Annotated in this window: 54 protein-coding genes; 19 read left to right on the forward strand and 35 right to left on the reverse strand. The window is 71.3% G+C overall.

Features of this window, described 5'->3' with window-relative positions; genetic code table 11:
- Nucleotides 1–178: 178 nt before the first annotated feature.
- From tyrS to argC, 9 genes are read right to left on the reverse strand one after another with little or no spacing between them, the layout of a single operon-like run.
- Nucleotides 179–1453 carry a tyrosine--tRNA ligase gene (tyrS, locus tag AB0M80_RS40700; RefSeq protein WP_364575616.1) on the reverse strand — a complete coding sequence of 425 codons (1275 nt, stop codon included), beginning with the start codon at nt 1451–1453 and terminating at the stop codon, nt 179–181.
- A gap of 32 nt (nt 1454–1485) precedes the next feature.
- Nucleotides 1486–2115: a DNA-3-methyladenine glycosylase gene (locus AB0M80_RS40705; RefSeq protein ID WP_364575618.1), complete on the reverse strand. Its 630-nt coding sequence runs from the start codon at nt 2113–2115 to the stop codon at nt 1486–1488.
- 46 nt (nt 2116–2161) lie between these two features.
- Entirely contained in the window at nt 2162–3577 is a 1416-nt protein-coding gene (gene argH / locus AB0M80_RS40710) for an argininosuccinate lyase (RefSeq protein WP_364575620.1), read from the reverse strand.
- Between the two features lie 49 nt (nt 3578–3626).
- Nucleotides 3627–4142, reverse strand: a complete 516-nt coding sequence (locus AB0M80_RS40715) for an arginine repressor (RefSeq protein ID WP_364575623.1) — start codon at nt 4140–4142, stop codon at nt 3627–3629.
- Nucleotides 4139–5065, reverse strand: a complete 927-nt coding sequence (gene argF / locus AB0M80_RS40720; protein WP_364575625.1) for an ornithine carbamoyltransferase — start codon at nt 5063–5065, stop codon at nt 4139–4141. Before argF ends, AB0M80_RS40715 begins: the two co-directional genes overlap by 4 nt.
- Complete coding sequence (locus tag AB0M80_RS40725; RefSeq protein WP_364575627.1) at nt 5065–6267, reverse strand: acetylornithine transaminase; 1203 nt, start codon at nt 6265–6267, stop codon at nt 5065–5067. Before AB0M80_RS40725 ends, argF begins: the two co-directional genes overlap by 1 nt.
- Complete coding sequence (gene argB, locus AB0M80_RS40730) at nt 6264–7181, reverse strand: acetylglutamate kinase (RefSeq protein ID WP_364575629.1); 918 nt, start codon at nt 7179–7181, stop codon at nt 6264–6266. The genes AB0M80_RS40725 and argB overlap by 4 nt, the downstream gene beginning before the upstream one ends.
- A complete protein-coding gene (argJ, locus tag AB0M80_RS40735; protein ID WP_364575631.1) occupies nt 7178–8338 on the reverse strand; it encodes a bifunctional glutamate N-acetyltransferase/amino-acid acetyltransferase ArgJ in 1161 nt (386 codons plus the stop codon). The genes argB and argJ overlap by 4 nt, the downstream gene beginning before the upstream one ends.
- The gene (argC, locus tag AB0M80_RS40740; RefSeq protein WP_364575633.1) at nt 8335–9363 is read right to left on the reverse strand and encodes an N-acetyl-gamma-glutamyl-phosphate reductase; all 1029 of its coding nucleotides are present in this window, start codon (nt 9361–9363) and stop codon (nt 8335–8337) included. Before argC ends, argJ begins: the two co-directional genes overlap by 4 nt.
- 87 nt (nt 9364–9450) lie before the next feature.
- Here argC and AB0M80_RS40745 point away from each other — a divergent pair, with 87 nt between their 5' ends.
- Nucleotides 9451–10416: a YafY family protein gene (locus AB0M80_RS40745; protein ID WP_364575635.1), complete on the forward strand. Its 966-nt coding sequence runs from the start codon at nt 9451–9453 to the stop codon at nt 10414–10416.
- Nucleotides 10417–10593: 177 nt separating this feature from the next.
- Here the strand turns inward: AB0M80_RS40745 and AB0M80_RS40750 are convergent, their stop codons facing one another.
- Both AB0M80_RS40750 and AB0M80_RS40755 read right to left on the reverse strand, forming a co-directional pair.
- Nucleotides 10594–11091, reverse strand: a complete 498-nt coding sequence (locus AB0M80_RS40750; protein WP_364575637.1) for a helix-turn-helix domain containing protein — start codon at nt 11089–11091, stop codon at nt 10594–10596.
- Nucleotides 11092–11294: 203 nt separating this feature from the next.
- Nucleotides 11295–12878, reverse strand: a complete 1584-nt coding sequence (locus AB0M80_RS40755; protein WP_364575638.1) for an alpha/beta hydrolase — start codon at nt 12876–12878, stop codon at nt 11295–11297.
- Nucleotides 12879–13071: 193 nt separating this feature from the next.
- Here AB0M80_RS40755 and AB0M80_RS40760 point away from each other — a divergent pair, with 193 nt between their 5' ends.
- Nucleotides 13072–13761 carry a DNA alkylation repair protein gene (locus AB0M80_RS40760; RefSeq protein ID WP_364575640.1) on the forward strand — a complete coding sequence of 230 codons (690 nt, stop codon included), beginning with the start codon at nt 13072–13074 and terminating at the stop codon, nt 13759–13761.
- A 286-nt stretch (nt 13762–14047) separates the two neighbouring features.
- Here the strand turns inward: AB0M80_RS40760 and pheT are convergent, their stop codons facing one another.
- From pheT to infC, 7 genes are all read right to left on the reverse strand, one after another.
- Entirely contained in the window at nt 14048–16612 is a 2565-nt protein-coding gene (pheT, locus tag AB0M80_RS40765) for a phenylalanine--tRNA ligase subunit beta (RefSeq protein ID WP_364575641.1), read from the reverse strand.
- Nucleotides 16612–17673, reverse strand: coding sequence for a phenylalanine--tRNA ligase subunit alpha (pheS, locus tag AB0M80_RS40770; RefSeq protein WP_364575643.1), 1062 nt, complete (start codon nt 17671–17673; stop codon nt 16612–16614). Before pheS ends, pheT begins: the two co-directional genes overlap by 1 nt.
- 134 nt (nt 17674–17807) lie before the next feature.
- On the reverse strand, nt 17808–18638 hold the full coding sequence (locus AB0M80_RS40775) for a DUF6159 family protein (RefSeq protein WP_364575645.1): 831 nt from the start codon (nt 18636–18638) through the stop codon (nt 17808–17810).
- A 49-nt stretch (nt 18639–18687) separates the two neighbouring features.
- Complete coding sequence (locus tag AB0M80_RS40780) at nt 18688–19503, reverse strand: RNA methyltransferase (RefSeq protein ID WP_364575726.1); 816 nt, start codon at nt 19501–19503, stop codon at nt 18688–18690.
- Nucleotides 19500–19874 (reverse strand): 50S ribosomal protein L20, encoded by a 375-nt coding sequence (rplT, locus tag AB0M80_RS40785; RefSeq protein WP_364511634.1) that lies wholly within the window; start codon nt 19872–19874, stop codon nt 19500–19502. The genes AB0M80_RS40780 and rplT overlap by 4 nt, the downstream gene beginning before the upstream one ends.
- A 68-nt stretch (nt 19875–19942) precedes the next feature.
- Entirely contained in the window at nt 19943–20137 is a 195-nt protein-coding gene (gene rpmI / locus AB0M80_RS40790) for a 50S ribosomal protein L35 (RefSeq protein ID WP_364575647.1), read from the reverse strand.
- Nucleotides 20138–20207: 70 nt separating this feature from the next.
- On the reverse strand, nt 20208–20789 hold the full coding sequence (gene infC / locus AB0M80_RS40795; protein ID WP_364575649.1) for a translation initiation factor IF-3: 582 nt from the start codon (nt 20787–20789) through the stop codon (nt 20208–20210).
- A 238-nt stretch (nt 20790–21027) separates the two neighbouring features.
- Here infC and AB0M80_RS40800 point away from each other — a divergent pair, with 238 nt between their 5' ends.
- The 3 genes from AB0M80_RS40800 to AB0M80_RS40810 are packed head-to-tail and all read left to right on the forward strand — an operon-like array spanning nt 21028 to nt 23071.
- Nucleotides 21028–21387 (forward strand): DUF1844 domain-containing protein, encoded by a 360-nt coding sequence (locus AB0M80_RS40800; RefSeq protein WP_364575651.1) that lies wholly within the window; start codon nt 21028–21030, stop codon nt 21385–21387.
- Between the two features lie 47 nt (nt 21388–21434).
- Complete coding sequence (locus AB0M80_RS40805; RefSeq protein WP_364575653.1) at nt 21435–22079, forward strand: GntR family transcriptional regulator; 645 nt, start codon at nt 21435–21437, stop codon at nt 22077–22079.
- Nucleotides 22076–23071, forward strand: a complete 996-nt coding sequence (locus AB0M80_RS40810) for a 1-aminocyclopropane-1-carboxylate deaminase (protein WP_364575655.1) — start codon at nt 22076–22078, stop codon at nt 23069–23071. Before AB0M80_RS40805 ends, AB0M80_RS40810 begins: the two co-directional genes overlap by 4 nt.
- A 38-nt stretch (nt 23072–23109) precedes the next feature.
- Here the strand turns inward: AB0M80_RS40810 and AB0M80_RS40815 are convergent, their stop codons facing one another.
- The 3 genes from AB0M80_RS40815 to AB0M80_RS40825 all read right to left on the reverse strand — a co-directional run bounded on the left by AB0M80_RS40815 (nt 23110) and on the right by AB0M80_RS40825 (nt 25299).
- Nucleotides 23110–23493 carry a RidA family protein gene (locus tag AB0M80_RS40815; RefSeq protein WP_364575657.1) on the reverse strand — a complete coding sequence of 128 codons (384 nt, stop codon included), beginning with the start codon at nt 23491–23493 and terminating at the stop codon, nt 23110–23112.
- Nucleotides 23493–24251 (reverse strand): IclR family transcriptional regulator, encoded by a 759-nt coding sequence (locus AB0M80_RS40820; RefSeq protein ID WP_364575659.1) that lies wholly within the window; start codon nt 24249–24251, stop codon nt 23493–23495. The genes AB0M80_RS40815 and AB0M80_RS40820 overlap by 1 nt, the downstream gene beginning before the upstream one ends.
- Before the next feature lie 73 nt (nt 24252–24324).
- Nucleotides 24325–25299 (reverse strand): sugar kinase, encoded by a 975-nt coding sequence (locus AB0M80_RS40825; protein ID WP_364575661.1) that lies wholly within the window; start codon nt 25297–25299, stop codon nt 24325–24327.
- Nucleotides 25300–25411: 112 nt separating this feature from the next.
- On the opposite strand from AB0M80_RS40825, the gene AB0M80_RS40830 reads away from it, so the two are divergent.
- From AB0M80_RS40830 to AB0M80_RS40865, 8 genes are read left to right on the forward strand one after another with little or no spacing between them, the layout of a single operon-like run.
- Entirely contained in the window at nt 25412–26710 is a 1299-nt protein-coding gene (locus tag AB0M80_RS40830; protein ID WP_364575663.1) for an amino acid deaminase, read from the forward strand.
- On the forward strand, nt 26710–28305 hold the full coding sequence (locus tag AB0M80_RS40835) for a D-aminoacylase (RefSeq protein ID WP_364575665.1): 1596 nt from the start codon (nt 26710–26712) through the stop codon (nt 28303–28305). The genes AB0M80_RS40830 and AB0M80_RS40835 overlap by 1 nt, the downstream gene beginning before the upstream one ends.
- On the forward strand, nt 28302–29690 hold the full coding sequence (locus AB0M80_RS40840; protein ID WP_364575667.1) for a gluconate:H+ symporter: 1389 nt from the start codon (nt 28302–28304) through the stop codon (nt 29688–29690). The genes AB0M80_RS40835 and AB0M80_RS40840 overlap by 4 nt, the downstream gene beginning before the upstream one ends.
- A 42-nt stretch (nt 29691–29732) precedes the next feature.
- Nucleotides 29733–30866, forward strand: a complete 1134-nt coding sequence (locus AB0M80_RS40845; RefSeq protein ID WP_364575669.1) for a lactonase family protein — start codon at nt 29733–29735, stop codon at nt 30864–30866.
- 26 nt (nt 30867–30892) lie between these two features.
- On the forward strand, nt 30893–32176 hold the full coding sequence (locus tag AB0M80_RS40850; RefSeq protein ID WP_364575671.1) for an extracellular solute-binding protein: 1284 nt from the start codon (nt 30893–30895) through the stop codon (nt 32174–32176).
- Nucleotides 32177–32208: 32 nt separating this feature from the next.
- Complete coding sequence (locus AB0M80_RS40855) at nt 32209–33126, forward strand: sugar ABC transporter permease (protein WP_364575673.1); 918 nt, start codon at nt 32209–32211, stop codon at nt 33124–33126.
- On the forward strand, nt 33117–33971 hold the full coding sequence (locus tag AB0M80_RS40860; protein WP_364575675.1) for a carbohydrate ABC transporter permease: 855 nt from the start codon (nt 33117–33119) through the stop codon (nt 33969–33971). The genes AB0M80_RS40855 and AB0M80_RS40860 overlap by 10 nt, the downstream gene beginning before the upstream one ends.
- 1 nt (nt 33972) lies before the next feature.
- The gene (locus AB0M80_RS40865) at nt 33973–35340 is read left to right on the forward strand and encodes a beta-N-acetylhexosaminidase (protein ID WP_364575677.1); all 1368 of its coding nucleotides are present in this window, start codon (nt 33973–33975) and stop codon (nt 35338–35340) included.
- Here AB0M80_RS40865 and AB0M80_RS40870 read toward each other — a convergent pair whose 3' ends face one another.
- The 3 genes from AB0M80_RS40870 to AB0M80_RS40880 form a co-directional block, all read right to left on the reverse strand.
- Entirely contained in the window at nt 35341–37095 is a 1755-nt protein-coding gene (locus AB0M80_RS40870; RefSeq protein WP_364575679.1) for a M64 family metallopeptidase, read from the reverse strand.
- 91 nt (nt 37096–37186) lie between these two features.
- Nucleotides 37187–37855 carry a response regulator gene (locus AB0M80_RS40875; RefSeq protein WP_364575681.1) on the reverse strand — a complete coding sequence of 223 codons (669 nt, stop codon included), beginning with the start codon at nt 37853–37855 and terminating at the stop codon, nt 37187–37189.
- Nucleotides 37852–39426 carry a sensor histidine kinase gene (locus AB0M80_RS40880; RefSeq protein ID WP_364575683.1) on the reverse strand — a complete coding sequence of 525 codons (1575 nt, stop codon included), beginning with the start codon at nt 39424–39426 and terminating at the stop codon, nt 37852–37854. The genes AB0M80_RS40875 and AB0M80_RS40880 overlap by 4 nt, the downstream gene beginning before the upstream one ends.
- Nucleotides 39427–39581: 155 nt before the next feature.
- On the opposite strand from AB0M80_RS40880, the gene AB0M80_RS40885 reads away from it, so the two are divergent.
- Complete coding sequence (locus tag AB0M80_RS40885) at nt 39582–40931, forward strand: cation:dicarboxylase symporter family transporter (RefSeq protein WP_364575685.1); 1350 nt, start codon at nt 39582–39584, stop codon at nt 40929–40931.
- 139 nt (nt 40932–41070) lie between these two features.
- On the opposite strand, the gene AB0M80_RS40890 is transcribed toward AB0M80_RS40885, so the two are convergent.
- Entirely contained in the window at nt 41071–41472 is a 402-nt protein-coding gene (locus AB0M80_RS40890; RefSeq protein WP_364575687.1) for a helix-turn-helix domain-containing protein, read from the reverse strand.
- A gap of 104 nt (nt 41473–41576) precedes the next feature.
- Between AB0M80_RS40890 and AB0M80_RS40895 the strand changes: the two genes are divergently transcribed.
- On the forward strand, nt 41577–43007 hold the full coding sequence (locus AB0M80_RS40895) for an MFS transporter (RefSeq protein ID WP_364575689.1): 1431 nt from the start codon (nt 41577–41579) through the stop codon (nt 43005–43007).
- Between the two features lie 74 nt (nt 43008–43081).
- Here the strand turns inward: AB0M80_RS40895 and AB0M80_RS40900 are convergent, their stop codons facing one another.
- From AB0M80_RS40900 to AB0M80_RS40915, 4 genes are all read right to left on the reverse strand, one after another.
- Entirely contained in the window at nt 43082–43525 is a 444-nt protein-coding gene (locus tag AB0M80_RS40900) for an SRPBCC family protein (RefSeq protein WP_364575691.1), read from the reverse strand.
- 5 nt (nt 43526–43530) lie between these two features.
- On the reverse strand, nt 43531–44250 hold the full coding sequence (locus AB0M80_RS40905) for a zf-HC2 domain-containing protein (protein ID WP_364575692.1): 720 nt from the start codon (nt 44248–44250) through the stop codon (nt 43531–43533).
- On the reverse strand, nt 44247–44798 hold the full coding sequence (locus AB0M80_RS40910) for a sigma-70 family RNA polymerase sigma factor (RefSeq protein ID WP_364575728.1): 552 nt from the start codon (nt 44796–44798) through the stop codon (nt 44247–44249). Before AB0M80_RS40910 ends, AB0M80_RS40905 begins: the two co-directional genes overlap by 4 nt.
- A gap of 146 nt (nt 44799–44944) precedes the next feature.
- Nucleotides 44945–45448, reverse strand: a complete 504-nt coding sequence (locus tag AB0M80_RS40915) for a hypothetical protein (RefSeq protein ID WP_364575694.1) — start codon at nt 45446–45448, stop codon at nt 44945–44947.
- Nucleotides 45449–45668: 220 nt separating this feature from the next.
- Between AB0M80_RS40915 and AB0M80_RS40920 the strand changes: the two genes are divergently transcribed.
- Nucleotides 45669–46247 (forward strand): fibronectin type III domain-containing protein, encoded by a 579-nt coding sequence (locus tag AB0M80_RS40920; protein WP_364575696.1) that lies wholly within the window; start codon nt 45669–45671, stop codon nt 46245–46247.
- Nucleotides 46248–46250: 3 nt separating this feature from the next.
- Here AB0M80_RS40920 and uvrA read toward each other — a convergent pair whose 3' ends face one another.
- Together uvrA and AB0M80_RS40930 are read right to left on the reverse strand one after the other, a co-directional pair.
- Nucleotides 46251–49112: an excinuclease ABC subunit UvrA gene (gene uvrA / locus AB0M80_RS40925; protein WP_364575698.1), complete on the reverse strand. Its 2862-nt coding sequence runs from the start codon at nt 49110–49112 to the stop codon at nt 46251–46253.
- Between the two features lie 86 nt (nt 49113–49198).
- Nucleotides 49199–50404: an acyltransferase gene (locus AB0M80_RS40930; protein WP_364575699.1), complete on the reverse strand. Its 1206-nt coding sequence runs from the start codon at nt 50402–50404 to the stop codon at nt 49199–49201.
- Between the two features lie 110 nt (nt 50405–50514).
- On the opposite strand from AB0M80_RS40930, the gene AB0M80_RS40935 reads away from it, so the two are divergent.
- The 3 genes from AB0M80_RS40935 (at nt 50515) to AB0M80_RS40945 (ending at nt 53866) form a co-directional block, all read left to right on the forward strand.
- On the forward strand, nt 50515–51192 hold the full coding sequence (locus tag AB0M80_RS40935) for an MBL fold metallo-hydrolase (protein WP_364575701.1): 678 nt from the start codon (nt 50515–50517) through the stop codon (nt 51190–51192).
- 94 nt (nt 51193–51286) lie between these two features.
- A complete protein-coding gene (locus AB0M80_RS40940; protein WP_364575703.1) occupies nt 51287–53269 on the forward strand; it encodes a UvrD-helicase domain-containing protein in 1983 nt (660 codons plus the stop codon).
- A 111-nt stretch (nt 53270–53380) separates the two neighbouring features.
- The gene (locus AB0M80_RS40945; RefSeq protein WP_364575705.1) at nt 53381–53866 is read left to right on the forward strand and encodes a hypothetical protein; all 486 of its coding nucleotides are present in this window, start codon (nt 53381–53383) and stop codon (nt 53864–53866) included.
- A 27-nt stretch (nt 53867–53893) separates the two neighbouring features.
- Here the strand turns inward: AB0M80_RS40945 and AB0M80_RS40950 are convergent, their stop codons facing one another.
- The 4 genes from AB0M80_RS40950 to AB0M80_RS40965 form a co-directional block, all read right to left on the reverse strand.
- Nucleotides 53894–54676, reverse strand: a complete 783-nt coding sequence (locus AB0M80_RS40950; protein WP_364575707.1) for a DUF1684 domain-containing protein — start codon at nt 54674–54676, stop codon at nt 53894–53896.
- A gap of 20 nt (nt 54677–54696) precedes the next feature.
- The gene (locus AB0M80_RS40955; protein WP_364575709.1) at nt 54697–55293 is read right to left on the reverse strand and encodes a hypothetical protein; all 597 of its coding nucleotides are present in this window, start codon (nt 55291–55293) and stop codon (nt 54697–54699) included.
- 7 nt (nt 55294–55300) lie between these two features.
- The gene (locus tag AB0M80_RS40960) at nt 55301–56239 is read right to left on the reverse strand and encodes a hypothetical protein (RefSeq protein WP_364575711.1); all 939 of its coding nucleotides are present in this window, start codon (nt 56237–56239) and stop codon (nt 55301–55303) included.
- 233 nt (nt 56240–56472) lie between these two features.
- Nucleotides 56473–56640, reverse strand: a complete 168-nt coding sequence (locus tag AB0M80_RS40965) for a hypothetical protein (RefSeq protein WP_364575713.1) — start codon at nt 56638–56640, stop codon at nt 56473–56475.
- Nucleotides 56641–56748: the final 108 nt, after the last annotated feature.

Raw genomic sequence — 56748 nt, forward strand, 5'->3', positions numbered from 1 at the left:
TCTTTGGTGGGACACCCACTCAATCGCGATCCGCGAGAGCTTGGTTCGTGTCCCGGTGGCCACCCGGTTTCCCTGGCGACTTGGAGAACTTTACACCCCGCCAGGGGGCCCGAAACAGGGGGGTACCTTAACCTCGTTCCTGCAGGTCAACGCCCTGTTTCGGGCCGCTGGGAGCCGATCAGCCGCCGAGCGCGACGCCGGCGACATTGCGCCGCCCGCGACGGACCACGAGCCACTTGCCGTGGAGGGTGTCGCTCGCGGCCGGCTTCCAGTCCTCGTCGGCGATCTTCACGTTGTTCACGTAGGCACCGCCCTCCTTGACCGTGCGGCGCGCGGCGCCCTTGCTGTCCACCAGTCCCCCGGCGAGCAGCAGGTCGACGATCGTCGGCTCGTCCGCCGGGGCGACCTTGCCGTTCGGCACCTCGGACATCGCCGCGTCGAGCGTGCGTTCGTCGAGCTCACCGAGTTCGCCGCGGCCGAACAGCGCCTGGCTGGCGTTGATCACCTGCCGGGTCTGCTCCTCGCCGTGCACCAGGGTGGTGAACTCCTCCGCCAGCCGCTTCTGCGCGGCCCGCAGGTGGGGACGTTGTTCGGTGTCCTCGGCCAGCGCGGCGATCTCCTCCTGGTCGAGGAACGTGAACATCCGCAGGTAGCGGACCACGTCGGCGTCGCCCACGTTGACGAAGTACTGGTACCAGGCGTACGGCGACGTCATCTCCGGGTCGAGCCAGAGGTTGCCCCCGCCCGTGGACTTGCCGAATTTGCGCCCCTCGGCGTCGGTGACCAGCGGCGCGGTCAGCGCGTGCACGCCCGCTCCGTCGGTCCGCCGGATCAGGTCGACACCGCCGACGAGGTTGCCCCACTGGTCGGACCCGCCGACCTGCAGCTTGCAGCCGTACTGGCGGTGCAGCTGCAGGTAGTCCTGCGACTGCAGGAGCAGGTAGCTGAACTCGGTGTACGACATGCCGTCACCCTCGAGCCGGCGTTTCACCGTCTCCCGGTTGAGCATGACGTTGATCGAGAAGTGCTTCCCGACGTCGCGCAGGAATTCCAGGGCGGTCTGCTGCCCGGTCCAGTTCAGGTTGTTCTCGACGATCGCGCCGGTCGGCGAGTCGTCGAAGTCGACGAACCGTTCGAGCTGGCCGCGGATGCGACCGGCCCATTCGGCGACGACGTCGAGGGTGTTCAGCGTGCGCTCGCCGGTGTCGCGCGGGTCGCCGATCATCCCGGTCGCGCCGCCGGCCAGCACGATCGGCCGGTGCCCGGCCCGCTGGAACCGCTTGAGCATGAGCAGCGGGACCAGGTTGCCGGCGTGCAGGCTGGGCGCGGTCGGGTCGAACCCGCAATAGAGCGTGACAGGACCCTGGTCGAGCTCGCGCCGGAGGGCGTCGATGTCGGTGGACTGCGCGATCAGGCCGCGCCAGGACAGCTCGTCGAGGATGTGTTCGCTCACGCCTGTAGATCCTCCCGCACCAGGTCAACCGACTAACTGGCGGGTCGGACCCGCCGCTTCCCGCCCCGGCGGTAGGTGGACACGGCCGGCGAGCCGTCGACCCAGAACCGCCACGGCGTGTCCATCGCCATCGCGACGCCGACGCGCGGGCCGGTGCGGATCCGCTCGGCCGGCACGCGTTCACCCACGTACAGCCGGACGGGTGACGCCGGGTCGGTCAGGTCGACGCCGTTCTGCTCCCGGTCGATGCGCAGCACCGACGTGAGGATGGCGGGGCCTTTCGCCAGCTCGCCGGTCCCCCGCGCGGCCGGGCGCCGCTTGCGGACGACGTCGACGCCCGTGACGACTTCGCCGGCGCGCAGCAGCACCGCGCCGGCGACGCCGTCCTGGGAGCCGACGATGTTCGCGCAGAAATGCATTCCGTAGACGAAGTAGACGTACAGGTGCCCGGCGGGACCCCACATGACGGCGTTCCGCGGCGTCTGACCGCGGTAGCAGTGCGACGCGGGATCGTCCTCACCGCGGTAGGCCTCGACCTCCACGAGCCGGACGCCGACGGTGCCGTCGGGACCGTCGGCTTCCAGGACCGACCCCAGCAGCAGGGGGGCCAGGTCGACCGGGTCGAGGGCCAGCTCCGCACGGGTGAACAGCCGGTCACTCACTCGATCTCCCCCTCGTTCCGTCAGGCGACCGAGCGTAACCAGTGGCTCAGTTCAGCCACTGGCGGGCCGCGGTGACACGCTCTTCGAGCCGCGCCCGCTGTTCGGCCACGCGCGCGGGCGCCGTGCCGCCCCGGGCGTCGCGGGACTTCACCGAGCCTTCGACGGTGAGGACCGCGCGCACCTCGGGCGTGAGTGCCGGGTTGATCTTCTCGAACTCCTCGTCGGTCAGCTCGTCCAGGCCGGCACCGCGGGCCTCGGCGACGCGGACGCTTTCGCCCGCAGCTTCGTGCGCCACGCGGAACGGGACGCCCTGGCGCACCAGCCACTCGGCGATGTCGGTCGCCAGGGTGAAGCCGGCCGGGGCCAGCTCGGCGAGCCGGTCGGTGTGGAAGGTGAGCGTGGCGAGCATGCCGGCGATCGCCGGGAACAGGAGCTCGAGCTGTTCGACCGAGTCGAACACCGGCTCCTTGTCCTCCTGCAGGTCGCGGTTGTAGGCCAGCGGCTGCGCCTTGAGGGTGGCCAGCAGGCCGGTGAGGTTGCCGATCAGGCGGCCGGCCTTGCCACGCGTCAGCTCCGCGACGTCCGGGTTCTTCTTCTGCGGCATGATCGAGCTGCCGGTGGCCCAGGCGTCGTCCAGCGTCACGTAGCCGAACTCGGCGGTGTTCCAGATGATCACCTCTTCGGCGATCCGGGACAGGTTCACCGCGAGCATCGCGACGGCGAAGGCGAACTCGGCGACGAAGTCGCGCGAAGCCGTGCCGTCGATGGAGTTCTCGACACTGGTCGCGAAGCCCAGCTCCTCGGCGACGGCCTCGGGGTCGAGGCCCAGCGACGAGCCGGCCAGCGCGCCCGATCCGTACGGCGACTCGGCCGTGCGGACGTCCCAGTCCTGCAGCCGCGAGACGTCGCGCAGCAGCGCCTGGCCGTGGGCCAACAGGTGGTGGGCCAGCAGCACCGGCTGGGCGTGCTGCAGGTGGGTGCGGCCGGGCAGGATCGCCTCCGGGTGCCGCTTCGCCTGCGACACCAGCGCGTCGACGACTTCCAGCGTGCCGGCGACGACTCGGCGGGCGGCGTCCCGCAGCCACATCCGGAACAGCGTGGCCACCTGGTCGTTGCGGGAACGACCGGCGCGCAGCTTGCCACCGAGGTCGGTGCCCGCGCGCTCGAGCAGGCCGCGTTCGAGAGCCGTGTGCACATCCTCGTCGGCGATCGTCGGGGTGAACTCCCCCGACGCGACGTCCTGGGCGAGCGTGTCGAGCGCGGCCAGCATGCTTGTCAGCTCGTCGTCGGTGAGCAGGCCGGCCTTGTGCAGCACGCGAGCGTGCGCGCGGGACCCGGCGATGTCGTAAGGCGCCAAGCGCCAGTCGAAGTGCGTCGATGCGCTCAACGCGGCCATGGCCTCCGCCGGGCCGCCGGCGAACCGGCCGCCCCACAGCTGCACCGGCTGCTCGTTCCCGCTCACTGTTTCGTTTCTCCTCGGTGTGTTCGTCGGTTCGGGCGAAGGTACCCGGTCAAGCCGGTCCTTCGTCTCCGGGTTCCGCCGCGGCCGAACGCTGCGCGAGCGCGTCGAAGCGCTCGGCCAGGCCCTTGCCCGTCAGGGGTTCCCGGGCGATCACGGCGACCGTGTCGTCGCCCGCGATCGAGCCGACGACCTCTTCGAGGGCCGCCCGATCGATCGCGCTGGCCAGGAACTGGGCCGCGCCCGGCGGCGTCCGCAGCACGGTCAGGTTGCCCGACGAATCCGCCGAGACCATCAGCTCGGCCAGCAGCCGCGAAAGCCGTGACGTGCCGCCCTGCACCCCGCGGACCGGGCTGCCGTCTTCGGGGATGACGTAGACCGGCGCGCCCGAGTCCGGGCCGCGCAGCTTGACCGCGCCCAGCTCGTCGAGGTCGCGCGACAACGTCGCCTGGGTGACCTCGATGCCTTCGGCGGCCAGCAGCTTGGCCAGCTCGGTCTGGCTGCGGATGGTCGTGGAGGACACCAGTTCGGTGATCCTCGCCTGCCTGCCCACCCGGCTGCCGGTCATCGCCTGCTCTCCTCGAACAGCCAGACCAGCAGCGCCTTTTGGGCGTGCAGGCGGTTCTCCGCCTCGTCCCACACCGCGCTGGCCGGCCCGTCGAGCACTTCGTCGGTGATCTCCCAGCCGCGGTGGGCCGGGAGGCAGTGCAGCACGATCGCGTCGTCCGCGGCCTTCTTCAGCAGCTCGGTGTTGACCTGGAGGGCGCGGAACGGGCCCACCCGGTCGAGCCCGTCGTTCTCCTGCCCCATCGACGTCCACGTGTCGGTGACGAGCACGTCCGCGCCGTCGACCGCCGCGTACGGGTCGGTGAAGACGGTGGTGCTGCCGCCGGTCTCGCTCGCCCGCTTCTTCGCGTCCAGCATGACGCCCTGATCCGGCTGGAAGCCGACCGGCGAGACGACCCGGACGTGCATTCCGGCGGTGGCGCCGCCGAGCAGCAGCGAGTGCGCCATGTTGTTGGCGCCGTCGCCGAGGTAGACGAGGGTGAGCCCGGCGAGCTCGCCCTTGCGCTCGCGGATCGTCATGAGGTCGGTGAGCACCTGGCACGGGTGGAACTCGTCGGTGAGCGCGTTGACGACCGGGATCGACGCGGCCGAAGCCATCGCCTCGATACGCTTCTGCGCGAAGGTGCGCCACACGATCCCGTCGACGTAACGCGACAGGACCCGCGAAGTGTCCTCGATGGTCTCTTCGCGGCCGAGCTGCATCGAGCGGCCGTCGACGATCACCGGGTGGCCGCCGAGCTGGCTGATGCCGACCTCGAACGAGAACCGGGTCCGCGTCGAGTTCTTCTCGAAGATCGCCGTGATCGACTTGCCGGCCAGCGTCTTGTTCCCGAGCGGATCGGCCTTGAGCGCGTCGGCGAGGTCGAGGATGGCCTTCTGTTCGGCCGGGCTGACGTCGTCGTCGCGGAGGAAGTGGCGAAGCATCAGTCGGAGTCCTTCGTGGTGGAGTCGAGCGCGTTCGGAAGTGCGGCGAGGAAGCCGTCCGCCTGGTCGCCGTCGAGCACGAACGGGGGCGCGAGCCGGATGGTGTCCGGCGCGACCGGGTTGACGAGGTAGCCGGCGTCCTGGGCGGCCTGGGCGACCGCCGCCGAGACGGGCTGCTTCAAGGCGATGCCGAGCAGCAGCCCGGCACCGCGGACCCCGGCGACCAGCGGGTGCCCCAGCGCCTCGACGCCCGCGGCGATGTCCTTGCCGAGCGAGGCGACGTGGTCGAGGAGGCCGTCGGCGGCGATGGTCTTCACCACGGCCAAGCCGGCCGCGCAGCAGACCGGGTTGCCGCCGAAGGTGGTGCCGTGCTGACCGGGCTTGAGCAGGTCGCCCGCCGCGCCGACGCCGATCACCGCGCCCAGCGGAAGCCCGCCGCCGAGGCCCTTCGCCAGGGTGATGACGTCCGGCACGATGCCGGCCTGCTGGTAGCCGAACCAGGTGCCGAGCCTGCCGAGGCCGGTCTGCACCTCGTCGAGTACCAGCAGCGTGCCGGTGGCCTTGGTGATCTCGCGGGCGGCCTGCAGGTAGCCGTCCGGCGCCGGGATGACGCCCGCCTCCCCGAGCACCGGCTCCAGGAAGACGGCCGCGGTTTCGGTGTCGACGGCGGCCTTGAGCGCCTCGACGTCACCGAACGGCACGTGCTCCACCCCGGGCACCAGCGGCTTGAAGGCGTCCCGCTTGGCGGGCTGGCCGGTGAGCGTCAGCGCGCCCATGGTCCGGCCGTGGAAGGCGCCCTCGGCGGCGACCACCTTGGTGCGCCCGGTCAGCCTGCTGATCTTCAGCGCGGCTTCGTTGGCCTCGGCACCGGAGTTCACGAACAGCACCTTGCCGTGGCCGGTGAGGCCGGCGACGTCGAGCAGCGCTTCGGCGAGCTCGACGGCCACCGGGTTGACGTACAGGTTCGACGTGTGGCCGAGCCGCTTGATCTGCTCGGTGACGGCTTCGACGATCGCCGGGTGCGCGTGGCCCAGCGCGTTGACGGCGATGCCGCCGACCAGGTCGACGTACTCGCGGCCGTCGGCGTCCCACACCTTCGCGCCCTCGCCGCGGACGAGCGTCAGCTTGGGCGTGCCGTAGTTGTCCATGAGGGCGGACTGCCAGTGCTGCTGACCATCCGCATTGGACTTGAAGTCGGTCACGGGAGCTCCGTTTCGGGGAAGACCATGGTGCCGACGCCGCGCGAGGTGAAGACCTCCAGCAGCACCGAGTGGGCGAGACGGCCGTCGATCACGTGCGCCCGGCGCACGCCGCCGCGGATGGCGCGCACGCACGCCTCCATCTTCGGGATCATGCCGCTGGCCAGGCTGGGCAGCATCGGTTCGAGGTGGTCGACGCGGATGCGGTCGATCAGCGACGACCGGTCGGGCCAGTTCGCGTACAGGCCTTCGACGTCGGTGAGCACCACGAGCTTTTCGGCGCCCAGCGCGGCTGCCAGCGCACCCGCGGCCGTGTCGGCGTTGACGTTGTGCACGACGCCGTCGACGTCCGGGGCGACCGTGGACACCACCGGGATGCGCCCGGCGTTGACGATGTCGAGCACCGCGTCCGGGTTGACCTCGGCGACCTCGCCGACGAGCCCGATGTCGACCTGCTCGCCGTCCACAGTGGCCTGTTTGCGTTCGGCGGTGAACAGCCGGGCGTCCTCGCCGGAGATGCCGACCGCGTACGGCCCGTGTGCGTTGATCAGGCCGACGAGTTCCCGGCTGACCTGCCCGGTGAGCACCATCCGGACGATGTCCATCGTTTCCGGCGTGGTGACCCGCAGGCCGCCCTTGAATTCGCCCTCGACGCCGAGGCGCTTGAGCATCGCCGTGATCTGCGGGCCGCCGCCGTGCACGACCACCGGACGCAGGCCGGCCAGGCGGAGGAACACCATGTCCTCGGCGAAGGCCGCCTTGAGCTCGTCGTCGATCATGGCGTTGCCGCCGTACTTCACCACCACGGTGGCACCGTGGAACCGCTGCAGCCAGGGCAGCGCCTCGATGAGCACTCCGGCCTTCTCGGCCGCCGTCGCCAGTCTCTCGTCCGCGGAAATCAGAGCCTCCTGGTTCATGAGGAGTACGCGCTGTTCTCTTCGACGTAACCGTGCGAAAGATCCGTGGTGTAGATGGTCGCCGTGCTGGTGCCGACACCGAGGTCGACGACGATCTCGACGGCCCGGCCGGTGAGGTCCGCCTCGGACCGGTCGGCGGCGGGCACGCCCTGGGCGAACAGGGTGACGCCGTTGATCGCGATCGACACCGCGTCCGGGTCGATGCGGGCCGGGACCCGGCCGAGGGCCATGGCGATCCGGCCCCAGTTGGGGTCGGAACCGAACAGCGCCGTCTTGACCAGGTTGTCCTCGGCGATCGTGCGGGCGACGGCGATCGCGTCGGCTTCGGTGTCCGCGCCGCGGACGGTGACGTCGACGTCCTTGGTGGCGCCTTCGGAGTCCGCGCGCAGCTGGAGCACCAGGTCGTGGCTCACCGCGGTGAGCACCTCGGTGAGCTCCGCTTCGGTCGGCTCGACCCCGCTCGCGCCGGACGCCAGGACCAGGACGGTGTCGTTGGTGGACGTGCCGCCGTCGACGTCGAGCCGGTCGAAGGTGACGTGGGTCGCCGCGCGCAGCGCGCGGTCGAGGGTTCCCTTGTCCACCACGGCGTCGGTGGTCAGCACCGAAAGCATGGTGGCGAGGTTCGGCGCGAGCATGCCCGCGCCCTTGGCGAAGCCGCCGACGCTCCAGCCGCTCTCGTGCTCGGCGAGCGCCTGCTTCGGCTTCGAGTCGGTCGTCATCACGCCCTCGGCGGCGTTCAGGCTCGCCTCGGCACTCGCGTCGAGGGCCTTGACCGCGGCGTCCACTCCGGACAGCACGGCGGCCATCGGGAGCCGCTCGCCGATCAGGCCGGTGGAGCAGACGGCGACCTCGATGGCCCCCACCTGCAGGACTTCGGCGACCTTCTCGGCCGTGGCGTGGGTGTCCTGGAAGCCGCCGGGCCCGGTGGCCGCGTTCGCGCCGCCGGAGTTGAGGACGACGGCCTTCAGCCGCTGCTGCTTGAGCACCTCCTGCGACCACAGCACCGGCGCGGCTTTGATGACGTTGCGGGTGAAGACGCCCGCCGCGACGTCGAGCGGGCCGTCGTTGACGACCAGGGTGAGGTCGAGCGCGCCGGAGGCCTTGATCCCGGCGGCGACGCCGGCGGCGCGGAAGCCCTGGGGGCCGGTGACGGTCACGGTGCCACTCCTACGGTGGGAAGCCCGGTGGTTTCCGGGAGGCCGAGGGCCAGGTTCATCGATTGGACGGCACCACCGGCGGTGCCCTTGGTGAGGTTGTCGATCGCGGCGACGACCACCAGGCGCCGCGCGCCGGTGTCGACCGTGACCTGCAGCTGGGTGTTGTTCGAGCCGAGGGTCGACGCGGTCGCCGGCCAGGCACCCGCGGGCAGCAGCTGGACGAACGGCTCGGCGTCGTAGGCCTTTTCGTAGGCCGTCCGAGCGGCGGCCTCGTCGACGCCGTCCTTCAGCGGGGCGCTGGCCGTGGTGAGGATGCCGCGGGGCATCGGTGCGAGCACCGGGGTGAAGGACACGGTGACCTTTTCCCCGGCGACCTCCGAGAGGTTCTGCGCGAACTCGGGGGTGTGGCGGTGGGCGCCGCCGACGCCGTACGCGCTGGCCGAGCCCATCACCTCGGAGCCGAGCAGGTTCGGCTTGAGGCTCTTGCCGGCGCCGGAGGTTCCCGTGACCGCGACGATCGTGACGTCGGGCTCGATCAGCCCGGCGGCGAACGCGGGCGCCAGGGCCAGCGATCCGCCGGTCGGGAAGCAGCCGGGCACGGCGATGCGCTTGGTACCGGCGAGCTTTTCGCGGGCGCCGGGCAGCTCGGGCAGGCCGTACGGCCACTGGCCGGCGTGGTCGCCGCCGTACCAGCGCTGCCAGTCGTCCGCGTCGGCCAGGCGGTGGTCGGCGCCGAGGTCGACCACCAGGACGTCCGGGCCGAGCTGCGCCGCGAGCTCCGCGGAGTGGCCGTGGGGCAGCGCGAGGAAGACGACGTCGTGGCCGGCGAGGGTCTCTGGCGTCGTCTCGGCCAGGACGCGGTCGGCGAGCGGGACGAGGTGGGGCTGGTGGACGCCGAGCTTCGTGCCCGCGCTGCTGGCGGCCGTGAGCGCGCCGATCTCGACCTCGGGATGGGCCAGGAGCAGGCGCAGAAGTTCGCCGCCCGCGTACCCGCTGGCTCCGGCCACCGCGATGTTCACCGTCATACGCATGATTATGCACGCCCTTGCAAGTCTAAACAAACCCGGAGTGGTGCCCGCCACCCCGCCGGAGCGGCTTGGGATGCTGGGCGGATGACGGACACCCCGGCGCGGCTGCTCGGCCTGCTTTCGTTGCTCCAGACCCCTCGAGAGTGGCCGGGCAGCGAACTGGCCGACCGGCTGGGCGTCAGCCCGCGCACCATCCGCCGCGACATCGAGCGGCTGCGCGAGCTGGGCTACCCGGTCGAGGCCAGCCGCGGCGTCGCGGGCGGGTACCGGCTGGTCGCCGGCACCGCGATGCCTCCGCTCGTGCTCGACGACGAGGAAGCGGTCGCGATCGCGGTGGGGCTGCGGACCGCGGCGGGCCAGCCGATCGACGGCATCGAGGAAGCGTCCGTGCGGGCGCTGGCCAAGCTGGAGCAGGTCCTGCCGGCGCGGCTGCGCCGCCGGGTGGGCACGATCGGCACGGCGACCGTCACCGTGCCGGCCACCGGGCCCGTCGTCGACCCGGCGCAGCTGACGGTGTTCGCCGGGGCGATCACCAACCACGAGACGGTCCGGTTCCGCTACCGCGCGAACGACGGGGCCGAGACCCGGCGCCGGGCCGAGCCGCTCCGGCTGGTCGCCGCCGGCCGCCGCTGGTACCTGGTCGCCTACGACCTCGATCGCGCGGACTGGCGGGTCTTCCGCGTCGACCGCGTCGGCGAGGCCCAGGCGACGGGCGGCCGAGCGGTCCCGCGCAGGCCGCCCGCCGCGGACTTGGGGGCCTACGTCCTCGACCGGCTCTACGACCTGGCGCCGACCTACCGGGCGGTGGCCGTCCTGGCCGAGCCGGCGTCGGAGGTGGCGCCCCGCCTCGGCGGCGCCGGCGAGCTGACCGCACTGGCGGACGGCCGGTGCCGGTGGCGGAGCCACGCGGACACCTTGGACTGGCTCGCGTTCCGGCTGCTCGGGCTGGGGTGCGCATTCACGGTCGAGGAGCCGCCGGAACTGGTGGCTCATCTGAAGGTGCTCGCGGCCCGCGCCAATGCGGGAGCAGGCGTGGTTCTGCACGATTGACCGGCCACTTCCGCGCGCGGCAGGACGCTCGGAACGAGCTTTTCCTTCCCGGTCCCGCGTCGGAGCCGTGCGGCAGCGCCGCACTGGTACGTCCACGTTTCCTCCCCTGGTCGGTCCACGAGCCGGCACCGGTGTCCGACGGTGGGCCGGTCACTCGGACCGGCCCACCGCGGCCACTCAGGCCGGTTCACCTCCGTCCAGGTCCGTGCGCCTGCTCGGCGGGACCGGCAGATAACAACCCGGGTTCTCCGGGTCGCAGCCCACGCGCGGCAGGCGGGCGCGGATGCCGCCGGGGGTGCGCTCGAAGTACGCCGCGATCTGCGCGACGCTCTCCCCCGCGAGCCACCGGGTTTCCAGCTCCGCGTCCATCTCCTCGCTCCACGGGCGGCCCTGCTGGGCAGGACGGCCCGCGGATCTTCGTTGCGGCGCGCGGCCCGCGCCGGTTGCGGACAGCAACCCGTCCGTGACGAGGTCGGCCACCGTGGCCGCCACCGCGAGGTCGAGGTCGAGGCTGCCCTCGGCGACCGGTTCGCCGCCGGGTCCGCCGGCTTCCAGGGTGATCATCACCCGCGGCGTGGGTTCGGCGCGGTCGACGTCCGTCCTGGTCGCGACCACGATCTGGTAGGTGTTGTCCTGTGCCCGGATCTCGGTCCGGCGCTCTTCGATGATCGACATGCCACGAAGCTAGCGCGCACCCCCGACAATTTTCGGCTACGCGCTGCGCACGGCCCACTTCGCTCCGAAATTGTCGGACCCCTCCCCTAACGTCCCCGGTGACCACGAACCGTCATCAGGAGGCGACGATGAGACATCGGCGGACAAGACGCTGCCCCGGTCCGGATGAACCGGACCGGGGCAGCGGGAGGGAACTTCTTCGCTCAGAAGTGCAGCAGCTGGGCCAGCGTGTCCTGCTTCTCCTGGGCAGCCTTCGCGGAGTTGTCCGACTTCTGCGCCGCGGCGCCGTCGGGCACCGGCTGCGGCACCGGGCTGCACTGGACGTCCGACTGGTTGCCGCGCTGACGCTTCGGCAGGGTGCCGGTGGCCAGGTAGTCGGCGATCTTGTCGTCCACACAGGACACGCCGGACAGCGAACCGGCGTGCGTCGTCCCGTCCGGCGCGCTGATCAGGCTCGAGCGCGGGAACCGCTTCCGCACCTCGAGGCTGCCGGCGTACGGCGTGGCGGCGTCGAGCTCTTCACTGATCAACAGCGCGCCCGCCACCTTGCTGCCGTCGATGTTCACCGGCGTGCCCGCCTTCGCCGGCCAGTACGCGCAGGGCGCGTTGAACCAGGCGTTGCCCCAGGTCTCGAAGGGGGCCTTGAAGTAGGTCAGCCAGTTGTCGACCCGCCACCTGTTCCAGTCGGTCGGCCACTGCACGTCGGTGCACTGCACGCCCAGGTACACGGCGAACCCGTTGTCGTTGCCAGGCGGGTTCGAGTCGTCGTAGAGCGCCTTCAGGGTCTGCCAGTCACCCTTGTGCACGTAGCCGTCGAACGCCTTGGCCATGTCGACCCAGCCGAAGACGTAGTAGCCGGCCTGCAGGAAGATGTCGGTCCACTCGTCCCCGCCGATGACCCCGCCCGCCGGGTTCGCGGCGAGCTTGCGTTGCGTGGCGTACCACAGCTTTTCGACGGCGTCGCCGGTCTTGCCCAGGTGGTAGACGTCGTCGTACCCGGCCAGCCAGCCGAAGTAGGTCTTGATGTTCTTGTCGAACGCGACGTCCTGGTCGAGGTTGGCCTCGTACCAGACCTTCCGCGGGTCGACGTTGCCGTCCAGCACCATCCGGCGGACGTTCTTCGGGTACAGCGTGCTGTACACCTGGCCGAGGTAGGTGCCGTAGGAGAAGCCGTAGAAGTTGATCTGCTTCTCGCCCAGCGCCTTGCGCAGGCTGTCCATGTCCTGCGCGACGTCGGTCGTCTTGAGGTGGTCGAGGATCGCGCCGTTCTTGCGGCACGCGTCGGCGTACCCCTTCGAGCGGGCGAGCCAGGTCTTCTCCAGCTGTGGCGTGGTCGGCACGTAGGCCGGCCGGTTGTAGCTGAAGTAGTTCCCGTCACAGCTGATCGCGGGCTTGCTGGACCCGACGCCCCGCGGGTCGAAGCCGATCCAGTCGTAGTTGTCCCCGGCGTGGTTCGGCACGTACTTGCCGAGCACCGACAGGCCGAGGCCGGAACCGCCGGGGCCGCCCGGGTTCACCAGCATGATCCCCTGGGACTGCGCGGTCTTGTGCTTGATCCGCGACACCGCGACGGAGACCTTCGCCCCACCCGGCCGGGCGTAGTCCATCGGCACCTCGAGGAAGCCGCACTCGGCACCCGCGGCCTTGAGGCTCGCCGACGCGCACGGGCGCCAGGCGATCGGCGCGGGGGTGAACTGCACCCCGGGTTCCGCCGAGGCGGCGGGCGCAGCGGCCATCAACCCGGCCGCGAGCCCCGCGGCGGCAATGGCGGCAACGATTCGTTTCACAGTCGTCCTTTTCGTCCGCATTCGACAGCGTTCGCCAGATTTCGACAAAACTACCGGCATCGTTGGACAATCTCGCTGACCGACGCGGCTTTCGCCATCCTTCTTTCGTCGGAACCTGCGCCGTCCGCGGAGCGCCGGAACTGTCGGTGGCCGGCAGTACGCTGCGGATCGCCGGAACCCGACAGGAGGACAGATGAGCGCGGACGAAACGCTGGTCGAAGCGATCCGAGCCGGGCTGGCCAGGTTGGCCGACCCGGCGAAAGCCCCGGCGATGCAGGCGTACATGAAGTCGGCGCTGCCCTTCCGCGGAGTGGCGAAACCCCAGCGCAGCGCACTCCTCAAGCAAGTGCTGGCCGACCACACATTGCCCGATCGAGTGACATTTTCGGCAACTGTCCTCAAGCTGTGGCGAACGGCCGAATTCCGCGAGGAGCGCTACGCGGCCATCGATCTTTCCGGGCACCGGGCGTATCGGCGGTGGCAGGATCCGGAGCTGGTGCCGGTGTACGAGGAAATGATCGTCAACGGGGCGTGGTGGGACCACGTGGACGAGCTCGCGATCCACCGGATCGGCCCGATCCTCCGGGCCCACCGCGCCCGGGTCACGCCGACGGTGCTGGCATGGGCGAACGACAGCGACCTCTGGCGGCGGCGCACGGCGATCATCTGCCAGGTAGGGGCCAGGGAGGACACCGACACCGACCTGCTCACCCGCGCGATCGAGCCGGCGATCGCCGAGCCGGAGTTCTTCCTGCGCAAGGGGATCGGCTGGGCTCTGCGGGATTACGCGAAGACGGCCCCGGACTGGGTGCGGTCCTTCGTGGACGATCACCCGGGGTTGTCCGGGCTGTCCAGGCGGGAGGCGCTCAAGCACATCGGCTGAAGCGCGGCTGCGGACGTTGTTGGAGGGTCGGCTCGGGTGCCTGGGCGATCGGCTCGAGTGCCTGGCGGGTCGGCTCGGTGCTTGGAGGGGTGACTCGCGCACCTGGGCGGTCGGCTCGGGTCGGATCGCGTGATTGGAGGGTCAGCTCACGTGATTGAGGAGTCGACTCGCGAGCATGGGGGTCGGGCGCGTGTCGGAAGGGGCAGCGGGGCTGTGGAGGAAACGCGGAAGGGGCGGGTTCCCGGTCCCTCTCCGCCTGTGGCAGGCGGAGAGGGACCGGGGCGGGTCAGGCGCGCAGGGTCGCGTTGAAGCGCTCGCCCGCTGCCGCCACTGCGGCGTCGCGAGCCTTCGTTGCCTCGTCGACCGTGAGCGTCCGGTCCGGTGCCCGGAAACGCAGCTTATACGCCAGTGAACGCTTGCCTTCGCCGACCTGCTCGCCCGCGTACACGTCGAACAGGGTGATCTCCTCCAGGAGCTCGCCCGCCCCCGTGCGCAGGACCTCGGCGAGGTCCGCCGACGGCACGTCCGCCGCCGCCACCAGGGCCACGTCCAGGAGCACCGGCGGGTAACCCGACACGCTGGGCGCCGGACGGGAGTCCGGCAGCGGGATCGCGTCCAGGTCCAGCTCCATCGCCACCGTCCGCGGCGGCAGGCCGAGGGCCTCGACCACCTTGGGGTGCAGCTCGCCCGCGTGGCCGACCGGCCAGTCGCCGACCCTCAGCTGGGCGCAGCGGCCCGGGTGCCACGGCGGCAAATCGGCCGCCTGCACCGTCAGCCGGACCCCCGCCGCCTCCGCGATCGTCCGGGCGGCCTGCACCGCGTCGGCCCAGTTCGCCTGCTCGCCTTCGCCCCACCAGCCGGCGCGGCGCCTGTTCCCGGCGAGGACCACGGCGACGTGCAGCGGCTGCTGCGGCACCGCCGCTTCCAGCAGGGCCAGCTCTTCGTCGGTCGGCCGCCGGTCGACGCCGAGGTCCGGGACCTTGAGCGGGTTCGGCGCCGGGAGCACCACCTGGCCGACGTGGTACAGCGCGACGTCCTTCATCCCGCGGGACACGTTGCGCTGCATGGTGTCCAGCAGGCCCGGCAGCAACGTCGTCGCCAGCCGGTTGCGGTCGGCCTCCAGCGGGTTTCGGACCACGACCGCGTTGCGGCGGACGTCGTCGGACGGCAGGCCGAAGGCGTCCCACACCGCGTCGCTGACGAACGGGAAGGGACGCACCTCGACGTACCCCGCCTCGGCCAGTGCCCGGGACACCGCCCGGACGCGCCGCTGGCCGTCGGTCAGCCCGCGACCGGCCGGGGCCGCCGGCAGGGTCGACGGGATGCTGTCGTAGCCCTCCAGCCGCAGCACCTCTTCGACGAGGTCGGCCGGCTGGCCGAGGTCGCCGCGCCAGCTCGGGGGGATCGCCGTGACCAGGCCCGTGCCGTCGTCGCCCGTGCCGACCGAAACCTTGCAGCCGATCTGGGAGAGCCGGCGGACCGTCACGCCACGCTGGTAGCTCACGCCCGCGACCTCGTCGGGCAGGTTGATCGGCATCACGACCGCCGGGTTCGGCTCGACCACGCCCACGTCGGTGCGGCCCGGCTGGATGGCGGCGTCGCCGTACTGGCGCAGCAGCCGGGCGGCCAGCTCGACCGCGGCCGCGCACAGCTGCGGGTCGGTGAACCGCTCGAACCGCTTGGCGGCCTCGGAGAACAGCTTGTGCCGCCGCGCGGTGCGGCTGATCGCGGCCGGGTTCCAGTGCGCGGCCTCGAGCAGCACGTCGGTGCTCTCCGCCGTGATCTCGGTGCTCGCCCCGCCCATCGTGCCGGCGAGGGAGATGACGCCGCTGTCGTCGGCGATGACCACGTCGTCCGGATCGAGCGCGCGCTCGACGTCGTCCAAAGTGGTCAGTTTCTCGCCCGCCTTCGCCCGGCGCACCACCAGGTCGCCCTGGATGGCCTTGGTGGCGAACGCGTGCAGCGGGTGGCCGAGCTCGAGCATCACGTAGTTCGTGACGTCCACGGCCAGGGAGATCGAGCGGATGCCGGCCAGCATCAGCCGCCGCCGCATCCGCCACGGGGTCGGCGCGGTCGCGTCCAGGCCGGTGACCCGGCGCAGCACGAACCGCGGGCAGCCTTCCGGGTCCTCGACGCGGACCGGCCACGCGTCGCCCTCGGCCGCCGGGACCTCCATCAGCGCCGGGTCGCCGAAGGGCACGTCGAGTGCGTTCGAAAGCTCGCGCGCGAGCCCGCGGATGGACAGCGCGTAGCCGCGGTCCGGGGTCGGGGCGAGCTCGATCACCGCGTCGTCGAGGCCGAGCAGCTCCTGGGCGTCGTCGCCCGGGCTCGCGGTGCTCGGCGGCAGCACGAGGATGCCGGTGTGGTCGTCGCCGAGGCCGAGCTCGCGCGCCGAGCAGATCATGCCGTCGCTGACCCGGCCGTAGGTCTTGCGGGCGGTGATGGCGAAGTCGCCGGGCAGGACGGCACCGGGCAGCGCGACGACGACCAGGTCGCCCTCGGCGAAGTTTCGCGCGCCGCAGATGATGCCGCGGGTCTTGATGCCGTGCGGGCCCTCGTCGAGCTCGCCCGCTTCGTCGTCGTCCTCGTCTTCGTCGTCCAGGTCCTCGTCCCCGGCTTCGTCGGCGGGCTCGCCGACGTCGACGCGGCAGAAGCGGACCGGCTTCTTGAACTCGGTGAGCTCCTCGATCTCGGCCACCCGGCCGACGACCAGCGGCCCGGTCACCGGCCCGAGCTCGCTCAGGTCGTCGACCTCGATGCCGATCCGGACGAACGCGTCGGCCAGGTCCTGCGGCGTGACCTCCTCAGCGAGATCGAGGTGTTCGGTCAGCCAGCTGACTGGGACTCGCACTACGCCTCCGTTCCGAAGGGAAGGGTGAAGCGGACGTCGCCCTCCACCATGTCGCGCATGTCCGGGATCCCGTTGCGGAACTGCAGGGTGCGCTCGATACCCATGCCGAAGGCGAAGCCCGAATACACCTCGGGGTCGACGCCGCAGGCGCGCAGCACGTTCGGATTGACCATGCCGCAGCCGCCCCACTCGACCCAGCCGGGGCCGCCCTTCTTCTCCTCGAACCAGACGTCCACCTCCGCGGACGGCTCGGTGAAGGGGAAGAAGTGCGGGCGCAGCCGCGTCTTCGAGTTCTCGCCGAACATCGCGCGGGCGAAGGCGTCCAGCGTGCCCTTGAGGTGGGCCATGGTGATGCCCTTGTCCACGGCCAGGCCCTCGACCTGGGTGAACACCGGGGTGTGCGTCGAGTCGAGCTCGTCGGTGCGGTACGTCCGGCCGGGGCAGACGACGTACACCGGCAGCTCGCGGTGCAGCAGCGTGCGGGCCTGGACCGGCGAGGTGTGCGTGCGCAGCACCAGGCCGGAGTCCTCCTCGCCGACGTAGAACGTGTCCTGCAGCTGCCGGGCCGGGTGGTCCTTGCCGAAGTTCAGCGCGTCGAAGTTGAACCACTCGGCCTCGAGCTCCGGGCCCTCGGCGACCTCGTAGCCCATCGCCACGAAGGCGTCCGCGACGCGTTCGGAGATGGTGCTGATCGGGTGCCGGGCCCCGCGCGGGATGCGATCCCACGGCAGCGTGACGTCGACGGCTTCTTCGCGCAGCACGCGCTCGTCGCGCTCCACCTGGAGCTCGGCGCGGCGGGCGTCGAAGGCCGACTGGACGGCCTGCCGGGCCTCGTTGACGCGCTTGCCCGCCTCGGCCTTCTCCTGCTTGGGCAGCGCACCGATCTCGCGGCGGGCCAGCATCAGCGGCGCGTGGTCGCCGAGGTGGGCCGGCTTGACCTCGGCCAGCGCTTCGAGCCCGGTCGCGGCGGCGAACGCCGCTTGAGCGGCCTTGACCGCCTCCTGCAGCGTCTCGGGGGCGAGGACCGCACCCTGGGCTTCGTTCTCCGTGGCTCCGGACATAACTCCTCGGCGTCCGCTGGGACTGGTCGTTCACGCTCCGCCGGACACGCGGCGCGCGAGAGGTCAAAGGCGGGAAAAGTCTATGGGATCGGGTCCGCACGCCCCCGGTCGGCCCGGGGCGCGCGGATGCACGGTCAACGCGCGCGGAACGCCCCGGCGAAGTCGACCGACGCGAACTCGCCCGGCACCACGCCGTCGGCGGCGTAGCGGTACAGCGCGGTCTGGAAGATGCCCGACAGCGTCGAGGTGAAGACGGCGACGAGCACCGACCACACGATCGCCAGGCCGATGCAGACGAACAGGGTGGCCGTGCCGCCGAGCAGGAAGCCGGCGAGCAGCAGCACGGCGTAGCCGGCGAGGCTGAGGATGAAGCCGATCAGGCCGATCCCGGCGCCGCCGGCGGCGTTCTCGCCCCAGGTCCGGCGGAACAGCTCCACCGACCGCCGGACGCCGTCCTTCACCCCGGCTCCTTCCAGCAGGACGACGGGCAGCACGAGGAAGGTCGTGAGCTGCCAGGCCAGGCCGACCAGCCCGGTGACGATCCGGCCGAGGAACCCGAACCGCTCTTCGATCGCCCGGAGGATCAGCCCGACCGTCGCCGAAACGGCGGCCCAGCCGAGGAGCGCCGGCCACCGCCGTCCGGCCGCGGCCAGGCCCGCGCCGACCCCCGGCCGGCCGCCGCGCAGCGCGACGTCGGCCTGGGAGATCAGGGCCGCGTTGAAGAAGATCGAGACGAACGCCGCGACGAGGTAGAAGGCCGCGAGCAGGACCCACGAGCCGGCGGTGAGCCGGCCGTGGTCGGTGATTTCGACGTGCGACAGGAAGAACGCCGGGGTCAGGAACGCCCCGGCGACGAAGAGCCCGGCGACGCCGGACAGGACCGTGAACCAGGTCAGGCCCTTGTGGGCGCGCAGCACCTTCAAGGAAGCGACGAACAACGCGTACGAACGAGCAAGCCTGCCCATGGATCCCCCCGAGTGGCCACAATGGATATCGCGGCAGCCTACTCGCTGGTCAGCGCCGCGCCGCCATCGCGCTGGTGTAGACGCAGACGGCCGCCGCGGTGGCGAGGTTGAGGCTCTCGGCGCGGCCGTACAGGGGGATCCGGACCGCGAGGTCGGTCCGGTCGAGGACGTCGGCGGACAGGCCGTGGGCCTCGTTGCCGAACACCCACGCCGTCGGCGCGGCGAGGTCCACCCGATCCAGTTCGGCCTCGGCGTACCCGTGGGCGGCGAACGTCCGCAGGCCCGCGGCCGAACAGGCGGCCAGCGCGGCGGGGACGTCGCGGACGCGGGCGATCGGCAGGTGGAACAGGCTGCCGGCGGCCGCGCGGACGCACTTGCCGTTGTGGGGGTCGACGGTGTCACCCGCCAGCACCACCGCGTCGGCGCCGGCGGCGTCGGCGACGCGGATCACCGTGCCCGCGTTGCCGGGGTCGGCCACGTCCACCAGCACCACCACGAGCCGGGCGGCCGGGGTCACGGCCTCGGCGAGGGGACGGTCCAGCAGCGCGCAGACGGCCACGATGCCCTGGGGCGTCACGGTTTCGCTCAGCCCGGCCGCGGCGCGGTCGGTGATCGGTGAGACGCCGACGCCGGCCGCACGGGCCGCGTCCACCAGGCCGGGGTGCTGCGCCGCCGCGCGCTCGGTGACGAACAGCTCGTGCACGGTGCCACCGGCCAGCGCGGCCTCGACGGCGTTGGCGCCTTCGGCCAGGAACCGGCCGGTCTTGTCGCGTTCCGCGCGCCGCGTCAGCTTGCGCGCAGCAACGACCCGGGGGGTCCGTTCGGTGAACGGATCCGCCCCGGGTCGGGGAAGGCTGCCGGTCAGGCCGACTTCTTTTCGGTGTTCACGTTGGCCTTGGCGAGCTCGGCCAGCGCGGTGAAGGCGGCGGCGTCGTTGACGGCCAGGTCCGCGAGGATCTTGCGGTCGACCTCGACACCCGCGGCCTTGATGCCCTGGATGAACCGGTTGTAGGTCACACCGTTCTCGCGGGCGGCCGCGTTGATGCGGGTGACCCACAGCCGGCGGAAGTCACCCTTGCGGGCACGGCGGTCCCGGTAGGCGTAGTTCAGCGAGTGAAGCGTCTGCTCCTTGGCCTTGCGGTACAGCCGCGAACGCTGGCCGCGGTAGCCGCTGGCCAGTTCGAGAGTTGCGCGACGCTTCTTCTGGGCGTTGACCGCCCGCTTGACGCGTGCCACGGGTCCATCCTGTCGATCTCAGGGGGCGAAGGGGGACGCCCCGGGTGGTTACTGCAAGTTCTGCGGGATCAGATGCCGAGAAGGCGCTTGACGCGGCCGACCTCGGTCTGCGACACCTCGTTGGTGCCCTCCAAGCGACGGGTCACGCGGCTGGACTTCTTCTCCATCCGGTGCCGGCGGCCGGTCATCTGGCGGCGCAGCTTGCCCGAGCCCGTGATCCGGATCCGCTTGGACGTCCCCTTGTGGGTCTTCATCTTCGGCATTTCAAAGTCCTCTTTCGTGCGGCGGCTCACCGGAGAACCCGGTGAGCCGCTGACATGTGCTGGTCGGCGCCTACGCCTCGGGGGCCTGCTCGGGAGCGGGCTCGGCCTTGGCCTTCGGCTTCACGTTCTTGTGCGGGGCCAGCACCATGATCATGTTGCGGCCGTCCTGCTTGGCCGACGACTCGACGAAACCGAGCTCGGTGACGTCCTCGGCGAGCTTCTGCAGCAGCCGGTAGCCGAGCTCCGGCCGGGACTGCTCGCGGCCGCGGAACATGATCGTGACCTTGACCTTGTTGCCCGCCGCCAGGAACCGCGACACGTGACCCTTCTTGGTCTCGTAGTCGTGCTGGTCGATCTTGGGGCGCAGCTTCTGTTCCTTGATGACGGTCAGCTGCTGGTTGCGCCGCGACTCGCGGGCCTTCTGCGCGCTCTCGTACTTGAACTTGCCGAAGTCCATGAGCTTGCACACCGGCGGGCGGGCCTGCGGCGCGACCTCGACGAGGTCGAGGTCGTTCTCCTGCGCCAGGCGCAGCGCATCCTCGATCCGGACGATGCCGACCTGTTCGCCGGCGGGTCCGACGAGGCGGACCTCCGGCACCCGGATTCGGTCGTTGATGCGTGTCTCGGAGCTGATGGGGCCTCCTTGGTCCAAGGAATATTCCTGTTCTCGTTCGACCTGGTGCCCACATAGCGAAGGCCCCGACACCGTTCGGTGCGGGGCCCACTCTGTTTCCGATCGCACCCGGCCGCGGAGCCGGGCACTTCACCCTGGACTTCACGTCCGGGCGAGACCGGACCCGGCCACCTGTACGGTGACGCGGGTGGGAGCGGGGCTCCACTTGCCGCCCCCGAGAACTCGGGGGCTGGTCGCACGTGGAAGGGTACCAGACGTGTCGGAACAACCTTCCCAACAGCCCCCGTATTCCCCGGACCCGCGCCACCTGGAGGACATCCCCAGCGTGGAGGTGATCAGCCGTGCCGCGGTCATGCTGCTGTCGGCCGGCGCCGAACGGCTCGGTCTCGCCGACGCCGACCCCGCCACCTCCCCGCACCGCGACCTCGACGAAGCGCGCCGCCTGATCACCGCCCTGGCCGGGCTCGTGACGGCATCCGCGGAGTACCTGGGCCTGCACGCCGGCCCGCTGCGCGACGGCCTGCAGTCCCTCCAGAAGGCCTTCCGCGAGGCCTCGGTCGTGCCTGACCTGCCCGGCCAGGGACCCGGGGAGAAGTACACCGGCCCCGTCTACTGACCTTTCACTCGTCCGGTTCTTGCCGGGCGAGCCTTCTGGTATCTAACATGTTAGATGTGAGTCTCTCAAAGGTCACCCGTCCGCTGCTGCGCGACGAGGCCTACGAACGCATCCGCCGCGCGATCGTCGACGGCACACTGCCCCCGGGCGCCCCGCTCAGGGACGCCGACCTCGCGAACGAACTCGGCCTGTCGAAGGCCCCGGTCCGCCAGGCCCTGCTGCGGCTGGCCGACGACGGGCTGGTCGACTCCAAGCCCCAGAGCTACACGCGGGTCTCCGACGTGATGTCGCGCGACGTCCTGGACGCCCGGGAGATCGTCCGTTTGCTGCACGAGTTCGCCGTCCGCCAGGCGGTCTCCCGCTGCCGCCCGGCCGACATCGCCGCGATGCGCGCGGCGAACGACCGCTTCGCCGCCGCCATCGAGGCCCGCGACATCGCGGCCGCCGTCGCGGCGGACGACGAGTTGCACGACGTCCCGGTCCGCCTGGCCGGCAACGCCGCGGTGACCGCGACCCTCGACCGCTACACGCCGCTGCTGCGCCGCCTGGAACACGCCCGGTTCAGCTCGACGCTGGCCTGGAACTCCGTCGAGCGCCACACGAAGCTCATCGACGCGCTCGAGAAGCGTGACACCGCAACGGCCGTCTCCGTGATCTCGACCATCTGGACCGACCTGCTGGAGGAACGATGACCCTGGCCGCCTTCCCGCGCTTCCCGCTGCTGTTCGGTCCGTCGCCGGTGCACCCGCTGGAACGCCTGACCGGCCACCTCGGCGGCGCGAAGATCTGGGCCAAGCGCGAGGACGTGAACTCCGGCCTCGCCTTCGGCGGGAACAAGACCCGCAAGCTGGAGTACCTCGTCGCCGACGCGCTCGCCCACGGCGCCGACACGCTCGTCTCCATCGGCGGCATCCAGTCCAACCACACCCGCCAGGTCGCCGCGGCCGCGGCGCGCGCCGGGCTGAAGGCGGTGCTGGTGCAGGAGAGCTGGGTCGACTGGCACGACCCGCTGTACGACAAGGTCGGCAACATCCAGCTGTCGCGGATCCTCGGCGCCGACGTCCGGCTCGTCGAAGCCGGCTTCGGCATCGGGTTCAAGCAGGCCTGGGCGGACGTCGTCGCCGAGATCGAGGCCGGCGGCGGGAAGCCGTACGCCATCCCCGCCGGTGCCTCGGACCACCGGCTCGGCGGCCTCGGCTTCGCGAACTGGATCGTCGAGCTGGAGCAGCAGGAGCGGGAGCTGGGCGTCTTCTTCGACACGGTCGTCGTCTGCTCGGTCACCGGCAGCACCCAGGCCGGGATGGTCGCGGGGACCGCGCTCGGCCGGGAGCGCCGGATCCTCGGCATCGACGCCTCCGCCAAGCCGGCCGAGACCCGGGAGCAGATCACCCGCATCGCGCGGAACACCGCGGAGCTGATCGGCGCCGGGGAAATCCCCGAGGTCGAGCTGGACGACCGTTACCACGCCGGGATCTACGGCATCCCGGACAAGTCCACTGTGGACGCCATCGAAACGTGTGCCCGGCTGGAGGGGATGATCACCGACCCGGTGTACGAGGGCAAGTCCATGGCGGGGCTCATCGACCTCGTCGGCCGCGGCGAGATCCCGCGCGAATCGAACGTCCTCTACGCCCACCTCGGCGGGCAGCCGGCGCTGAACGGCTACACGAGCGTGCTGGGCTGAGAGCACCCCGGGGCCGGAGCCCGGCCCCGGGGCAAGCTTCAGTCGAGCACGCAGAGCACGTCGATCTCGACGAGCAGCTCGCCCGGGAGGCCGACGTACACCGTCGTGCGGGCGGCGTGCGGCGCGTCGCCGATCAGCTCGTTGTAGACCTCGTTGAACGGCGCGAAGTGCGCGGTGTCGGTCAGGTACACCCGGACCATGATCGCGTCGGCCAGGCTCGAGCCCGCCTCCGCCAGCACGGCCTCGATGTTCTTGAACGTCTGCCGGGTCTGGCCCGCGACGTCGTCGCCGACGATCTCGTTCGTGGCCGGGTCGAACGCGACCTGGCCGGCGACCTGCAGCAGGTTCCCCTTGCGGACGGCCTGCGAGAACTTCGCCGGCGGCTTCGGCGCGTTCTCGGTGGAAACTGCCGTCTTGCTCATCAGTGCCCCTTTCCGTTCTCCGTCCATCCACTGTGGACGGAAGCTTCCTTCGTGGCGGCCCGCAGCTCGGGCACCAGCGCCAGCAGGCCTTCGTAGTCGAGCAGCACCTTCGGCACCGACATCGACGCCGCGGCCAGCACCTCGCCGCCCGTCCCCCGCACCGGCGCCGCGATGCAGTGGATGAAGTCCTCGTGCTCGGCGTTGTCGACGGCGTAGCCGAGCCGGTCCACGCGTTCCAGCTCGGCCAGGTAGGCCTCGGGGGTGGTGATCGTGTTCGGCGTCCGCACCGGGTAGTCGATCGACCGCGCGATCTCCTCGCGTCGCGCCTCGGGCATCGACGCGACGAGCACCTTTCCCACCGCGGTGCAGTGCAGCGGCGCGCGCTTGCCGATGCGCGAGTACATCCGCACCGAGTGCCGGCCTTCGAACTTGTCGATGTAGACGACTTCGCCGTCCTCGTAGCTGGCCAGGTGCACGGTGTGCCCGGTGCGCGCGTTGAGGGCGGCCAGTGCCGGCTGGGCGCTGCGCCGGACGTCGAAGGAATCCAGGGCCTGGTTGGCGAGGTCGAACATGGCGCTGCCCAGGCGGTAGTGCCGGGCGCCTTCCCGGCGGACGAAGTGGTGCTGTTCGAGGGTGCGCAGCAGCCGCAGCACCGTCGACTTGTGCACGCCGATCTCCTCGGCGAGGTCGTCGAGGGTGCGCGCGTCCTGCGCGATCGAGTTCAGCAGGGTCAGTGCCCGATCCAGGCTTTGACTCACGCGCCCACCTCGCTGACGCTCGGTGCGCCGTTCGCCGAAGACGCGGTGTTGAATGGTTCGGTCGCAAGCTCCCTCACGTGCGCACCAGGCCCTCTCCGGTCAGCCGCGCCGAACGCCACTCGTCCGGGGCAGCGTGGAGCAGGGTAGCCACGACGTTCCGGGGCAGCGGCACCCCGACGTCGTCCGAGGTGAGCAGGGTGGCGGCGGCCTGCAGGTGTCCCTGTCGCAGCCGTTCCAGTGGCTCGGCCCCGCGCAGGGTGGCGGCGAGGAACCCGGCGGCGAACGCGTCGCCGGCGCCGACCGGCTCGACGACGTCGACCTGCAGCGCGGGCGCGAACAGCGGGGCGCCCTCGACCAGCGTCGCGCCGCGCTCGCCGTGCTTGACGACGAGCGTGCGCGGTTGCGGCAGCAGGGCGCGCAGTTCCACCGGGTCACCGGTCCCCCAGACCTGCTGAGCCTCGTCGTCGCCGGTCAGGACGATGTCGGCCTGCCCGGCCAGTTCGGCGAGCAGGCCGGGGTCGCGGCCGGCCCAGAGCGCGGGCCGCAGGTTGACGTCGAACGAGATCAGCAGGTCGCCGCGGGGCATGGCCAGGAACGCGCGCACGAGCGCGAGGCAGCTGTCCGACAGCGCGGGCGTGATCCCCGACAGGTGCAGCACGCGGACGCCGCCGAGGTCCAGCCGATCCAGCAGCGACGGGCCCATCCCGGAGGCGGCCGAGCCGGCCCGGTAGTAGCGCACGGGACTGCCGCCGGCCCCGCTTTCCTTGATGTAAAGCCCGGTCGGGCGCTCCGGATCGACGTAGCACGCGCTGGTGTCGACGCCGGCCGCCGCGACTTCGCGCAGCATCGCCCGGCCGAACGGGTCGTCACCGACCGCGCTCACCCAGCCGCTGCGCACCCCCAGCGCCGGCAGGTTGCAGGCCACGTTCGATTCGGCGCCGCCGATGGTGCGCACCCACCGCTTGACCTCGTCCGGCGGGCCGGGTTCGGCGGGCACGAACAGCGCCATCGACTCGCCCACGCACAACACCTCGGGCCCGCTCGTCACTTTCCGTCTCCCTGCCCTTCACCCCGTTGACCTGTGACGACCCGGATGCTACACCTATGGCACTCAAAATGCGCAACAGTCGTTGCAACATACGCAACAGAGGTCGCCGCCGATGAACCCTTGCCACCTGGACCCCGCCGCGCTCGACGCCCTCCGCCGGGAGCGGATCGACTGGCGCTTCCGCTCGGCCGCCCCCGCCCTGACCGGGCTCACCCTCGAAGAAGCCGCGGACCGCCGGCTCAACCTGTTCACCGACGGGTTCTTCGCGCCCTTCGTCGTCCTCGACGAGGAAGCGCTCGAACACAACCTGCGGACGATGGCCGCGTGGTGCGCCGCCCGGGGCGTGGTGCTCGCCCCGCACGGCAAGACGACCATGGCGCCGCAGCTGTTCGCGCGCCAGATCGAGCACGGCGCCTGGGGCGTGACCTGCGCGAACGCCGGCCACCTGCGGATCTACCGCGCCTTCGGGGTGTCCCGGATCCTGCTGGCCAACCAGCTCCTCGACCCGGCGGCCCTGCGCTGGCTGGCCGCCGAACTGGCCGCCGACCCGGACTTCGAGTTCTTCTGCTGGGTCGACTCGGTCCGCGGGGTCGAGCTGATGACCGACGCCCTGGAAGGCGCCCAGCGCCCGGTGGACGTCCTCGTCGAACTGGGCGCCGACGGCGGCCGCACCGGCGTCCGCGACACCGCGACCGCTTTGGCGATCGCCGAGGCGGTGCAGGCCAGCCCGGTGCTGCGGCTGCGCGGCACCGGCGGCTACGAGGGCGCGCTGTCCCACGGCACCGACGAAGCCGCGCTCGCCAAGATCAGCTCCTATGTGGACGGCCTGCGTGACCTCGCGATCTCGTTCGCGGACAAGGGACTCCTCGACGGGCAGATCGTCGTCACCGCCGGTGGCAGCGCCTACTTCGACCAGGTCGCGAACGAGCTGACGAAGCCGTGGCCGGACGGCCTCGACGTGCTGCCGGTGCTGCGCAGCGGCGCCTACGTGACCCACGACGACGGCTTCTACCGCGAGATCTCCCCGCTGGGCGACCACCCGCGCATCGACGGCGTCGACTCCTTCCGGCCCGCGCTCCGGGCGTGGGCGCAGGTGACGTCGAAGCCGGCGGCCGAGCTCGCGCTGCTCACCATCGGCAAGCGCGACGCGTCGTTCGACGAGGGCATGCCCGAGCCGCAGCTGCGCCGCACCCCGGGCGGGCCCGCGGAGCCGCTCGAAGGGCACGTCGTCGCGAAGCTGAACGACCAGCACGCGTTCCTCACGCTGCCGCCCGGGTCGCCGGTCGAGGTCGGCGACTGGATCGGGCTCGGCCTCTCCCACCCGTGCACGGTGTTCGACAAGTGGCCCCTGATCCCGGTGACCGCGGCCGACGGCGAGACCGTCGTCGACCTCGTCCGGACGTGGTTCTGATGGACGTCGTCTTCCGCGGCGCGCTGGTCGCCGACGGCACCGGCGACGCGATCACGCGGCACGACGTCGGCGTCACCGGCGGCCGGATCGCGAGCGTCGCCGAGGCCGGCTCCCTGGCCGGGCGCCGGAACATCGACACCGGCGGCCTGGTGCTCGCGCCCGGGTTCATCGACATGCACTCGCACTCGGACCTGCAGCTGCTGGCCAACCCGGACCACCCGGCGAAGATCACCCAGGGCGTGACGACCGAGGTCCTCGGCCAGGACGGGCTCTCGTACGCGCCCGTCGACGACGTCGTGCTCGCAGCACTGCGGCAGCAGCTCGCGGGCTGGAACGACGACCCGCCGGGGTTCGACTGGAACTGGCGTTCGGTCGGCGAGTACCTCGACCGCCTCGACCGGGGCATCGCCGTCAACGCCGCCTACCTCGTGCCGCAGGGCACCGTCCGGATGCTCGCCGTCGGCTGGGACGACCGCCCCGCCACCGGCGCCGAGCTGAACCGGATGAAGGAGCTCGTGGCCCAGGGGCTGCGCGAAGGCGCGATGGGGATGTCGTCGGGCCTCACGTACACGCCCGGGATGTACGCGGACACCGGTGAGCTGGTCGAACTGTGCCGGGTGGTCGGCGAACTGGGCGGGTTCTACAGCCCGCACCACCGCAGTTACGGCCGCGGCGCCCTGGAGGCGTTCGCCGAGATGATCGACGTCTCGCGCCGGTCCGGCTGCCCCCTGCACCTGGCCCACGCGACGATGAACTTCTCGGTCAACCAGGGCAAAGCACCCGACCTGCTGAAGCTCCTGGACGACGCGCTCGACGACGGCTGCGACATCTCCCTCGACACCTACCCGTACCTGCCGGGCGCGACCTACCTTTCGGCGCTGCTGCCGAGCTGGGCCACCGAAGGCGGGCTCGACGCCACGCTCGCCCGCTTGTCCGATGTGGACGAGCGCGAGCGGATCCGCGCCGAGATCGAGGAGTCCGGATCGGACGGTGCGCACGGCGTGCCGATCGACTGGGACGCCATCGAAATCAACGGCGTCCGCCACGACCGCAACGCCCACCTCGTCGGGCACAGCGTCGCCGCGTCGGCCGCGGAAGCCGGCCTGGCCCCGGCGAACCTGTACTTCGACACGCTCCTCGACGAGAGGCTCGGCACGTCGTGCCTGATGCACGTCGGGCACGAGGAGAACGTCCAGGCGATCATGCGGCACCGGACGCACACCGGCGGCAGCGACGGGCTGCTCGTCGGCGCCCGGCCGCACCCGCGGGCGTGGGGCACGTTCCCGCGCTACCTCGCCCGGTACGTCCGCGAGCTGGGCGTGCTGGACCTCGCCGAATGCGTCGCCCACCTGACCGGGCGGGCCGCGCGGCGGCTGCGGCTGGCCGACCGCGGGCTGATCCGCGCCGGGTACGCCGCGGACCTGGTGCTGTTCGACCCGGACGCGGTCGCCGACACCGCCACCTTCGAGGACCCGCGGCGGCCCGCCGCGGGCATCACCCACGTGTTCGTCAACGGCGTCGCCGCCCTCGACGACGGCCGTCCCACCGGCGCCCTCGCCGGCCGTTCCCTGCGCAACCCCCGGAGAGCCCGATGATCCACTGGCTGCAACACACCACGGGCGGGCTGCTCACGCTCGCCGCCATCTCCATCGCCGTCCTGCTGGTGCTCATCATCAAGCTGCGGCTCGAACCCTTCATCGCCCTCATCGTCGTCGGCCTGCTCACCGCGCTGGCCGCGGGCCTGCCCGTCGGCACCATCGTCGGCTCGGCGCAGAAGGCGTCGGACTCCCTGCTGGAAAAGGGGTTCGGCGGCATCCTCGGGCACATCACGGCCATCATCGGGCTGGGCACGATCCTCGGGTCGATCCTGGAACGCTCGGGGGGCGCGAAGGTGCTCACCGGGGCGCTGCTGCGGTCGTTCGGCGAGAAGCGGGCGCCGCTGGCGATGGGCGTCGCCGGGTTCGTCTTCGGTATCCCGGTGTTCTTCGACATCGGCATCTTCGTGCTGGCCCCGCTGGTCTACGTCGCCGCGAAGCAGGGCGGCAAGTCGCTGGTGCTGTACGCGATGCCGCTGCTGGCCGGCCTGTCGATCACGCACGCCTTCCTGCCGCCGCACCCCGGTCCGGTGGCCGCGGCCGGGCTGCTGCACGTCGAGCTGGGCTGGATCATCCTGATGGGCCTGGCCTGCGGTATCCCGGCGTTCCTCGTCGGCGGCGTGCTCTACTCGACGTGGATCGGCAAGCGCATCACCGTCGACGTCCCCGAGGACATGGTCTTCGCCGAGGAGGAGGGCGAGCGCGAGGAGAACCCGCCGTCGCTGGGGCTGGTCGCCGCGATCATCGCCGTGCCGCTGGTGCTGATCCTGGCCGGCACGTTCGGCAGCATCTGGCTGCCGAAGGGCTCCGCGCTCGCCGGCGTCGCGGCGTTCATCGGGACCCCCGCGGTCGCGCTGACCGTCGCCGTCCTGCTCGCGTCCTGGCTGCTGGGCCTGCGGCGCGGGTTCACCGGCAAGGACCTCAACGAGCTGGCCGCGAAGTCGCTGCGGCCGGTGGCGATGATCCTGCTGGTCGTCGGCGCGGGCGCGTTCTTCGGTGCGGTGCTCTCGGCGACCGGGATCGGCAAGGCCGTGGCCGACTCGCTGCACGACGCCGGGCTCCCGGTGCTGCTCGCGGCGTACGTGATCAGCTGCGGCATGCGGATCGCGCAGGGTTCGGCGACCGTCGCCATCGTGACCACGAGCGGGATCATCGCGCCGACCGTGGCCCAGCTCGGCTACTCGCAGATCCAGCTGGCCCTGCTGGTGATGGCCATCTCGGCCGGCTCGATCATCGCCTCGCACGTCAACGACGGCGGGTTCTGGATCGTCCAGCGGTACTTCAACCTCACGGTGCCGCAGACGCTGAAGTCCTGGACCGCGCTGGAAACCGTGCTTTCCCTTTCGGGATTCGGGGTTGCGGCATTGCTCATGGCGGTGGTCTAAACCATACTGGAGCCTGTCACCGCCGAAACCCGTTGGGAGACAATGACGATGACCGGACTTTCCCGTCGTACGTTCCTCGGCGCCGCGGCCGGCGCCGGCGCGGCCACCGTTCTCGGCGCGCCGGTCGCCGGCGCGGCCACCACGGAGAAGGGCTGCTTCGCCGGAACCACCGCGTACATCGGCAGCTACACCACCGGGGCGGACGGGCACGGCCTCGACGTCACCACCCGTTCGGGCGCGGCGCTGTCACCGGTTCGGACCATCCCGGGGATCACGGACGCTTCGTGGTTCGACCGCAGTGCCGACGGCAAGACGCTGTACGTCACCAACGAAGGCAGTCCGGCCGGGTACGTCTCCGCGCTGAACACCGCCGACGCCACGAAACCGAAGCTGCTCAACAAGGTTTCGTCGGAGGGTGACGCGCCGACGCACCTGAGCGTGCACTCCGGCCAGAAGCACGTGCTGGCCGCGAACTACGGTTCGGGCAGCGTCGTCGTGCTGCCGATCCTCGCCGGCGGCAAGCTCGGCGCGGCCACGGACGTGGTCACCCACCACGGTGCCGAGCGGGACGCGCACGCGCACCAGGTCGTCAACGACCCGACCGGCCGCTGGGTGCTGGCGGTCGACCTGGGCGCCGACTCGGTGTACGTCTACGGCTTCGACGCCGGGAAGCTTTCGCTGCACCAGCAGCTGAAGCTGCCCTCCGGCGCCGGGCCGCGGCACCTCGCGTTCGACCGCACCGGGAAGTTCGCCTACATCCTGGGCGAACTGCGGGCGGAGGTGACGGTGGCCAGCTGGGACGCGGCCACCGGGACGTTGAAGGCGCTCTCCGTCGTCCCGGCCGTGCCCGCCGGGAGCACCGGCGAGCTGTACCCGGGCGAAATCATCCTGTCGAAGGACGGGAAATTCGTCTACGCCACCGTCCGCGGCCCCAACACCTTGGCCACCTTCGCCGTCTCCGGCGGCGGCGCGACGCTGAAGCTGGTGTCGTCCACCCCCACCGGCGGGAACTGGCCGCGGCACGTGGCCCTCGACCCGGCCGGAAGCTGGTTCTACGTCTCGAACCAGCGCTCCGGCACCGTCACGTGGCTGCCGCGTGACCCGGCCACCGGCCTGCCCGGGGCCGCCGCCGGCCGGCTGGCCGTCGGCAGCGTCAACTCCGTCTACTTCGCCTGACCTCAGGTCCCCTCTGGAGGCACCCCATGAGACTGCGCCGCACCCTGCCCGTCGTCGCCGGGCTGGCCCTGCTGGCCGGCTGCGCGCCCACCCAGTCCGCGCCCGCGGGCGGTGGCGGGGACGACAAGACCGGCACCGTCCGCGTCTGGCTGTTCGACGAAGCCAACCGCGCCCCGAAGGAGGCCGTGGTCAAGGAGGCGATCACCGAGTTCAAGGCGGCCCACTCCGGCGTCGAGGTCGACGTCCAGTGGGTGCCGGTCGAAGGGCGGGCCGACAAGTTCTCCGGTGCCTTCAACGACCCGGCCAACGCCCCGGACGTCGCCGAGTTCGGCAACACCGACGTCTCCAACTACGCGGCCACCGGAGCGCTGGCCGACCTGACCGGCGACCTGGCGGCGTGGCCGGAGGGCAAGGACCTCATCCCGACGGTGCTGGACACGGCGAAGTCCGGCGGCCAGACCTACGGCCTACCCTGGTACACCGGCGTCCGTGCGCTGTACTACCGCACCGACGTCTTCACCGAGCTCGGCCTGAAGCCGCCCGCGACGCTCGCCGAGCTGACCGACACCGCCCGCCGGATCCGCGCCGCCAAACCGGACCTCTACGGCATCGCCGTCGGTGGCAAGTACACCTACGCGATGCTGCCTTTCCTCTGGGCCAACGGCGGGGATCTGGCGCAGGACAACGGCGGCAAGTGGACGTCCACGGTCACCGGTGAGCAGGCCAAGGCCGGCGTGACGCAGTACGCGAACCTGCTCAAGGACGACATCTGCCCGCCCGCCCAGTGCGCCAACCTGACCGGCACGCAGAGCGTCACGGCGTTCGCCGGCGGCAAGGCCGGGATGACGATCGGCGGCGACTTCAACCACAAGGCCGTCGAACAGGGCGCGGTGAAGGGCAAGTACGCCGTCGTGCCGCTGCCGGGCACCACCGCGGGCAGCACCGCGCCCGCGTTCGCCGGCGGCAACCTGCTGGGCGTGTTCAAGGCGAGCAAGCACCGCAGCCTGGCGCTGCAGTTCGCCGAGCTGCTCGGCGGCGCGAAGTACCAGGAGAAGATGTACACCGCGATGGGCAACCTGCCGACGCTGAGCGGCGTGCAGCAGAACCTCGCGGCGACCGACCCGTTCCTCAAGCCGTTCGTCGACACCCTCAAGGCGGGCACGAAGTTCGTCCCGGCGACGCCGGCGTGGTCGAAGATCGACAGCCAGAACGTGCTGCCGACGGCCGTGCAGCAGATCGCCACCGGCGGGAAGGACCCGGCGGCGGCCTTGGCCGACGCGGCGGCCGCGATGAACAAGGCCTTCGGCTAGTGGTGGTCGCGCAAGAAGCCCGTCCCGTCACGGTGTCCACGGGGACGCCGCGACGGCGGCGAGGAGACGGCCGGGCCGCTGCGCTCTACCTCGCCCCGGCGGGCGTCCTGCTGGCCGCGCTGCTGGCCTACCCGATCTACCAGCTGGTCCTGATCTCCTTCTACGACTACGGCCAGCCGCAGGCCGCGGGGAACGCGCCGCTGGTGTTCCTCGGGTTCGCGAACTACGCCGACCTGCTGTCCCAAGCGCAGTTCTGGACCGTGCTCGGCAAGACGGTCGGGTTCGCCGCGGCCTGCGTCGCCGGTTCGCTCCTCGTCGGCACCGGGCTCGCGGTGCTGGCGAGCCGGGTGCGCTCCCTCCCCCGGATGCTGCTGTTCCTGGCCGCACTGGGCGCGTGGTCGACCCCGGCGATCGCGGGCTCCTACGTCTGGCTGTTCCTCTTCGACACCGACTTCGGCCTGGTCAACGAGGTGCTGACCGGGCTCGGGCTGCCGTTCGAGCACCACTCGTGGACCTTCGGCACGCTCGGCGCGTTCGGGCTGGTCGCCGCCGAGGTCATCTGGTGCTCGTTCCCGTTCGTGCTGGTCACGATGTACGCCGGGATCAAGGGTGTCCCCGACGAGGTCCTGGAGGCCGCGTCGCTCGACGGCGCGTCGGTGTGGCGGACGACCTGGGCGATCGTGCTCCCGATGGTGCGGCCGCTGCTGATGATCGCGACCGTGCAGTCGATCATCTGGGACTTCAAGGTGTTCACCCAGATCTACGTGATGACCAACGGCGGCGGCGTGGCCGGGCGCAACCTGGTGCTCAACGTCTACGCCTACCAGCAGGCCTTCGCCGGGCAGGAGTACGGCCTCGGCTCGGCGATCGGAGTCGTGATGACGTTGTTGCTGCTGTCGGTCACCGGGCTGTACGTCCGGACGCAGCGCCGGAGCGCGGCATGGCTGTGACCGTCCGCCGTCCCGGCCGGCTGATCGCCGAGGTCGTCACCGTGGTGATCGCGGGACTGGTCGCGTTCCCCCTGTACTGGATGCTGCTCTCGGCGGTCAAGCCGCCGGGCGAGATCCAGTCGGCGAACCCGAAGCCGTGGACGTTCAGCCCGTCCTTCGACAGCTTCTCGCGGGTCCTCACGGTGTCGGGCTTCGGGCGGTTCTTCGTCAACAGCCTGGTGGTGGCGCTGGTCGTCGTGGCGTTTTCGCTGCTGCTGTCGTTCCTCTCGGCGGTGGCACTGACGCGGTTCTCGTTCAAGGGCCGGACCGTGTTGCTGGTGATGACGCTCGTCGCCCAGATGGTTCCGGTGGAGGCGCTGACCATCCCGCTGTTCTTCCTGATGCGCTCCATCGGGGGTGCGGTGCCGGCGTTCGGGCTGAACGAGCTGGGTTCGCTGGTGCTGGTGCACCTGGCGTTCAGCCTGCCGTTCGCGATCTGGATGCTGCGCGGGTTCGTCGCCGCGGTGCCGGTGGAGCTCGAGGAGGCCGCCGAGCTCGACGGTGCGTCGCGGGTGCGGTTCACCTGGCAGATCCTGTTCCCGCTGGTGGCGCCCGGGCTGGTCGCGATCAGCGTGCTCGCGTTCATCCACGCCTGGAACGACTTCCTGTTCGCCAAGACGTTCATCATCTCCAAGACCGAGAACCAGACGCTGCCGCAGGCGATCCTGGTGTTCTTCAAGCCGGAGGACACCGACTGGGGCGCGGTGATGGCGTCCTCGACGCTGATGACGATCCCGGTGCTGGTGTTCTTCGTCCTCGTCCAACGACGGCTGGTGTCCGGCATGGCCGGCGCCGTGAAGGGCTGACATGTCGTTCGCCACCTTGCTCCCCCGCCCGGTTTCGGTGACGCCGGCGCCGGGTTCCTGCCCGTGGCCGTCCACTGTGGACGTGCGGACGGCCGAGCTGCCGGCGGAGGGGTACCGGCTCTCGATTTCCCCCTCCGGGGTGGTGCTTTTTTGCGGCGACGCGGCCGGGGAGGTCTACGGGCGGGAGACGTTGCGGCAGCTCGCGGGACCGTCCGCGTTCCGGGTGGCCGGTTTCTCGCCGTCGTCGCTGCCCTGCGGGGTCGTCGAGGACCACCCGCGGTTCGGGTGGCGCGGGTGCCTGCTCGACGTCGCCCGCCACTTCCGCACCAAGGCCGAGGTGCTCCGGTTCGTCGACCTGCTCGCGGCGCACAAGCTGAACGTCCTGAACCTGCACCTCACCGACGACCAGGGCTGGCGGTTCGAGGTTCCCGCGTTCCCCCGGTTGACGTCGGTGGGCGGGTGGCGGCCGTCGTCGATGGCCGGCAGCGGGGGTGCCCAGGACGGGCGTCCGCACGGCGGGTTCTACACCGGCGACGACCTGCGGGAGATCGTCGCCTACGCGGCTTCACGCGCCGTCACGGTCGTGCCGGAGATCGACATCCCGGGACACGCACGGGCGGCCTTGGCGGCCTATCCTTCCCTGGGGACTTCGTCGTCCTACGAAGTCTGGACGGCCTGGGGCATCAGCACTTCCCTGCTTTCCCCGACCGCGTCTACTTTGGACTTCTTCCGGCAGGTGTTCGACCACCTGCTGGAGATCTTCCCGTCCCCGGTGATCGCCCTGGGCGGCGACGAGACGCCGGGGGCGACCGACGAGCACCGCGAGTTCGTCCGGCGGCTGGCCGAGCACCTGGTGGCCCGCGGCCGCACCCCGATGGGCTGGGACGAGGTCCTGGACATCGACGAGCTCCCGCCGATGGTCATCGGCGCCTGGCGGAACGAGGAGGCGGGCCTGCGCGCGGCTGCGGCCGGGCACGACGTGGTGATGTGCCCGGAGCAGCACGTCTACCTGGACCACCGGCAGTCTTCGCATCCGGACGAGCCGATCCCGGTCGGGATGGTGCACACGCTGGAGGACGTCCACGCGTACGAGCCGGCGTTGGACGGGCCGCGGTTGCGCGGTGTCCAGGCCCAGGTGTGGACCGAGCACCTGGACAGCGTCCGGCGGGTGGACTACCTGGCTTTTCCGCGGTTGTCGGCGTTCGCGGAGGTGGCGTGGAGCAGCGGGCCACGGGACTACGCGGAGTTCCTGCCGCGGCTGCGGGACCACCACCTGCCGCGGCTGGACGCGCTCGGCGTCGAGTACCGGCCGCTGGACGGGCCGCACCCCTGGCAGACGCGGCCCGGGGTGCCGGGCCGGCCGCGCTGATCACGGCAGCAGCGTCACCGTAACCGACCGCGTCGGGCCCACGTTGCCCGCCGCGTCGATGGACCGGTACTCGATCCGGTGCCGCCCGTAACCCGGCTTCCGCTCGGAGAACGGCGACACCGTGAGGCCGTCCGGGCCGAGGTTGCCGTACGCCAGGCCGTCGATCTCCGTGCCGCGGGCGGTGAACACGTACGGCGCACTGGGGTCCGTCGGCCAGCCGGAGAACTTGTGCCAGCCGTCGCCGTCGACGCGGAACTCCGGCATTCCGTCGGCCGCCTTCAGCCGCATGGTGAACGAACCGTGGAAGACGTTGCCCTCCGCGGGCGGCAGTTCGGCCGTCGTCGTCGGGCCCGTCGCGTCCACCGTCCAGGTCAGCGTGGTGCCGCCGGTCGTGGCGGTGAGCGTGTGCGACCCGCGGGACTCCTCGAGGGCGAAGTCGGGTCCGCTCCCGGCCGGGCGCCCGTCGAGCGCCCAACGGACCTGCGGGACCGAGCCGGTCGGTTCGCCGGTTTCGACGTAGACGACATCGTGCCCGCCGACCGGCCGCGAAGTCGGCGTCGACGCCGCCACCGCCGGTCCCCCGGCGGGCGGCGTGACCACCGAGGTGTCGACGGTCCACGTGCGGGTCGCCGTCGGCCGGGCCGCCGGGTCGCGGACGAACGGCGTCGGGTCGGTCACCGTGGCCGTCAGCGTGTGCTTGCCCGGTTTGACGTGCGCGTGCCGCAGGTCGACCGCGTCGCGTCCGGGCAGCCTGGTGCCGTCGAGCGTCCAGGTGATGTCCAGGCGGTGGCTCACCGGGTGCATCGGGCGCACCCACACGACGCGGTCGGCGCCGATCGTCCCGGCCGGGGTGCCGCCGCTGATGAGCGGGGCCTTCGCCGAAATCCGCTGCGTCATCCGTTCGCGGCCGACCTGGTCGAAGGCGTACCCGAGGGTCTTCATCATCGAGTGCTTGCTGGGCCGCCAGACACCGGTCCGCGTGTACAGCCCGCCTTCGAAGCGGCCGATCGTACCGCCGGACTCGCTCGGCTCGCCCAGCCAGCGCCACCACTTCGCGCGCCGGTCACGCAGCTGCTGCTCGGTCAGCAGGGTGTGGTGGATCGAGTCGGGCTCGCTGCCTTCGTACGCGCCGCCCGGCACTCCGCGCGCGTAGTAGTCGTACTCGTCGTCGAGGCCGCCGAGCGAGTGGCCGAGTTCGTGCGGCGAGATCAACGCGGAGAGCGCGTTCCCGCCGGACGCCGTCGCGTAGGTGCCGCCCGCGCCGCCGTAGGTGGTGCTGTTGCCGAGAGCGAGGATCTGGCGGTTCGCCCGGGTCGTGCCGGCCACGAGGTCGGCGTACCGCTGGGCGGCCGCGTCGTCGACGGTCAACAGCCGCTGGACGCTCTCCGCGTCGCACCCGCCCCAGAAGCCCATGTCCAGCGGGGTGTTGCGCCGCGGCGCGGTCAGGGACGGGTCACAGTCCACACCGGACTCCGGCGAGGCGATGGAAACGGCGTAGACGTTGAAGTAGCTGCGGTAGGACTTGAACGGCTCGAGCGACCACAGGGTGCTGACGTGCCGCTCGACATCGGCGAAGAACTTCGGCTGCTCGGCGGCGGTGTAGCCGTCGCCGAGGACAACGAGGTTGAACCGCTGCGCGACCGGTCCGGTCACCTGGACCTCGGTGACGGTGGCCACCGGCTCCTCGGCGTACGCCGGGGTGGCGATCCCGAGCGACAGCACCCCCGCCGAAAGCAACCCGGCCCACTTCCGCATGACGGCACTCCCCTGGTCGGCGATCTTCCCGGTCTACCGCAGCGCTTCGGCCGCGGGAACCCGCCGTAAGTCGGGGATGCGGTATAGGCCGTTATACGCGCGTCAGCCGGTACCAGACCTCCGGCCGCCCGACCTGCCCGTAGTGCGGCTCGCGCTGCGCCATCCCGGTGTCCGCCAGGTACTCCAGGTATCTGCGCGCCGTCACGCGGGAGGCGCCGATCGCGCTCGCCGCCGCGCCCGCCGAAAGTCCTTCCGCGGCGCCGGAGAGCGCGTCCGTGATCGCTTCCAGCGTCTGGACGCTCATCCCCTTCGGCAGCGGTGGCTGCTCGGTCGTGCGCAGCGCGCCGAGGGCCCGGTCGATCTCCGCTTGGCCGGTGACCTCGCCGGACGCGTCGCGGAACTCGGCGTAGCGTTCGAGCTTCTCGCGCAGGGTGGCGAAGGTGAACGGCTTGAGCAGGTACTGCACCACGCCGACCGACACGGCCGCCTTGACCAGGCCGAGGTCGCGCGCCGAGGTCACGGCGATGACGTCGATCGGCAGTCCGGCCGCGCGCAGCGAACGGCACACCGCCAGGCCGTGCGTGTCCGGGAGGTAGAAGTCCAGCAGCACCAGGTCGACCGGCTCGCGTTCGCAGAACCGCAGCGCCTCGCCGCCGGAGTGGACCACGCCGGCCACGGCGAAGCCCGGGAGCCGCTCGACGTAGACGCGGTGCGCCTCGGCGGCCACCGGCTCGTCCTCCACCACCAGCACCCGGATCACCGGTCCGCCTCCTGCCGCGGCAGCCGCACGGTGAACACCGCGCCGCCGTCCCGCTCGACCTCGACCGTACCGCCGTAGCGGCGGACCGCCTGCCCGACCAGTGCAAGCCCGAGGCCGTGGCCGTCCTCCGCCTTCGTCGACCAGCCGCGGCGGAACACGTCGGCGCCCTCGGGCACGCCGGGGCCGGTGTCGGCCACGCGCAGCAGCAGCCCGCCGTCGTCGGAGCGGGCGGTGACGACGACCTTGGGATGGCCGGTACCGCGCACGGCCGCGTCGAGGCCGTTGTCGATCAGGTTGCCGAGCATGGTCACCAGGTCGCGGGCCTCGATGCCGAGCGAGACGTCGTCGATCACGGTGTCCGGGGTGACCGTCAGCTCGACCCCGCGCTCGCTCGCTTCCGCCGCCTTGCCCAGCAGCAGCGCGGCGAGCACCGGCTCGGCGACGGCGCCGACGACCCGGTCGGTCAGCTCCTGGGCGAGCGCGAGCTCGGCGGTGGCGAACTCGACGGCCTGCTCGGGTTTGCCGATCTCGACGAGGGAAACGACGGTGTGCAGCCGGTTCGCCGCCTCGTGCGCCTGCGACCGCAGCGCTTCCGCGAGGCCGCGGGCGGTGGTCAGCTCCCCGGTCAGCGTCTGCAGTTCCGTGTGGTCGCGCAGGACGACGACGGTGCCCTGCGCGCGCCCGCCCGAGCGGACGGCGGTCGTGCTGACCAGCAGCACGCGCGAATCCGTCAGGTGCAGTTCCTCGGCCCGGTTTTCCGCCGACGCGAACGCCTCGGCGAGCCCGTCCGGCAAGCCCAGCGAAGCCAGGTCACGGCCGACCGGGTCGGCGTCGAGGCCGAGGAGGGCGCGCGCGCCGTCGTTGCAGAGACCGATGCGCCCGTCCCGGCCGACGAGCAGCACGCCTTCGCGGACCGAGTGCAGCACGGCCTCGTGGTACTCGAAGAGGTTGCTCAGCTCGTCCGGCGCGACGCCCCGGGTCTGGCGCCGCAGCCGGGCGCTGATCAGCCAGCCGCCCAGCGCCCCGACCAGCAGGACCGCGCCCGCCACGCCGAACAGCGGCCACAGCCGTTCCCGCAGCTCCGCCGAGATCGCCCGGACGGTGATCCCGACGGCGACCAGGGCGACCACCCGGTGACCGGCGTCGAACACGGGCTCGACCGTGCGCACCGACGGGCCGAGGGAGCCGGTGTAGGTCTCGGTGAGCTCCTCGCCGCGCTGCGCCTTGTCGATGTTCCCGATGTAGTGCTGCCCGATCAGCGCCGGAGTCGGGTGCGTGTAGCGGATCCCGGCCGGGCTCATGATCGTGATGAAGTCGACGTGGGTGTGGTCCTGCACGCGCAGCGCGAACGGCTGGAGCGCCGCGCTCGGGTTCGGCGTTCCCACCGCCGCCACGACGCTGGGCGCATCGGCGACCGTCAACGCGACCGTGCGGACCTGGTCACGTGCGTTTTCGTCCACGGCCCGCTGCGCGTCGAGGTAGGCGAAGGTGATCCCGGCACCGGCCAGCACGCCGAGCACCACCAGCTGCAGCACGAGCAGCTGGCGGGCCAGGCTCCAGTGGGACCGCATCGTCGGGGGCACCTCCTCATACCAGCACACACGCACGCCGGTGTCCGAACGGGACGGTGCGATCATCACACGAACTCAATGAACACAAGTGAGCCGGATCACCGAACTCGGCCTACAGTGTCCGCAACCTGAACACCCCCGAGCTGGAGGCAACGGTGCCTACACCGACCCCCGACGCGGCACCGCGCCGTGACAAGACCCGCTACCTCTACCTGGCCGTGATCGTCGCGGTCGCGTTGGGGATCGCGGTCGGCTTTCTCTTCCCCGGCTTCGCCAAGGGCCTGAAGCCACTGGGCGACGGCTTCGTCAACCTGATCAAGATGATGATCTCGCCGATCATCTTCTGCACCATCGTGATCGGTGTCGGCTCGGTCGCCAAGGCCGCGAAGGTCGGCAAGATCGGCCTGATGGCGCTGGTCTACTTCATCGCGATGTCGACGTTCGCGCTGGCGATCGGCCTGATCGTGGGCAACCTGCTGCACCCCGGCACCGGGCTGCACCTGAACCCCGCCGACGTGAAGAGCGCGCAGAAGTCGGCCACCGGCGCCGCCGGTCCGGTCGAATTCGCCTTGAGCATCATCCCGAAGACGCTCGTCTCGGCGTTCACCGAAGGCCAGGTGCTGCAGACGCTGCTGGTGGCGCTGCTCGTCGGCTTCGCGCTGCAGAAGCTGGGCCCGAAGGGCGTGCCGATCCTGCGTGGCATCGAGAGCATCCAGCGGCTGGTGTTCCGGATCCTGGCGATGATCATGTGGGCCGCCCCGATCGGCGCGTTCGGCGCCATCGCCGCGGTGGTCGGCGCGACCGGGCTCAACGCGTTGAAGAGCCTCGCGGTGATCATGATCGGCTTCTACCTGACCTGCCTGGTGTTCGTCTTCGGCGTCCTCGGCCTCGTGCTGTGGGCCGGTGCGCGGGTGAACATCCTGAAGCTGCTCAACTACCTGCGCCGCGAGTTCCTGCTGATCCTGTCGACGTCGTCGTCGGAGTCGGCGCTGCCGCGGCTGATCGCGAAGATGGAGCACCTCGGCGTCGGCAAGTCGGTCGTCGGCATCACCGTGCCGACCGGGTACTCGTTCAACCTGGACGGCACCGCGATCTACCTGACCATGGCGACGCTGTTCATCGCCTCCGCCCAGGACGCGCCGCTGTCGATCGGTTCGCAGATCGTCCTGCTGCTGTTCATGATCATCGCCTCGAAGGGCGCGGCCGGCGTCAGCGGCTCGGGCATCGCGGTGCTCGCCAGCGGCCTGCAGTCGCACCGGCCCGACCTGGTCAACGGCGTCGGCTTCATCCTCGGCATCGACCGGTTCATGTCGGAGGCCCGCGCGCTGACGAACTTCGCCGGCAACGCCGTCGCGACCGTCCTCATCGGAAACTGGACGAAGGAGTTCGACCGCGAGCAGGCGCACCGGGTCTTCGCCGGCGAGGAACCGTTCGACGAAGCCACGATGCTCGACGAACACGAGCCGGTGAAATCCGAGCCGGAGGGCGAAAAGGTCCCGGCTTGACCCCTTGACGTTCGTGCTCACTGCCCCCGCTGAGCACGAACCACCGCGGGCCGCGGTGCGAGTCTCCCCGACCTCGCACCGCGGCCCGTTCCACGCCGAAAGCGGCCCCTTTCACGTGAAAGGGGCCGCTTTCGGCGGTTCAGCAGGCGGCGTGGCCGTCGTAAACGACGCGGGCGGCCGCGATCTCCTCGCGGTGCCGCTCCGCCCAGCCGAGCAGGCCGTTCAACGACTGGTACAGCTCCTTCGCCATCGGCGTGGCCTCGTACTCCACGCGCGGCGGGACGGTCGGGTAGATCGTGCGGACCAGCAGGCCGTCACGCTCGAGGTTGCGCAACGTCAGCGTCAGCATCCGGCGGCTGATCCCTTCGACCGAGCGCTCCAGCTCGGTGAACCGCACCGGGCCCCGCATGGCCTCCAGGAGGATGCCGATCGCCCACTTGCCGCTGATCCGGTTGATGACCTCGAGCACGGTGCAGACGTCGAGTTTTTCCGGGTCGATCTCGGTGACCTGGACAGGTACACCGATGTTCCCCTGGGACATGAAAGTGCCTCCTTCCCGGCGACCCCATGGTCACACATGATGGGCGCTGTTACAAGAAGTGCCCTGGCGACGACCAGGGGAACTCTCGACTGGAGGGGCCTGACATGGCCGAGAACCACCCCACCCGCTCCCGCGGCCTCGCGTTGGCGGTGCTGTGCGCCGCCTCACTGATGGTCGTGCTCGACAGCAGCATCGTCGCGGTGGCGCTGCCCGCCATCCAGGCCGACCTCGGCTTCACGCCCGCCGGGCTCTCCTGGGTCTTCACCGCCTACCTGGTCGCGTTCGGCGGCCTGCTCCTGATCTCCGGACGGCTCGGCGACCTGCTCGGCCGCCGGCGCGTCTTCCTCGGCGGGCTGGGGCTGTTCACCGCGGCGTCGCTGGCCGCCGGCCTGGCCTCGGACGCGGGCGTCCTGGTCGTGGCCAGGTTCGTCCAGGGCGTCGGCGGCGCGCTCGCGTCGGCCGTGGTGCTCGGCATGATCGTCACGATGTACCCCGAGCCCCGGGCCCGGGCGAAGGCGATCGGCGTCTACAGCTTCACGCAGGCCGCGGGCGCGTCGATCGGGCTCATCGCGGGCGGCGCGCTGACGCAGGCGCTGAACTGGCACTGGACGTTCTACGTCAACCTGCCGATCGGCGTGGCCGCGCTGCTGCTGGCCGTCCGGGTGGTCGAGGCCGACCGCGGCACCGGCCTGCGGGAGGGCCTGGACGTGCTCGGGGCCGTCCTGGTCACCGCCGCGGTGATGCTCGGCGTGTACGGCATTTCGGCTTCGGCCTGGGGTGCGCTGGCCGCGGCGGTCGCCCTGCTCGCGGCGTTCGCGGTGCGGCAGGCGAAGGCGCGTACGCCGCTTCTGCCGCTGCGGCTGTTCCGGATCCGCGCCGTGGCCGGGGCCAACGTGGTGATGGTGCTGATGGTCGCCGGGATGCTCGGCTTCCAGTTCGTCACGGCGTTGTACCTGCAGCAGGTGCTGGGCCTCGACGCGCTGGGTACCGGCGTCGCGTTCCTGCCGGTGCCGCTGGTGATCGCGGTGGCGTCGCTCGGCTTCGCCGGCAGGCTCGCGGCGCGCTTCGGGCCGCGGGCGGTGCTGCTGTCCGGGCTGGGCCTGGTGATCGCCGGCCTGCTGCTGCTCACCCGGGTTTCGGTCGGCGGCTCCTACTTCGCCGGCGTCCTGCCCCCGCTGCTGCTGATGGGCTTCGGCGCCGGCGCGGCCATCCCGGCGCTGATGGGACTGGCGATGGCCGACGTCGCGGCTTCGGACGCCGGTGTCGCCTCCGGCCTGATCAACACGACCCAGCAGGTCGGCGCGGCGATCGGCACGGCGGTGCTGGCCGCGGTCGCGGCGTCCCGGACGGAGAGCCTCGGTGCGGTGGACCACCGCGAAGCACTGGCGGCTGGGTTCCGGCTGGCCTACGGCGTCAGCGCGGGCTTCCTGATCGCGGCGGTCGCCCTGGGCGGGCTGGTGCTGGGCCGCCGCACCCGCCGCGCCGCGGCCCCGGTGACCCCCGAGCCGGAGCTGTGCACCGCCGATCTCGCGTGACCCGGCCCGTAACTCGCGTGATCAGAGCCGTAACTCGCGTGGCTGGAGCCGTAACTCGCGAGTTCCGGCCTGGATCACGTGAGGTAGGCACGGAGGCCACGGTGGCCCCGCCGCATCATCAGCGCGTGGTTCGCGCGGAAGAGCGGCCGGGCCACCGTGTCGAAGCGCCGCAGCAACTCCTTGCGGGCCTGGACCTCCTGGGTGATCTCCAGCAGCGTGCCCGCGCCCGCCGCGCGGACCTCGCCCGCCAGTGTCCCGTCGAGGTCGCCGCTGAGCCTGACCCGCATCAGGCCCGTGCGCTCGTCCTGGTGGTCCCGGTGCATCCGGACGACGAGCCGGAACGGCAGCCGGGACCGGCAGACCAGTTCGGCGGTGTCGTCGTCCACCCGGCGCACCGCGCGGACGTCCGACCACCACCGCGGGTAGCCGGCGAGGTCGGTGACCACGCCGAACACCCGCTCGGGCACGGTTCCGGGCAGCAGCCACGTGCTGCGGAACCGATATTGCGCACCCGTCATACTTGTCAAACCTGGGCCGAGACCAGCTTCCGGCCGTCCACCGTGACGATGTCGACCGACTTCACGTCGTCGGGCGCGACCAGCGCGGACCCGTCGAGTGAGAAGCCCTGGCTCTCCCACTTCTCCGATACCTGCCAGCTGCCGGCGGTCACCGCTTGACCTTCCTTGGTCACCACCTGGAGCAGGCACTTCTCCCCGGCTCGGACGCCCTTCACACTGACGTTCGTCCGGACCCAGCCCTGGAACGGGATGACCGACGCGGTCAGCTGCACCCCGGTCGTCGGATCCCGGCCTTCGACGTTCTTCGTACCGGGCACGTCCGTCGCCGGCCCGGGAAGCGCCTGCGGTGGTGGTTCAGCCGTCTGCCGGCCCACCAGGACCCCGCCACCGAGCGCCGCGACCACCAGCACCGCCGCCGCGACCAGGGCGAGACCCCGGCCACCCCGCCGTGGCGCACGGGCCGGAGCCACGTGCTCTTCCTCCTCGCGCACCCGGCGCAGGGTCTTCTGCAGCAGCAGATCCCCGCCCTCGGGCGGCCCGTCGAGGAACGCTTCGGGCGGCACCTCGTCGAGCGATTCGCGCAGGGCCACCAGCTCGTTCAGGTCGAACCGGCACTGCGCGCAGGTCTGCAGGTGCCGCCGCTCGAAGTCGGCCGCCTCACCCGGGTCGAGCGCGCCGAGGGCGTACGCGCCGAGCTGCGTGTGACTCTCGTCGACCGAGTTCATCGCGCCACCTCCGTTCCGCTCGAAATCATCGCTGCTCTGAGTGCTCGTAGTGCGTAGTACGACCTTGATTTCACGGTACCGGGTGCGACGCCCAGTGTTCTCGCCGCTTCGGCCACCGTCCGTCCCCGGTAGTAGATCTCCACCAGGACCTCTCGATGTTCGTTCGACAGCCCGTCCATCGCGCCGAGCACGGTCATCGAGTCGACCACGCCCTGGGCGTGATCGCGCTCGACGGACGGGGTCGGCACGCCTTCGGCCGGTTCGGCCACCTCCTGTGGCCGTGCCGCCCGGGCTCGTGCCCGGTCGGTGACCAGGTTGCGCGCGACGGTCAGCAACCAGCCACGCACCGAGCCCTTCCCGTCGTTCTGCAGGTCGTCGGCGTGTTTCCACGCGCGGACCAATGTCTCCTGGACCACGTCCTCGGCTGCCGCCCGATCACCGGTCAGCCTCGTCGCGTAGGCCAGCAGGCTTCGCCCGTGCTCGGCGTAAAGCTGCCGAATCAGGTCTTCGCCTTTGGCCTTCTTAGGCCGCCTGCCTCCGAGTGCCACCCTCGTCCTCCCGACGGTGTTCTGAGTCGGCGAGGACAGTACTGCAAGCCTGAGGGCCACCGGCGGTGCGTGCGTCGAGCGCAGCGCGACCATGGTGTTCATCGGCTGCCCGTCCTTCCTCGTTCTGCCCGGAAAACCGTCGTCTGTCAGGATCCGGCGCCGCCGGCCTTGCCGCCCGCGGTGATCTTGCTGCCGTCCGGGGCGACGGCGAACCACGTGCCGTTGGCGCCCTGGCCGTTCATGTCCCCGGCGGCCTTGTCGCCCGCGAACTCGTACAGCGGCCAGCCGTTGAGCGTGATCTGCTTGCTGCCGTCCTTGCGGGTCGCGGTGCCGACCTGGGTGTCCTGGATGCCCTTGAGCATCGGCGTGGCCACCCCGGCGAGCATCGGCGGCCACTGGGTCGCGCACTCACCGTCGCAGTTGGACGTCGGCGGCTGGGAGAGGTCCTTGTCGAACCGGTAGAGCGTCTTGCCGTCGGCGTTGGTGACCACCGCACCGACGCCGTTGACCGTGGCGACGGCGAGCATCTTGTGCCCCGCTTCACCGTGGGCCGGCCCTTGGGCGCCGTCGGCCATCTCCCCGCAGGCGGACAACGTGGCGACGGCGAACAGCGCCACAGCGCTGACGACGACCGGCCGGATACGGTTCATGACGTTCTCTCCTCGGTGAGGGCGGCACCGCCGTCCGGCGGACCTCGACACCTCAAACACGGACGGTCGCGAAAAACGGTTCAGCCGGTTTCGCGCCATTCGACGCCGCGGCGCGGGCGGATTGGTGCGTCCCGGTGATCGGCACGATCTTGTCGCCGTGCGGGCGTGGTTCCTAAGCTGAGCGCGTTCGCACCGCCGCCCCGCCGTCCCGGGAGCCGCCGTGTCCGTCAAACCCCTCGTCCTCGTGGCACTGCTGGCCGCGGGCTGTTCCGCAGCGCCCGCGCCCGCTCTCACGGCCACCCTGACTTCACCCACCGACGTGGTGCTCACGTGGCCGGACGACGGCGCCGGGCACCGCGTCGAATACGCGAACGCCCCGGCCGGCCCCTGGACGACGCTGCGGTTCCTCCCACCGCACGCGACGAGCTACCACCACCCGGACCTCATCCCGGAGACGCCGTTCCACTACCGGGTGCAGCCCTTCTCGGGCCCGGTCTCGGCGGAGACCACGGCGGGCGCACCGGCGGCTCCGGACGCGACGGGGCTGCACGCGGTGGCTTCGGGTGACACGGTGACGTTCACCTGGGCCGACCGGTCACCGGACGAAGCCGGGTTCCTCCTGGAGATGCGGCGCCCGGGCGCGCCGGAATTCGACCCGGTCGAGGTGACCGACCCGGACACGACGACCTGCGCGCTGTCGCTCCTGCCCGGCGAGGAGATGGCGGCCTACCGGCTCAGGGCGGTGCGGTACGGCCCGCTCTCGCCGGTGGTCCACCAGACCACCGGCAAGGAGCGGTAGCCGCTACTCGGCCTTGAGCACCGTCCGCAGGAACTCGCCCGTGTAGCTGCCCTCGACCTCGGCGACGTACTCGGGCGTGCCCTCGGCGACCACCATGCCACCGCCCGAGCCGCCCTCGGGGCCCATGTCGATGATCCAGTCGGAGGTCTTGATCACGTCGAGGTTGTGCTCGATCACGATCACCGAGTTGCCCTTGTCCACCAGGCCGTTGATCACGCCGATCAGCTTGTTGATGTCCTCGAAGTGCAGGCCGGTCGTCGGCTCGTCGAGGATGTACACCGTCTTGCCGGTGGAGCGCTTTTGCAGCTCGCTGGCCAGCTTGACGCGCTGCGCCTCACCGCCGGACAGCGTCGGCGCGGGCTGGCCGAGCCGGACGTAGCCGAGGCCGACGTCGACCAGCGTCTGCAGGTGGCGGTGGATGGCCTTGATCGGCTCGAAGAACTCCGCGGCCTCCTCGATGGGCATGTCGAGCACGTCCGAGACGGTCTTGCCCTTGTAGTGCACCTCGAGGGTTTCCCGGTTGTACCGCGCGCCCTTGCAGACCTCGCACGGGACGTAGACGTCCGGCAGGAAGTTCATCTCGATCTTGATTGTGCCGTCACCGGCGCACGCCTCGCAGCGGCCGCCCTTGACGTTGAACGAGAACCGGCCCTGCTGGTAGCCGCGGACCTTCGCCTCGGTGGTCGCGGCGAACAGCTTCCGCACGTGGTCCCAGACACCCGTGTAGGTGGCCGGGTTGGACCGCGGGGTCCGCCCGATCGGCGACTGGTCGACGCGCACCAGCTTGTCGACGTTGTTCAGGCCGTTCACCCGGGTGTGCCGGCCCGGGACCTGGCGGGCGCCGTTGAGCTTGTTCGCCAGCACCGTCGCGAGGATGTCGTTCACCAGCGTCGACTTACCCGAGCCGGAGACGCCGGTCACCGCGACCAGGCAGCCGAGCGGGAACGACACGTCCAGCCCGCGCAGGTTGTGCTCGCGCGCGCCGACGACGGTCAGCTGCCGCTTCTTGTCGATCGGCCGCCGGATCGCCGGCACCTCGATTCTGCGCCGGCCGGACAGGTACTGCCCGGTCAGCGAATCCTTGCTCTTGAGCAGCTTCTTGTACGGTCCACTGTGGACGATGTGCCCGCCGTGCTCGCCCGCGCCCGGGCCGATGTCGACCACCCAGTCGCTGGAGCGGATGGTGTCCTCGTCGTGCTCGACGACGATCAGCGTGTTGCCGAGGTTCCGCAGCCGGGTCAGGGTCTCGATCAGCCGGTGGTTGTCGCGCTGGTGCAGGCCGATCGACGGCTCGTCGAGCACGTACAGCACGCCCACGAGACCCGAACCGATCTGCGTCGCCAGCCGGATCCGCTGCGCCTCGCCGCCGGACAGCGTCGCCGACGCGCGGTCGAGCGAGAGGTACGTCAGGCCGACGTCGAGCAGGAAGCGCAGCCGCGCCTGGATCTCCTTGAGCACCGCGCCGGCGATCATCGTCTCGCGCTGCCCCAGCTCCAGCTCGTCGAGGAACTGGGAAGCCTCCGCGATGGACAGCGCACAGACCTCGGCGATGGACATGTCACCGCGGGTCTTGTGCTGCAGCGTGACGGCGAGGATCTCCGGCTTGAGCCGGGTGCCCTGGCAGGCCGGGCACGGCACCTCGCGCATGTAGCCCTCGTACCGCTCGCGCATGTACTCGGACTCGGTCTGCTCCTGGCGCCGTTCGAGGAACGGGATGACGCCCTCGAAGGCCGCGTAGTACGACCGCTGGCGGCCGTAGCGGTTCTTGTAGCGGACGTGCACCTGCTCGTCGACGCCGTGGAGCACGGCCTTCTGGGCCCGCGCGGGCAGGCGGCGCCACGGCGTGTCCATCCGGAAGCCGATGGTCTCCGAAAGGGACTCGAGCAGCCGGATGAAGTAGTCCGCGCTCTGCCCGCCCGACCACGGCGCGATCGCGCCCTCGGCCAGCGACAGCTCGTCGTCCGGGACCACCAGCTCCGGGTCGACCTCCTTGCGGATGCCGATGCCGGTGCACTCGGGGCAGGCGCCGTACGGCGAGTTGAAGGAGAACGAGCGGGGCTCGAGGTCCTCGATCGCCAGGGGGTGGCCGTTCGGGCAGGCCAGGTTCTCGGAGAAGCCGCGGATCCGGTGCGGGTCGTTCTCCGGCAGGTCGACGAACTCGAGCTCGATCAGGCCGTCGGCCAGCCGCAGCGCCGTCTCGACCGAGTCGGTGAGCCGCTGGCGCGAGCTCGACTTCACGCTCAGGCGGTCGATGACCACGCCGATCTGGTGCTTCTCCTGCTTCTTCAGCTTCGGCGGATCGGTGAGGGCGTGCACCGTGCCGTCGACGACCACACGCGCGTAGCCCTGCTGCTGCAGGTTCTCGAACAGGTCGACGTACTCGCCCTTGCGCCCGCGCACCACCGGCGCGAGCACCTGGAAGCGGACGCCTTCGTCCATCTCCAGCACCTGGTCGACGATCTGCTGCGGGGTCTGCTTGCTGATCGGCTCGCCGCACTTGGGGCAGTGCGCCTTGCCGGCGCGGGCGTAGAGCAGCCGCAGGTAGTCGTAGACCTCGGTGATCGTGCCCACAGTCGACCGCGGGTTGCGCGAAGTGGACTTCTGGTCGATCGACACCGCGGGCGAGAGGCCCTCGATGAAGTCGACGTCCGGCTTGTCCATTTGCCCGAGGAACTGGCGGGCGTACGCCGACAGCGACTCGACGTACCGGCGCTGCCCTTCGGCGAAGATGGTGTCGAAGGCGAGGCTCGACTTCCCGGACCCGGACAGGCCGGTGAACACGATCAGGCTGTCGCGGGGCAGGTCGAGATCCACGCCGCGGAGGTTGTGCTCGCGGGCACCGCGAACAACGAGGCGATCAGCCACGCCAGGGTCCTCTCAGGTCATTCTCAGTCATTCTCAGCTGCGGTCGCCGACCCGGTGTCAGACTGCACGGGTGGCCGCCGACCATGCTACGAGCCACCACCGACAGAAACTGGTTCCGCGTCCTTGACCTGCGGTTCTTCGGGCTTCCGGCGCGTGGTGAGCCGGCGGTGGACCGGCCGTTCCACCCACGCGGTGACCGCCCAGCCGCCCAGGACGGCGGCGGCCACGACCAGCGGGAGCCGGAGCCAGCCGGGCAGGCCGAGGTCGACGAGCTCGCGGGCCAGGATGTAACCCAGTTCCTGGTGCACCAGGTAAAGACCATACGAGATGCCCGCCAGCCAGCTGACGGCCGGGGCGATCCTCGCCAGCCCGGGCCACCGCCAGTCCGGGCCGCGGGCGGCCAGGCAGACCAGCAGGATCAGCACGGTGAACCCGATCGTGGACGGCCAGCGTTCGGCGTCCTGCGGCAGCGCGACGTGGAACGGGAAGACCTGTAGGTCCTGCGCGGCGACGGCGGCGGCGACGAAGAGCGCGATGTGCCAGGTCCCGAGCCGGCGCTGCGCCCACAGCCAGACCGCGACGCCGATGGCGAAGACGTGCAGGCGGTGCAGCCCCAGACCGTAGTAGAACGTCTCGAAGACCGGGCTCGCCGTCCCCGGCGCGAAGACGAGGAACCGCAGCGCGAGCGGCACCAGGATCAGCGCCCACAGCAGGGCGACGGTCAGCCGGTGGGTGCGCCACGACCGCGGCCACAGCAGGGCCGCGCCGGTGAAGGCCAGCAGTTGCACCGGCAGCGTCCAGTAGGAGCCGTCGAGGTAGTAGAACGTGCCCGAGCGGATGCCCCACTCCTGCACCATGCCGAGGTTGGCGACCAGGTCCAGTCCGGTCGGGATGTACCACGGCGACGGGTTCGACGGCGGCCCCTGCGGCACGCCGAACAGGAACCCGGTGAGGCCGGGCGGGTAGGGCAGGCCGCTGAAGGAGATGGCAGCCCACCGCGTGACGACGTAGGTCACCAGGACCGCGACGAAGTAAGCGGGCACGAGACGCGCGACGCGGTTCCACAGCCACCGGCGGGGATTGCCCTTGCGGAGGCCGGCGCAAACGAAGAAGGCGGAGATCACCAGCAGGATCGCGGCCCCGAACTGCGCCGTCACCCGCACGGGGTACCCCGTGAGCTCGGGGTGCAGGAGCGCGCCCTGGTGGGTGACGTGCCCGAGGATGACCGCGAAGACGGCGACGACGCGGAGGAGGTCCCAGCTGATCCGGCGCGGCGTCGGGGAGGTGGGCACGGTCGTCCTGAGGTCGGGGCTGGCGGGGTTCGCCGTGAGCCTACGTGGCGGGGCGCCCGAGCGCTTGTGCGGGTGGAACCGCTTGGAGCGAAACGACTACCGTGTGCACGGTGAACATCGTGGAGACCTACACCGGGCACGTCGACCCGGGCGGCGACGCCACCCGGCGGACCCTGGACGCGCTGACCATCACCAAGCTGTCCGTCGGCCCGATGGACAACAATGCGTACCTCCTGGTGTGCCGGGAGTCGAACGAGGCCCTGCTGATCGACGCGGCGAACGACCCCGAGCGCATCTCCGACCTGATCGGCCACGGCCCGGACCGGCCTGCGTTGAGGACGGTCGTCACGACCCACCAGCACCAGGACCACTGGCAGGCGCTGGGCGCGGTGGCCGGTGCGAACGGCGCCAACACCGCGGCCCACCCGCTGGACGCTTCGCCGTTGCCGGTACCGCCGGACTTCCTCGTGGAGCACGGGGACACGCTGTCGGTGGGCCAGGTCACCCTTTCGGTGATCCACCTGCGGGGCCACACGCCGGGATCGATCGCGCTGCTGTACCGCGACCCGGCCGGCATCCCGCACCTGTTCACGGGCGACTCGCTGTTCCCGGGCGGGGTGGGGAAGACGGCGTCGCCTTCGGATTTCGAGTCCCTGCTGGACGACGTCGAGACGCGGATCTTCGGAGAGCTGCCGGACGAGACGTGGTTCTACTCGGGCCACGGCGACGATTCGACGTTGGGCGCGGAGCGGCCGAAGCTGGCGGAGTGGCGCGAGCGCGGCTGGTGATCCCTGCGACATTCGGGTGAGATGACACCGACCTCCCGTCGCCGACGACAGTCCGGAATACGTTGGCTACCGGAAGTCACGGCGGGGAGGGTCGGTGCGTCTCACCAAGCACGCCAAGCGGGTGCTCGAGCAGCAGGCTTCGGCGCTGCTGAAGGAGAACATCCCGCAGCTCGACGCCGATCGGCGCCGGATACTCACCGGGCTGCTGGTCGAAACCGCGGGCAACTGGCGCCTGTTCGTGCGATCGGACACGCGACCGGCCGCCGACGCCTTCCTGATCGGCCCTGAGGGCCTTTTCGCCATCACGATCGCCGCCGGTCCACCGCAACGACCCGGCCTGCACGAGCTCGTGCGGCACGCCGAAGAAAGCTGTGCCGGCATCCGGGACGGCCGAGGGCGCGAACTGACCGGCAGCGCCGTCCACTTCGTCCTGATCACCCCGGGTCCCCGGGCCAGGACGGTCCCGGACGCCGGGCCGTTCCGGGTGCTCGCGGAGACGGAACTGGCGCGGCTGTTCAAGCGCACCGCCCCGCACCTCAGCCGGACCCAGGTCGAAGCGATCGGCGACCAGGCCGGGAAAATCCTCGGGGGCTATGTCCCGCTGCGCGTTCAAGCGCCCGGGCACGGCGAGGCGGCCGACGGGTTCCTGGACGGCGAGAGCCTCGTCGCGGCCGAGGTCGCCGCCGCTCAGCTGCGTCCCTTCGACTCGTGGCTGACCTTCCTGCACCCGCACCAGCGGGCGATCGTGACCCGCGACTACCGCGGGCCGGCGCGGATCAGCGGGCCGGCCGGGACCGGCAAGACCGTCGTCGCGCTCCACCGGCTGCGGCACGTCGCCCGGCGGACCGCCGGCCCGCTGCTGTTCACGACGTTCGTGCGCACCCTCCCGCCGGTCCACGAAGCCGCTTTCCGCCGCCTGGCCCCGGAATTCGACGGCCGGGCGGAGTTCACCCACCTCCACGCCTGGGTGCGCCGCTTCCTGACCGGGCGGGGGCGGACCGTCGACGTCGACCCGCGCGGGGTGCGGACCGCGTTCAGCCGCGCCTGGACGCGGCACCGCGCCGTGCTGGAGCCGATCGAGCGGCACGACGAGTACTGGCGGACCGAGATCGACCGGGTCATCAAGGGACGCGGGTTCACCACGCTCGAGGAGTACCGCCGGCCGGCGGTGCGGCGAGGGCGCGAAGTCCGGCTGGGTCCCGAGCAGAAGGCCGCGGTGTGGCAGTTCTACGAGACGTACCAGGAGATGCTCGCCGAGCGGGGCCTGCACGACTACAACGACGTGATCGACATCGCCCTCGCGGAGCTGCGGCGGCAGCCGCTCGAAACCCGCTACGCCGCGGTGGTCGTCGACGAAGTGCAGGACATCACCCTCAACGGGCTCCGGCTGCTCAAGGAGCTGGCCGGCACCGGCCCGAACCAGCTGCTCCTGGTCGGCGACGGCCAGCAGCAGGTCTACCCGGGCGGGTGGCGGCTCTCCGACGCGGGCATCCCCGTCCAGGGCCGGGGCGAGGTGCTGCGGGTCAACTACCGCAACCGCGCCGAGGTCCTGAGCTTCGCCCAGCGGTTCGACGCGCGCAACGAGGTCGACGACCTCGACGGCGCGTCCGGGGTCGCCCTGAAGAACGCGGAAGCGGGCAACACCGGCGGAACCGCGGTGTCCTGGCGCGGCACCGAGGCGGAGCTCGCGGCCGAACTGACGCGGCGGATCGCCGCCCTGCCGGCCCAGCTCGGGCAGACCGCGCTGATCCTCTTCCAGCGCCAGGACGTCGTGCGGTGCCGAAGGATCCTGCGCGAGGCCGAAATCCCCGCCCTGTCCCTCGACGACTATTCCGGGGCGCCGGACGACCACCTGAAGGTCGGCACCGTGCACCGGGCGAAGGGGCTCGACTTCCAAGCCGTCCTGGTCGTCGAATTCCCCGGCAAGCCGGGGGAAAACGTGGCCGCCGCGGACGAGGCCTCGGAACTGCGCGACCGGCAGCGCCTCGTCGCGGCGACGCGGGCCCGCGACTTCCTCTGGTGGGGTGTCGTCGAAGAGCTCACGGAAGGCACGGACACGTCCGGAGCAGCCGGGTAACGCTTGGGGCGTCAAAGCCGGCCGCCGGGCAACGCGCCGGACGAACCGGGCGTCTCCCGGTAAACCCAGCGCTGGGACTTCCCTCGGTTCTCTCCGTCAGGAGGCCCACCCATGTCCAGAACGAAGCCGCTCGCCGCCGTCATCCTGCTCCTCGCCGGAAGCGGGATCCTCGCCGCAGCCTCGCCGGCCCAGGCCGCCGCTCCCGTCATCCCCGCCCTCACGAACATCCGGACCGGGCTCAACACCGGCTTCGACCGGGTCGTGCTCGATCTCGGCGCGGGCCCCGCGCCCGCCGTTTCGTACCAGCTGGTCGACGAGCTGACCGCCGACCCGAGCGGGGAAATCGTGTGGCTCACCGGGGAGTACTTCATCAACGTCAGCGCCACCCCCGCGGCCGCGCACGACGCCAACGGGAACCCCACCTACACCGGGCCGCAGAAGTTCCGGACGCGGAACCTGAGCAACGTCATGGCCGTCGCCGTCACCGGGGACTTCGAGGCGCACCTCACCGTCGGGCTCGGCGTGCGGTCGCGGACCGCGGTGAACGTCTTCACGCTCACCGCGCCCAACCGCATCGTCATCGACGTCGCCCGCTGAGCGGACCGGGCGCGAGTGGCCCCGCGGTCACTCGCGCTCGTACGGCGTCTTCTCCCCCGCCTCGACCGCGAACGGCAGGTGGTTGCCCGCCGGCGGCAGCGGGCACGTCGCGAAGTCCGTGAACGCGCACGGCAGGTTCACCGCGCGGTTGAAGTCCAGCGTCACCGAGCCGTCCGCCGCCGGCGCCCCGACCGGCAGCGACCGGTTGGCCGCGTACGTCGTGACCCCGCTCGTCCCGTCGGTGAACAGGATGCTGAGCCCACCGTCTTTGCCGTTGAACGCGGTCAGCGTGTGCGACACCCCATCGCGGGAGAAGCGGACCACACCCGGCGCCGTGTAGACGTGGCTGAGGCCCTCCACGACCGCGCCGACCGTCGTGGGCCGCGGCGAGTCGAACGGCTCGAACCGCCCCGACAGCACCCAGGACGGCGACGGCTCGTACGCCGGGACGCCGCGGAACTCGCGCAGCACCTCGGCCTTCGGGTCGTGGACGCGGATCAGGTACCCCGAGCGACGGGCCACCTCGATCTCGACGTCGCCGGCGAGCACCCGGGTGCCGGCGCCGCTGTTGACCAGCTCGAACCGCCGGCCGCCGGTGATCGGTTCCCCCTCGTGCGCCAGCGAAGCACCGGCCGGGTCGACGTACGCCGCGTCCGCGTCCTGCCACCAGCGGCCGGGGATGCCGGGGTACTCCCGCGGGGCGTCGGTCAGCCAGTCCAGCGAAACCAGCGCCAGCCAGCCGTGCGGCTCGGCGAGATCGGCCTCGCGCCGGGCCTTCCACTCCTGCCAGTCCTGCGTGAACGTGCTCATCGCGGGCCCCTTCTCCTCGGCTACGACGGTGCCAACCCGCCGCCCGCCCCGCTATTCCGCGTCCCAGCATCCGGACTCACCCGCAGCCACGCGATTTCCCGCTCGCCGCCGGCGGGGACGACGACCCGCCGGAACGCCGGGCCGCCGTCGAGGGCGGCGTGGAACCGGTCGGAGACGATCAGCAGCTGGTCGGCTTCCGGCGTCGCCGCCAACGCCGTCTTCAGCACGTCGGCCTCGCACAGCCACGCCGCCAGGGCGACCGCCGGGCCGCCGAGGTACGGCGGGCGCAGCACGACGTCGCCGTGGTCGGCCGCCAGCCTCAGCCGCAGCCTGCCGAACTCGTTGAGGTGGCGGTTGCGGCGCCGCAGCGCCTCGCCCAGCAGCGTGACCAGGCCCGTCGCGACCCACCGCCGCGGCACCGACGGCGGGATGAGCAGGGTCGTGTGGTCGCCTTCGGGCCTGCGGTGCCACACCGGGGTGCGGTACGGCCGCGGGACGCGGTCGAACACCTCGTCCAGTACCCCGTCGAGGGTGACGCCGAGGTGCACCGCGCGGGCGGTGCGGCCGCGGCCCGGCGCGACGATCCCGATCCGGACGACGGTCGCGCCGGTCCGCATGGCGGCCTCAGTCCTCCCGCGGGTCGAACGACCACTGCAGCCCGTAGCTCAGGCCCTGGTGCAGGTCGTGGAATTCCAGCCCGACCTCCCCGACCCGGTTGACGGTCAGGGCGTCGCCCGAGTCGGCGCCGTCGTCGACCACCCGGCCCGGCACGCCGTTGAGCCGCCACACCCGCGACGGCAGTGCGGCGCGGTCGAACCGGACCCGCACCGAGAACTGCTCGCAGCGGCGCAGCGACGTCATGGCGTAGTACGGCCGCAGTGCCGTGCGCCGCGGCGTGAACCGGATGCCGTACTCGTGCCGCTGGCCGAGCCGCAGCGGGTTCGGCAGCCGCATGACGAACTGCGCGTGGCTCGCCGAAACCTGGCGCGCTTCGACGATTTCGCCGCCGAACAGCGCGTCCGCGGTGATGTCCGGCACCGGGTCGCTGCCCGGTTCGGCCGGCACGCTGAACGGCAGGACCAGCTCGTCGAGCTCGTCGACCTCCGCGACGATCCGGCGCTCCTCCTGCAGTTCCGGCGGGTCGCGGTCGAGCCGGAGCATCGCCTTCATCGACTCGACGTACCAGCCGGCCAGCGGGTGCAGGTCACCGCGGGGCGGGGGCGCGCCGAGCAGCTCGTCGAGCCGGCGGAACGCGAGGTCGATCCGGCGGCGGGCGGTGCGCGGGTCGCGGTCGAGGACGCTGGCCAGCCACGAGATCCGCCGGTCGAGGAACTCCCCCGCGGCTTCCTCGTGCAGGCCGAGCGCCGCCAGCGCGGCCAGCTTCAGGTCCGGCGGCAGCCGCCCGCACAGCTCGGTCAGCCGCAGCACGAGCTTCTGGCGTGCGGCCGCGGGCTGGTCGGTTTCGGTGATCGCGCACGCCGCCCGCAGGCAGGGGCCGATCCGCTGGTGCAGGTCGGCCGCGTCGAGACCGCGGCCGCGGCGCAGTTCGTTCAGCTCGCGCACGAACGGGAAAGTGTGCTCTTCCGTCGTCCCACCCCCCTTGCGTTCCCCTGCGGAATAAATGTCCACGTTACCAGCGGCAGTTCCGCAAAAGCAGGACAGATCACGGACATCGGCATTTGCGGAATGCCCGGCCGGCCGGCCCCCCACGAGTCGGCCGGCCGGGTTCCACCACGGGTCAGGCGGCCCCGAAGATCAGGGCCCAGATCGAGTGGCTCTCCATCAGACACACCTCCTCATCGCTGTACCCAGGCCGAGGCGGAAAGGGGCGCGGAGCCGTGGAACGTCGGCGCGGCCGGCTCCGTCGCGCTTCCGGTGGCCGCGACGAAGCCCGCGACGGCACCGACCACGAACGCGGCGAAGACCGATTTCACCAGGGTCAAAATCTTGCAGTAGACGTTCACGACAAGGACTCCCCGACCTCGCTGGAAATGAAATCCGGCCGGCGGCATCGCATTCTTTTCCGGCCGGACTCCAGCATCGCCGGGCGGCGGCGTCGCTCAGATGCCCGC

This window comes from Amycolatopsis sp. NPDC051045 (assembly GCF_040682955.1).
Classification (GTDB): Bacteria; Actinomycetota; Actinomycetes; order Mycobacteriales; family Pseudonocardiaceae; genus Amycolatopsis.

Coding starts and splice junctions, on each gene's coding strand:
- AB0M80_RS40890 (WP_364575687.1), bottom strand. CDS start 41,472: ATGTCCCAGGGGAACATCGGTGTACCTGTCCAGGTCACCGAGATCGAC.
- AB0M80_RS40860 (WP_364575675.1), top strand. CDS start 33,117: ATGGCTGTGACCGTCCGCCGTCCCGGCCGGCTGATCGCCGAGGTCGTC.
- AB0M80_RS40865 (WP_364575677.1), top strand. CDS start 33,973: ATGTCGTTCGCCACCTTGCTCCCCCGCCCGGTTTCGGTGACGCCGGCG.
- AB0M80_RS40715 (WP_364575623.1), bottom strand. CDS start 4,142: ATGACCGGCAGCCGGGTGGGCAGGCAGGCGAGGATCACCGAACTGGTG.
- argC (WP_364575633.1), bottom strand. CDS start 9,363: ATGACGGTGAACATCGCGGTGGCCGGAGCCAGCGGGTACGCGGGCGGC.
- AB0M80_RS40955 (WP_364575709.1), bottom strand. CDS start 55,293: ATGCGGACCGGCGCGACCGTCGTCCGGATCGGGATCGTCGCGCCGGGC.
- AB0M80_RS40745 (WP_364575635.1), top strand. CDS start 9,451: ATGACGGACACCCCGGCGCGGCTGCTCGGCCTGCTTTCGTTGCTCCAG.
- AB0M80_RS40850 (WP_364575671.1), top strand. CDS start 30,893: ATGAGACTGCGCCGCACCCTGCCCGTCGTCGCCGGGCTGGCCCTGCTG.
- AB0M80_RS40905 (WP_364575692.1), bottom strand. CDS start 44,250: ATGAACTCGGTCGACGAGAGTCACACGCAGCTCGGCGCGTACGCCCTC.
- AB0M80_RS40945 (WP_364575705.1), top strand. CDS start 53,381: ATGTCCAGAACGAAGCCGCTCGCCGCCGTCATCCTGCTCCTCGCCGGA.
- AB0M80_RS40775 (WP_364575645.1), bottom strand. CDS start 18,638: ATGGGCAGGCTTGCTCGTTCGTACGCGTTGTTCGTCGCTTCCTTGAAG.
- AB0M80_RS40840 (WP_364575667.1), top strand. CDS start 28,302: ATGATCCACTGGCTGCAACACACCACGGGCGGGCTGCTCACGCTCGCC.
- AB0M80_RS40880 (WP_364575683.1), bottom strand. CDS start 39,426: ATGCGGTCCCACTGGAGCCTGGCCCGCCAGCTGCTCGTGCTGCAGCTG.
- AB0M80_RS40805 (WP_364575653.1), top strand. CDS start 21,435: ATGTTAGATGTGAGTCTCTCAAAGGTCACCCGTCCGCTGCTGCGCGAC.
- AB0M80_RS40915 (WP_364575694.1), bottom strand. CDS start 45,448: ATGAACCGTATCCGGCCGGTCGTCGTCAGCGCTGTGGCGCTGTTCGCC.
- AB0M80_RS40830 (WP_364575663.1), top strand. CDS start 25,412: ATGAACCCTTGCCACCTGGACCCCGCCGCGCTCGACGCCCTCCGCCGG.
- AB0M80_RS40900 (WP_364575691.1), bottom strand. CDS start 43,525: ATGACGGGTGCGCAATATCGGTTCCGCAGCACGTGGCTGCTGCCCGGA.
- AB0M80_RS40845 (WP_364575669.1), top strand. CDS start 29,733: ATGACGATGACCGGACTTTCCCGTCGTACGTTCCTCGGCGCCGCGGCC.
- argB (WP_364575629.1), bottom strand. CDS start 7,181: ATGAACCAGGAGGCTCTGATTTCCGCGGACGAGAGACTGGCGACGGCG.
- argF (WP_364575625.1), bottom strand. CDS start 5,065: ATGCTTCGCCACTTCCTCCGCGACGACGACGTCAGCCCGGCCGAACAG.
- pheS (WP_364575643.1), bottom strand. CDS start 17,673: ATGTCCGGAGCCACGGAGAACGAAGCCCAGGGTGCGGTCCTCGCCCCC.
- AB0M80_RS40895 (WP_364575689.1), top strand. CDS start 41,577: ATGGCCGAGAACCACCCCACCCGCTCCCGCGGCCTCGCGTTGGCGGTG.
- AB0M80_RS40760 (WP_364575640.1), top strand. CDS start 13,072: ATGAGCGCGGACGAAACGCTGGTCGAAGCGATCCGAGCCGGGCTGGCC.
- AB0M80_RS40750 (WP_364575637.1), bottom strand. CDS start 11,091: ATGTCGATCATCGAAGAGCGCCGGACCGAGATCCGGGCACAGGACAAC.
- AB0M80_RS40810 (WP_364575655.1), top strand. CDS start 22,076: ATGACCCTGGCCGCCTTCCCGCGCTTCCCGCTGCTGTTCGGTCCGTCG.
- AB0M80_RS40870 (WP_364575679.1), bottom strand. CDS start 37,095: ATGCGGAAGTGGGCCGGGTTGCTTTCGGCGGGGGTGCTGTCGCTCGGG.
- AB0M80_RS40835 (WP_364575665.1), top strand. CDS start 26,710: ATGGACGTCGTCTTCCGCGGCGCGCTGGTCGCCGACGGCACCGGCGAC.
- rpmI (WP_364575647.1), bottom strand. CDS start 20,137: ATGCCGAAGATGAAGACCCACAAGGGGACGTCCAAGCGGATCCGGATC.
- AB0M80_RS40950 (WP_364575707.1), bottom strand. CDS start 54,676: ATGAGCACGTTCACGCAGGACTGGCAGGAGTGGAAGGCCCGGCGCGAG.
- AB0M80_RS40815 (WP_364575657.1), bottom strand. CDS start 23,493: ATGAGCAAGACGGCAGTTTCCACCGAGAACGCGCCGAAGCCGCCGGCG.